This is a genomic window from Streptomyces mangrovi, assembly GCF_900114215.1.
GTDB classification, from domain to species: domain Bacteria; phylum Actinomycetota; class Actinomycetes; order Streptomycetales; family Streptomycetaceae; genus Streptomyces; species Streptomyces barkulensis.
In genome coordinates this window covers 229859-286736 of record NZ_FOSG01000001.1, presented here as the reverse complement: position 1 = coordinate 286736, position 56878 = coordinate 229859, and the positions used below count along the sequence as shown (strand labels likewise).

At 72.7% G+C, this 56878-nt stretch carries 57 protein-coding genes (2 of these 57 cut by a window edge); 38 read left to right on the top strand and 19 right to left on the bottom strand.

The window, feature by feature from the left end:
• The 3 genes from BM237_RS01260 to BM237_RS01250 all read right to left on the bottom strand — a co-directional run.
• Window positions 1–179, bottom strand: the beginning of a protein-coding gene (locus BM237_RS01260; RefSeq protein ID WP_093847353.1) for an NUDIX domain-containing protein. The gene continues 316 nt to the left of window position 1, outside the view; only the first 179 of its 495 coding nucleotides appear in the window; it begins with the start codon at window positions 177–179; the stop codon falls past the left edge of the window.
• Between the two features lie 44 nt (window positions 180–223).
• A complete protein-coding gene (locus tag BM237_RS01255) occupies window positions 224–1366 on the bottom strand; it encodes a flavin-containing monooxygenase (protein WP_093847351.1) in 1143 nt (380 codons plus the stop codon).
• Window positions 1367–1496: 130 nt separating this feature from the next.
• Window positions 1497–2039 carry a GNAT family N-acetyltransferase gene (locus tag BM237_RS01250; RefSeq protein WP_245793339.1) on the bottom strand — a complete coding sequence of 181 codons (543 nt, stop codon included), beginning with the start codon at window positions 2037–2039 and terminating at the stop codon, window positions 1497–1499.
• Window positions 2040–2437: 398 nt separating this feature from the next.
• Between BM237_RS01250 and BM237_RS01245 the strand changes: the two genes are divergently transcribed.
• The gene (locus BM237_RS01245) at window positions 2438–3499 is read left to right on the top strand and encodes a helix-turn-helix transcriptional regulator (RefSeq protein ID WP_093846821.1); all 1062 of its coding nucleotides are present in this window, start codon (window positions 2438–2440) and stop codon (window positions 3497–3499) included.
• A gap of 171 nt (window positions 3500–3670) precedes the next feature.
• The gene (locus BM237_RS01240) at window positions 3671–4972 is read left to right on the top strand and encodes a S8 family peptidase (protein ID WP_217655778.1); all 1302 of its coding nucleotides are present in this window, start codon (window positions 3671–3673) and stop codon (window positions 4970–4972) included.
• A 206-nt stretch (window positions 4973–5178) separates the two neighbouring features.
• On the opposite strand, the gene BM237_RS01235 is transcribed toward BM237_RS01240, so the two are convergent.
• Window positions 5179–5826: a TetR family transcriptional regulator gene (locus tag BM237_RS01235; protein WP_093846819.1), complete on the bottom strand. Its 648-nt coding sequence runs from the start codon at window positions 5824–5826 to the stop codon at window positions 5179–5181.
• Between the two features lie 129 nt (window positions 5827–5955).
• On the opposite strand from BM237_RS01235, the gene BM237_RS01230 reads away from it, so the two are divergent.
• The 3 genes from BM237_RS01230 to BM237_RS29100 all read left to right on the top strand — a co-directional run bounded on the left by BM237_RS01230 (window position 5956) and on the right by BM237_RS29100 (window position 10219).
• Window positions 5956–6819, top strand: coding sequence for a VOC family protein (locus BM237_RS01230; protein ID WP_093846817.1), 864 nt, complete (start codon window positions 5956–5958; stop codon window positions 6817–6819).
• Window positions 6820–7009: 190 nt separating this feature from the next.
• Window positions 7010–9526, top strand: a complete 2517-nt coding sequence (afsK, locus tag BM237_RS01225) for a protein serine/threonine kinase AfsK (protein ID WP_093846815.1) — start codon at window positions 7010–7012, stop codon at window positions 9524–9526.
• Between the two features lie 186 nt (window positions 9527–9712).
• Window positions 9713–10219 carry a hypothetical protein gene (locus tag BM237_RS29100; RefSeq protein WP_093846810.1) on the top strand — a complete coding sequence of 169 codons (507 nt, stop codon included), beginning with the start codon at window positions 9713–9715 and terminating at the stop codon, window positions 10217–10219.
• Window positions 10220–10750: 531 nt separating this feature from the next.
• On the opposite strand, the gene BM237_RS29095 is transcribed toward BM237_RS29100, so the two are convergent.
• The 3 genes from BM237_RS29095 to BM237_RS01210 form a co-directional block, all read right to left on the bottom strand.
• Complete coding sequence (locus BM237_RS29095) at window positions 10751–10906, bottom strand: hypothetical protein (RefSeq protein ID WP_175540839.1); 156 nt, start codon at window positions 10904–10906, stop codon at window positions 10751–10753.
• A gap of 222 nt (window positions 10907–11128) precedes the next feature.
• Window positions 11129–14080: an SARP-family global regulator AfsR gene (afsR, locus tag BM237_RS01215; protein WP_093846809.1), complete on the bottom strand. Its 2952-nt coding sequence runs from the start codon at window positions 14078–14080 to the stop codon at window positions 11129–11131.
• 207 nt (window positions 14081–14287) lie between these two features.
• Window positions 14288–15820, bottom strand: a complete 1533-nt coding sequence (locus tag BM237_RS01210) for a CehA/McbA family metallohydrolase (protein WP_093846807.1) — start codon at window positions 15818–15820, stop codon at window positions 14288–14290.
• Between the two features lie 191 nt (window positions 15821–16011).
• Here BM237_RS01210 and BM237_RS01205 point away from each other — a divergent pair, with 191 nt between their 5' ends.
• Window positions 16012–18606, top strand: a complete 2595-nt coding sequence (locus BM237_RS01205) for a bifunctional FO biosynthesis protein CofGH (protein ID WP_093846805.1) — start codon at window positions 16012–16014, stop codon at window positions 18604–18606.
• Window positions 18607–18826: 220 nt separating this feature from the next.
• Window positions 18827–19951 carry an ADP-ribosylglycohydrolase family protein gene (locus BM237_RS01200; protein WP_093846803.1) on the top strand — a complete coding sequence of 375 codons (1125 nt, stop codon included), beginning with the start codon at window positions 18827–18829 and terminating at the stop codon, window positions 19949–19951.
• 143 nt (window positions 19952–20094) lie between these two features.
• Here BM237_RS01200 and BM237_RS01195 read toward each other — a convergent pair whose 3' ends face one another.
• The 3 genes from BM237_RS01195 to BM237_RS01185 all read right to left on the bottom strand — a co-directional run bounded on the left by BM237_RS01195 (window position 20095) and on the right by BM237_RS01185 (window position 22384).
• Window positions 20095–20304 (bottom strand): DUF397 domain-containing protein, encoded by a 210-nt coding sequence (locus BM237_RS01195; protein ID WP_093846801.1) that lies wholly within the window; start codon window positions 20302–20304, stop codon window positions 20095–20097.
• 213 nt (window positions 20305–20517) lie between these two features.
• A complete protein-coding gene (locus tag BM237_RS01190) occupies window positions 20518–21378 on the bottom strand; it encodes a helix-turn-helix domain-containing protein (protein WP_093847345.1) in 861 nt (286 codons plus the stop codon).
• Between the two features lie 244 nt (window positions 21379–21622).
• Window positions 21623–22384 (bottom strand): GOLPH3/VPS74 family protein, encoded by a 762-nt coding sequence (locus tag BM237_RS01185; protein ID WP_093846799.1) that lies wholly within the window; start codon window positions 22382–22384, stop codon window positions 21623–21625.
• Window positions 22385–22705: 321 nt separating this feature from the next.
• On the opposite strand from BM237_RS01185, the gene BM237_RS01180 reads away from it, so the two are divergent.
• Together BM237_RS01180 and BM237_RS01175 are read left to right on the top strand one after the other, a co-directional pair.
• The gene (locus BM237_RS01180) at window positions 22706–24916 is read left to right on the top strand and encodes a serine hydrolase (RefSeq protein WP_342746211.1); all 2211 of its coding nucleotides are present in this window, start codon (window positions 22706–22708) and stop codon (window positions 24914–24916) included.
• A gap of 117 nt (window positions 24917–25033) precedes the next feature.
• Window positions 25034–26146, top strand: a complete 1113-nt coding sequence (locus tag BM237_RS01175) for a YihY/virulence factor BrkB family protein (protein ID WP_093846795.1) — start codon at window positions 25034–25036, stop codon at window positions 26144–26146.
• Here BM237_RS01175 and BM237_RS01170 read toward each other — a convergent pair.
• From BM237_RS01170 to BM237_RS01160, 4 genes are all read right to left on the bottom strand, one after another.
• The gene (locus BM237_RS01170) at window positions 26111–26497 is read right to left on the bottom strand and encodes a DUF3618 domain-containing protein (RefSeq protein ID WP_093846793.1); all 387 of its coding nucleotides are present in this window, start codon (window positions 26495–26497) and stop codon (window positions 26111–26113) included. The two genes, BM237_RS01175 and BM237_RS01170, sit on opposite strands and share 36 nt — an antisense overlap.
• On the bottom strand, window positions 26494–26928 hold the full coding sequence (locus tag BM237_RS01165; protein ID WP_245793337.1) for a phage holin family protein: 435 nt from the start codon (window positions 26926–26928) through the stop codon (window positions 26494–26496). The genes BM237_RS01170 and BM237_RS01165 overlap by 4 nt, the downstream gene beginning before the upstream one ends.
• A gap of 155 nt (window positions 26929–27083) precedes the next feature.
• Window positions 27084–27257: a helix-turn-helix domain-containing protein gene (locus BM237_RS29090; RefSeq protein ID WP_165869658.1), complete on the bottom strand. Its 174-nt coding sequence runs from the start codon at window positions 27255–27257 to the stop codon at window positions 27084–27086.
• A complete protein-coding gene (locus BM237_RS01160) occupies window positions 27257–27877 on the bottom strand; it encodes a hypothetical protein (protein ID WP_175540838.1) in 621 nt (206 codons plus the stop codon). Before BM237_RS01160 ends, BM237_RS29090 begins: the two co-directional genes overlap by 1 nt.
• A gap of 264 nt (window positions 27878–28141) precedes the next feature.
• Between BM237_RS01160 and BM237_RS01155 the strand changes: the two genes are divergently transcribed.
• From BM237_RS01155 to BM237_RS01130, 6 genes are all read left to right on the top strand, one after another.
• Complete coding sequence (locus BM237_RS01155) at window positions 28142–28585, top strand: helix-turn-helix domain-containing protein (RefSeq protein WP_093846791.1); 444 nt, start codon at window positions 28142–28144, stop codon at window positions 28583–28585.
• 331 nt (window positions 28586–28916) lie between these two features.
• On the top strand, window positions 28917–29333 hold the full coding sequence (locus BM237_RS01150; RefSeq protein WP_093846789.1) for a hypothetical protein: 417 nt from the start codon (window positions 28917–28919) through the stop codon (window positions 29331–29333).
• Window positions 29334–29473: 140 nt separating this feature from the next.
• The gene (locus BM237_RS01145; RefSeq protein ID WP_093846788.1) at window positions 29474–30058 is read left to right on the top strand and encodes a phage tail tube protein; all 585 of its coding nucleotides are present in this window, start codon (window positions 29474–29476) and stop codon (window positions 30056–30058) included.
• Window positions 30059–30179: 121 nt separating this feature from the next.
• Window positions 30180–30470 carry a hypothetical protein gene (locus BM237_RS01140; RefSeq protein WP_093846786.1) on the top strand — a complete coding sequence of 97 codons (291 nt, stop codon included), beginning with the start codon at window positions 30180–30182 and terminating at the stop codon, window positions 30468–30470.
• A 74-nt stretch (window positions 30471–30544) separates the two neighbouring features.
• A complete protein-coding gene (locus tag BM237_RS01135) occupies window positions 30545–30928 on the top strand; it encodes a hypothetical protein (protein ID WP_425443625.1) in 384 nt (127 codons plus the stop codon).
• Window positions 30929–31088: 160 nt separating this feature from the next.
• On the top strand, window positions 31089–31364 hold the full coding sequence (locus tag BM237_RS01130) for a hypothetical protein (RefSeq protein ID WP_139238043.1): 276 nt from the start codon (window positions 31089–31091) through the stop codon (window positions 31362–31364).
• Between the two features lie 45 nt (window positions 31365–31409).
• Here the strand turns inward: BM237_RS01130 and BM237_RS01125 are convergent, their stop codons facing one another.
• On the bottom strand, window positions 31410–31817 hold the full coding sequence (locus tag BM237_RS01125; protein WP_093846782.1) for a DUF3592 domain-containing protein: 408 nt from the start codon (window positions 31815–31817) through the stop codon (window positions 31410–31412).
• Window positions 31818–31959: 142 nt separating this feature from the next.
• Between BM237_RS01125 and BM237_RS01120 the strand changes: the two genes are divergently transcribed.
• The 14 genes from BM237_RS01120 (at window position 31960) to BM237_RS01055 (ending at window position 45224) form a co-directional block, all read left to right on the top strand.
• The gene (locus tag BM237_RS01120; RefSeq protein WP_093846780.1) at window positions 31960–32502 is read left to right on the top strand and encodes a hypothetical protein; all 543 of its coding nucleotides are present in this window, start codon (window positions 31960–31962) and stop codon (window positions 32500–32502) included.
• A gap of 30 nt (window positions 32503–32532) precedes the next feature.
• Window positions 32533–33747, top strand: a complete 1215-nt coding sequence (locus BM237_RS01115; protein WP_093846778.1) for a phage tail family protein — start codon at window positions 32533–32535, stop codon at window positions 33745–33747.
• Window positions 33748–33829: 82 nt separating this feature from the next.
• Window positions 33830–35173 carry a hypothetical protein gene (locus BM237_RS01110; RefSeq protein ID WP_093846776.1) on the top strand — a complete coding sequence of 448 codons (1344 nt, stop codon included), beginning with the start codon at window positions 33830–33832 and terminating at the stop codon, window positions 35171–35173.
• A gap of 25 nt (window positions 35174–35198) precedes the next feature.
• On the top strand, window positions 35199–36164 hold the full coding sequence (locus BM237_RS01105; protein WP_093847341.1) for a phage distal tail protein: 966 nt from the start codon (window positions 35199–35201) through the stop codon (window positions 36162–36164).
• A gap of 82 nt (window positions 36165–36246) precedes the next feature.
• Complete coding sequence (locus BM237_RS01100) at window positions 36247–37374, top strand: hypothetical protein (protein ID WP_093846774.1); 1128 nt, start codon at window positions 36247–36249, stop codon at window positions 37372–37374.
• Entirely contained in the window at window positions 37371–38471 is a 1101-nt protein-coding gene (locus BM237_RS01095) for a hypothetical protein (protein ID WP_093846772.1), read from the top strand. Before BM237_RS01100 ends, BM237_RS01095 begins: the two co-directional genes overlap by 4 nt.
• A 3-nt stretch (window positions 38472–38474) precedes the next feature.
• Window positions 38475–39185: a hypothetical protein gene (locus BM237_RS01090; protein WP_093846770.1), complete on the top strand. Its 711-nt coding sequence runs from the start codon at window positions 38475–38477 to the stop codon at window positions 39183–39185.
• A gap of 119 nt (window positions 39186–39304) precedes the next feature.
• Entirely contained in the window at window positions 39305–40762 is a 1458-nt protein-coding gene (locus tag BM237_RS01085) for a phage tail protein (protein WP_093846768.1), read from the top strand.
• A gap of 118 nt (window positions 40763–40880) precedes the next feature.
• Window positions 40881–41774: a peptidoglycan-binding protein gene (locus tag BM237_RS01080; protein WP_093846766.1), complete on the top strand. Its 894-nt coding sequence runs from the start codon at window positions 40881–40883 to the stop codon at window positions 41772–41774.
• A gap of 124 nt (window positions 41775–41898) precedes the next feature.
• Entirely contained in the window at window positions 41899–42150 is a 252-nt protein-coding gene (locus BM237_RS01075) for a hypothetical protein (RefSeq protein WP_093846764.1), read from the top strand.
• Entirely contained in the window at window positions 42147–42410 is a 264-nt protein-coding gene (locus BM237_RS01070; RefSeq protein WP_093846762.1) for a hypothetical protein, read from the top strand. The genes BM237_RS01075 and BM237_RS01070 overlap by 4 nt, the downstream gene beginning before the upstream one ends.
• A gap of 177 nt (window positions 42411–42587) precedes the next feature.
• On the top strand, window positions 42588–43988 hold the full coding sequence (locus tag BM237_RS01065) for an FAD-dependent oxidoreductase (protein ID WP_093846760.1): 1401 nt from the start codon (window positions 42588–42590) through the stop codon (window positions 43986–43988).
• A 140-nt stretch (window positions 43989–44128) separates the two neighbouring features.
• Window positions 44129–44821 (top strand): esterase/lipase family protein, encoded by a 693-nt coding sequence (locus BM237_RS01060; RefSeq protein ID WP_093846758.1) that lies wholly within the window; start codon window positions 44129–44131, stop codon window positions 44819–44821.
• Between the two features lie 115 nt (window positions 44822–44936).
• A complete protein-coding gene (locus tag BM237_RS01055; RefSeq protein ID WP_412719749.1) occupies window positions 44937–45224 on the top strand; it encodes a hypothetical protein in 288 nt (95 codons plus the stop codon).
• Between the two features lie 20 nt (window positions 45225–45244).
• Here the strand turns inward: BM237_RS01055 and BM237_RS01050 are convergent, their stop codons facing one another.
• Window positions 45245–45616, bottom strand: coding sequence for a hypothetical protein (locus BM237_RS01050; protein WP_093846756.1), 372 nt, complete (start codon window positions 45614–45616; stop codon window positions 45245–45247).
• A 236-nt stretch (window positions 45617–45852) separates the two neighbouring features.
• On the opposite strand from BM237_RS01050, the gene BM237_RS01045 reads away from it, so the two are divergent.
• The 3 genes from BM237_RS01045 to BM237_RS01035 all read left to right on the top strand — a co-directional run bounded on the left by BM237_RS01045 (window position 45853) and on the right by BM237_RS01035 (window position 47064).
• Window positions 45853–46170 (top strand): type II toxin-antitoxin system Phd/YefM family antitoxin, encoded by a 318-nt coding sequence (locus BM237_RS01045; RefSeq protein WP_139238042.1) that lies wholly within the window; start codon window positions 45853–45855, stop codon window positions 46168–46170.
• A 193-nt stretch (window positions 46171–46363) separates the two neighbouring features.
• Entirely contained in the window at window positions 46364–46639 is a 276-nt protein-coding gene (locus BM237_RS01040) for a hypothetical protein (RefSeq protein WP_093846752.1), read from the top strand.
• Window positions 46636–47064, top strand: a complete 429-nt coding sequence (locus BM237_RS01035) for a type II toxin-antitoxin system VapC family toxin (protein ID WP_093846750.1) — start codon at window positions 46636–46638, stop codon at window positions 47062–47064. Before BM237_RS01040 ends, BM237_RS01035 begins: the two co-directional genes overlap by 4 nt.
• A gap of 74 nt (window positions 47065–47138) precedes the next feature.
• On the opposite strand, the gene BM237_RS01030 is transcribed toward BM237_RS01035, so the two are convergent.
• From BM237_RS01030 to BM237_RS28905, 3 genes are all read right to left on the bottom strand, one after another.
• A complete protein-coding gene (locus tag BM237_RS01030; RefSeq protein ID WP_245793336.1) occupies window positions 47139–47750 on the bottom strand; it encodes a hypothetical protein in 612 nt (203 codons plus the stop codon).
• Between the two features lie 325 nt (window positions 47751–48075).
• Window positions 48076–48471 carry a hypothetical protein gene (locus BM237_RS01025; RefSeq protein ID WP_245793335.1) on the bottom strand — a complete coding sequence of 132 codons (396 nt, stop codon included), beginning with the start codon at window positions 48469–48471 and terminating at the stop codon, window positions 48076–48078.
• Window positions 48472–48552: 81 nt separating this feature from the next.
• The gene (locus BM237_RS28905; protein WP_139238041.1) at window positions 48553–49224 is read right to left on the bottom strand and encodes a hypothetical protein; all 672 of its coding nucleotides are present in this window, start codon (window positions 49222–49224) and stop codon (window positions 48553–48555) included.
• Window positions 49225–50109: 885 nt separating this feature from the next.
• Here BM237_RS28905 and BM237_RS01015 point away from each other — a divergent pair.
• The 6 genes from BM237_RS01015 to BM237_RS00990 form a co-directional block, all read left to right on the top strand.
• On the top strand, window positions 50110–51396 hold the full coding sequence (locus tag BM237_RS01015; protein WP_093846746.1) for an AAA family ATPase: 1287 nt from the start codon (window positions 50110–50112) through the stop codon (window positions 51394–51396).
• Entirely contained in the window at window positions 51393–52220 is an 828-nt protein-coding gene (locus tag BM237_RS01010) for an RloB family protein (protein WP_093846744.1), read from the top strand. Before BM237_RS01015 ends, BM237_RS01010 begins: the two co-directional genes overlap by 4 nt.
• A 107-nt stretch (window positions 52221–52327) precedes the next feature.
• Window positions 52328–55396: a type I restriction-modification system subunit M gene (locus BM237_RS01005; protein WP_093846742.1), complete on the top strand. Its 3069-nt coding sequence runs from the start codon at window positions 52328–52330 to the stop codon at window positions 55394–55396.
• 43 nt (window positions 55397–55439) lie between these two features.
• Window positions 55440–56284, top strand: a protein-coding gene (locus BM237_RS01000; RefSeq protein ID WP_093847340.1) for an IS5 family transposase whose coding sequence is annotated in 2 segments (ribosomal slippage) — window positions 55440–55779 and window positions 55779–56284 — 846 coding nt in all. Because the reading frame shifts where the segments join, the coding sequence is not laid out codon by codon here.
• On the top strand, window positions 56281–56598 hold the full coding sequence (locus tag BM237_RS00995; RefSeq protein ID WP_093846740.1) for a hypothetical protein: 318 nt from the start codon (window positions 56281–56283) through the stop codon (window positions 56596–56598). The genes BM237_RS01000 and BM237_RS00995 overlap by 4 nt, the downstream gene beginning before the upstream one ends.
• A 182-nt stretch (window positions 56599–56780) precedes the next feature.
• A protein-coding gene (locus BM237_RS00990) for a type I restriction endonuclease (protein ID WP_175540837.1) crosses the window boundary here: on the top strand, window positions 56781–56878 show its 5' portion. The gene runs 3331 nt beyond the window's last position; 98 of the gene's 3429 nt are visible here — the first part of the coding sequence; the start codon lies at window positions 56781–56783; the stop codon falls past the right edge of the window.

The window sequence follows — 56878 nt, the reverse complement described above, 5'->3', positions numbered from 1 at the left end:
CGCCGTGCCGCCCCCAGCGGCGTCTCACCGGGCTCGATGCCGCCGCCGGGCGGCTCCCGGAGCCGCGAACCGTCGTACGGATCGCGCCATTCCAACAGGAGGACGCGGTCGGCGGCGTCCAGGCAGACGACCCGCGCGGCGGGCGGGCACGCGACCGGGCCCTGGGCAGGGCCCGGCACAGAGACCGGCACAGGGTCCGGCGGCCCGTCCGCCGACCGGCCCGTCACTCGGTCGTCGTGCGGGCGACGGCGCGGGCGATCTTCCTTGCGTCGATGGCCAGTTCGCGCAGCATGCCGCTGATGGGGTTGGTGTAGCCGGTGAAGTACAGGCCCGCGGCGGTCGGCAGGGTGCGGGGGCCGCGGGCGCGGGGCAGCCCGCGCTCGTCCAGCACGCCGAGGTGGCCCACCATCTCCTCCAGCCCGCGCCGGTAGCCGGTGGCCGCTATGACGGCGTCCGGGGCGATCGCGCTGCCGTCGGCGAGGGTGATCTCGGATCCGTCGAAGGACTCCACCGCCGCCACCGGCTCTATCCGCCCCTGGCGCACCGCCTTGACGAAACCCGTGTCCTGCACGGGGATCGCGCCCTGCCGCACCCGGGTGTACAGCCCGGCCTCGGGGCGCGGCAGGCCGTACGGCGACAGGTCCGGCAGGGAGACCTTCGCCAGTCCCCGGGCCATGGAGTCCACCATGCGCACCGGCAGCCGCCGCACCGCTATGCCGGTGGCCTGCGCCGGCCAGCCCAGGGTGGAGCGGCGGACGATGTGGGGCGGGGTGCGCACCGCGAGCCGCACCCGTGCCGCGCCGCCCTCGGCCAGATCCAGGGCTATCTCGGTGCCGGTGTTGCCGGTGCCGACGACCAGCACGTCCCGGCCCTCGTACGGCCGGGCGTCGCGGTAGGAGCGGGCGTGCAGCAGCTCGCCCTTGAACGAGTCGCGCCCGGGCCAGTCGGGCACGCGTGGGGTGTGGTTGTGCCCGGTGGCCACCACGACCACCGGCGCGGCCAGCTCCCGGCCGCCGTTGGCCCGCAGCAGCCAGCTGCCGTCGTCGACCCGGTCGACGCGGGTGACCTCCACGCCCGCGGCGATCTCCAGCCGGTGGTGGAGGGCGTACTCCTCCAGGTAGCGCACCAGGTCGTCCCGGCGCACCCAGCGCCCGTAGGAGCGCGGGATCGGCATGCCGGGCAGCGCGGACCGGCGGCGCGTGGTGTGCAGTCGCAGCCGGTCGTAGTGGCCGCGCCAGGAGGCCCCGACGGAGTCGGCCCTCTCCAGCACGACGGACCGTATGCCGCGCTCCTTCAGCGCGGCGGCGGTGGCCAGACCGCCGGGTCCTCCCCCGATGATGTGCACTGGTCTGCTGTCGTCGGACATGTGCATGCCCATGAGTCTATGCCCCGCTTCCTCCCCCGCGTGCCCGGCCTCCGAACGCCGGGACGACACCGCGGGCCCGGATTCCCGGGCCGGAGCCGGGGAAACCTCGACCGACGCGGGCCAGAGCGGGCTAGAACGGCAGCGACAGCAGGTGCACCGGGCCGGGCGGCCAGCCGGCGCCCTCGCGCAGCGGCGTCCACATGGTGCGCATCGGCATGGTCACCGGCCCGTCGGGCTGCTCGACGCGGACGTGCTCTTCCAGCTCCCGCCAGCCCAGGGCCTCGTAGACCGGCATCCGCTCCGGCCAGCAGAACAGCAGGCCGGCGTCGGGGCCCATACCGCGTGCGTGGTCCATCGCCGCGGTGACGACCGCCCGGGCCAGGCCCTGCCCGCGCAGTCCGGGGGCGACGATCACACCGCCCAGGCCCACCGCCTCGGTGCGCCGGCCCGCGACGGACACCGGCACGGTCACCAGACCCGCGTGCGCGACCAGGCGGCCCTCCCGCCGGATGCCGAAGTGCTCCCGCTTGGGCCGCCACGCCATGACCAGCCCCTCGATCTGGTAGGGGTCGGGGACACCCCCGCGGACCTCCTCCCGGTCGGCCCCGGTGTACTCCGGCAGCCGCACCACCGCAAGCTGCTCTTCGCGCGCCCTCGCGCTCGTCGTCGTCACACACCGATCCTGCTCCGGCGAAGCGCCCGTCAATCAGTGCGGTGTGCGGAGGGGACGGGGGAGTGGGGGGACGGGGAGGCGGCCCCCGGCCCGATGCGGGGAGGCATCGCCGATCGCACCCTTCACCGCTTCGCCCCCGTGTGCCCGGACCCCAGGACGTGGGACCTGCGCCCTGGAGCCCGGATACCCGGAGATCGCCGCCCTGCCTCCGTGCGCCGTGCGGCGCCCGGGGGGACCTTCCCGGGCGCCGGGCCGTGACCGTCGCCACGGAAGCGGGCACCACCCCGCCCGGCGGCCGGGGTTGCGGGCCGGCCGGCGAGCGGCGTACGCAGACTTTGTACACCGGGGCGCGGACGGCCGGTGACACCTGCGGGACAGCGGCACTAAGGTGCCGCAGCGTGAAGCGCGACGGAGGCGGGGCACCGGTGCAGGAGCCGTGCCCCGACACCCTGGCGACCCATCTGTCCGCGCTCGGCGTGGACGGCGGGGCCGTCGACCTGTACGTGGCACTGCTGACGGACCGCCCGGCGCCCCCGGTCTCTCCCGGGGCGCGGCGCGCGCTGCTCGCGCTCGGCCTGGCGGCCGAGGTGCCCGCCGGCGAGGGGGACGGGGACGAAGGGCAGGGCGGGGGCGAGCGTGGCGGGGGCGGCGCGCGGGACCCCGTCGGCGGGCTGGTACCCGTACCGCCCGCGTCCGCGCTGGAGTTGCTCTCCCGGCGCGAGACGCTGCGGCTGGAGGAGGCCCGCCTGGCGGTCGCGCGCGCCTACGAGCGCTACCGCCGCCGTACGCCGTCGGCCGTGGGCGGCTCGGTCGCCGAGGAGGTGACCGGCGGCGACATCGAGCGGGTGCTGGGCGAGGCGCTGGGCGGAGCGCGGCGCGAGGTGCTGCGGTTCGACTCGCCGCCGTACTTCTGGGACACCGAACGCGGCGCCAAGGAGGAGGTCGGGCAGTTGCGCCGCGGGGTGCGCTACCGGGTGGTGTACACCCGGGAGTCGCTCGCCCGCCCCGGCTACCTCACCGAGAACGTCCAGCCGTGCGTGGACGCGGGCGAGGAGGCCCGGGTGGTGTCCGGACTGCCGGTGAAACTGATGGTGGTGGACGACCGCGTCGGCTTCGTCTCGATGTCCATCGCGGACGTGGACGTCAGCCGCAGCATGCTCGTGGTGCGGCCGAGCGCGTTACTCGCCGCGCTGCGGGCTCTGTTCGAGGCGTACTGGGACCGGGCGCTGCCCGTCCACCCCGACAGCGGGGCCGCCGCGCCGGGCGGCGCCCGGCCCGGTCCGGCCGAGCGCCGCATCCTGGCGATGCTGGTCGCGGGGGTGCCCGACAGCCAGATCATCCGCGAACTGGGCGTCAGCCGCCGAACCTTCTTCCGCCGCATGGAGCTGCTGATGGCGCAGGCCGGCGCGGGCAGCCGCTTCCAGCTCGCCCTCCAGGCGCAGCGGCGGGGCTGGCTGTGAGACCCGGCGGTACACGGCCGGACCGGTACACACACGGCCGGACCGGCACAGAAGCGCACCGGGGCACCACCGTGCCACGGCACCCCGGTGCCCCGCGGGTGACGCCCCATCGGCTAGAACCGTGAGCGCTCCCCCCGCACACGCACCCCCCCAGTGAAGAGAGAACACACCTTGAAGAAGGCCAGAAGACCCCGAATAGCCGTCGGCGCCGTCCTGGCGGCGCTCGTCCTGACGGGTACCACCGCCGCGGCGGCCTCGGCCGCCTCCCCCGGCCCGGAGCCCGCTCCCCTGGGAGAGGTCCGGGGCGCGGGCGCCCCCGGCGCGCTGGACGGCGAGTACATCGTGGTGCTGAAGGAAACCGGTGACCGGGCCCGCGGCCTGAGGACGGCAGGAGGCGTACGGGACCGGGCCGAGAGGCTGACCGGCGCCTTCGGCGGTGAGGCGGAGCGCACCTACTCCTCGGCCCTCAAGGGCTTCTCGCTGAAGGCCACCGAGAAGCAGGCGCGGCGCCTGGCAGCCGACCCCTCGGTGGCGTACGTCGAGGCCAACCGGGTCGAGCGCGGCGACGTCCTGCCGCAGGCGCCGGACCTGCCGCAGGCGCCGGGCCCGTCGAAGGGACCGGATGTGAGCGGCACCCTGCTGCAGGCCGATCCGGGCTGGGGCCTGGACCGCATCGACCAGCGCGACCTGCCGCTCGACGCGAGCTACGGCTACGGCGCCACGGCGCCGAACGTCACCGCCTACGTCGTGGACTCCGGCATCAACATCGCCCACGAGGACTTCGGCGGGCGCGCCTCCTACGGCTACAACTTCGTGGACGGGAACCGGACGGCCTCCGACTGCCACGGGCACGGCACGCATGTGGCGGGGATCCTGGGCGGTGAGACCCACGGCGTGGCCAAGAGCGTGAAGCTGATCGCCGTGAAGGTGCTCAACTGCCAGAACTCGGGCACCACCGAGGGCGTGCTGGCCGGCTACGACTGGGTCGCGGAGAACGCCACCGGGCCCGCGGTCGCCAACGTGAGCATCGGCGGCTCCGCGAGCGAGGCCAAGGACGCCGCGGTGCGGAAGATGGTCGAGGCGGGGATCACCGTCGTGGTCTCGGCGGGCAACAAGGCCACCGACGCGTGCACCCAGTCGCCCGCCCGCGAGCCGTCCGTGATCACGGTGGCCGCGACGGCGCGGGACGACTCCAGGCCCAGCTGGTCCAACCACGGCGACTGCGTGGACGTGTTCGCGCCCGGCGCCTCCGTCCCGTCGGCCGGAATCGGCTCGCGGACCGCGGAGCGGACGATGAGCGGTACGTCGATGTCGGCGCCGCACGTGGCGGGCGCGGCGGCGCTCCATGTCTCGAAGAACCCGGAGGCCACGCCCGCGGCGGTGACCCGGGCGCTGCTGGACGCCTCCAGCCCCGGCCGGGTGACGGGGCCGGGGGAGGGCTCGCCGAACCGGCTCCTCTACAGCCGCTTCTGACGCCCCCGGGCGCCCCCGGGCCTCCGGGCCCTGGGGCGGCCGGACATGGAGAGGCTCCCCGGGCGGCCGGTGACAGGGGCCGGCCGCCCGGGGAGCCGGGCACGGACAGGAGCGGGACGGGTACGGAACGGCTGCGGAACGGGTGCGGGACGGCCGCGGGCGCGGGGCCGGGCAGGAGAGGGCCGCGGCCGGGCGGGGCCGGACCCCTACCGGCTGGGCTTGCGGCCCGTGACGCCCAGGTAGAGCAGATAGGCGAGGTTCGGCTTCAGATCGGACTTCTTGGCGCCCCAGCTCTGCGCGGCCTTCTGCTGACCGGCTACCGAGGTGAGCATCGACACCAGTGAGCCGGCGACGGCCGCCGGACTGATGTCGGAGTCCGCCTTGCCCTTGGACTGGAGCTTTCCGATGGAGTCGGCCAGTGGGCCGGTGATCCCGCCGAGGACCTTCGCGCGGATCTTGGAGAAACGTTTGTCCCCCTCGGCCGCGCCCAGGTCCACCACCCGCAGGATTGCGTCGTTCTCCCGCCAGAAGGAGAGGAGGCCGTCCACCACCTCCTCCGCCGTCTGCCACCCGGCCTTGCCCGTCCACGTGCGGTCGGTGGCCAGCTCGCTCAGCGAGGAGCTCTCCCGGGCCATCTCGTCGGCCAGCTCCAGGACGGCGCCCTCCACGTCCGGGAAGTACTGGTAGAAGGTCGCGGGGGAGGTGCCCGCGCGCCGGGCGACGTCGATCACCCGGACATCGCGGTAGGGCGACGAGCTGAGCATTTCGTCGAGGCAGGTGAGCAGCTTCTGCCGCGTCGCCTGGCCACGGCGCCCGGCCACCCGACCGTCAACAGTTCGTACTTGTCCTGTCATGTCGTCAGCTTACCGAGGGATGATCGGCCCGCGATTCGACCGACCCCAAATGGGGTGGTCTACTGCAAGAGGGGTGATAAGCGGGCAGCGTTCGCCTGTCGGGACGCAGCCGCACGGAAGGAGTGGGAGATGGTCGCTGCCGAAGGCGTCTTCGCCGAGGGCGCACCCTGCTGGACCGACGCGATGCTCCCCGACCTGGAGGCGGGCAAACGCTTCTACGGCGAGCTGTTCGGCTGGACCTTCGGCGACCCGGCGCCCCCCGAGCGGCCCGGACAGCCCGGACGGTCCGAGCGGTCCGGACAGCCCGAGCGGTCCGGACCGGGACCCCGCACGGTCGCGCTGCTCGGCGGCAGGCGGGTCGCCTCACTCGTCCGCAAGCCGGACGGCCGGCTGCCGACGGTGTGGACGGTCTACCTCGCCGCCCCCGACGCCGCGGCGACCGCCCGGCGCATCCGCGCCGCGGGCGGGCAGCTCGTCACCGAGCCCGAGGCGGTCGGCCGGGACGGGGTGGCGGCCACCGCCGTCGACCCGGACGGCGCGGTCTTCGGCCTGTGGCAGCCGGAGGAACTGGCGGGCTTCGAGACGGTGCGCGAACCGGGCTCGTACGTGTGGACGGAGGTGTGCACCCGGGAGAGGGAACCGGTGGACGCCTTCTACCGGGAGGTCTTCGGCTACGTCATGTATCCGGCCGGTGACGAGAGCACGGGCGAGGCGGCCGACATCATGGTCTGGGCCCCACGCGGGGAGCCCGCCGACGACGAGCACGCCGTCGGCAGCCGTACGATGATCGACGAGACGTATCCGGTGGAGATGCCCGCCCACTTCCTCGTCCACTTCGCGGTCGCCGACTGCGACGCGGCCGTCCGCACGACCGTGCGCCTGGGAGGCCGTACGATCGACGGCCCGCAGGACACACCCTTCGGGCGCTACGCCGTCCTCGCCGACAACCAGGGCGCGCGCTTCGGGGTCCTGGACACCTCCACCGCGCTCTGAGGCCGGGCCCGGCGGCGCGGACCGGACCCGTCCCGGAGCCCACCGGCCGGGGAAAGGGCGACTCACCGCCCCCGGGTTCGCAACCGAGGGCTCCGCCAGGAAGAATCGCTGTCGGACCGCGGGACCGGTACGGCGGTGGAAGGCTGCGCGGGGCGGCGATCGTCGACCCCGACGGGGAGGTGGCAGGCAAGTGGTGGAGCAGCTGACGCAGCACGATCCGCGGCGTATCGGCCCGTTCGAGGTGCTCGGACGGCTGGGCGCCGGGGGCATGGGGCTGGTCTACCTCGCCCGTTCGGCCTCCGGGCGCCGGGTCGCGATCAAGACGGTGCGCACCGAGCTCGCCGAGGACCAGCTCTTCCGCGTCCGCTTCACCCGTGAGGTGGAGGCGGCCCGCGCGGTCAGCGGCTTCTACACCGCCGCCGTCGTGGACGCCGACCCGCGCGCCGCGGTGCCGTGGCTGGCGACCGCGTACGTGCCCGCGCCGTCCCTGGAGGAGATAGTCAACGAGTGCGGGCCGCTCCCGGCGCAGGCCGTGCGCTGGCTGGCCGCCGGAGTCGCCGAGGCGCTCCAGTCCATCCACGGGGCGGGCCTGGTCCACCGCGATCTGAAGCCCTCCAACGTGCTGGTGGTCGAGGACGGGCCGCGGGTGATCGACTTCGGTATCGCCTCCGGGGTGTCCAACACCCGGCTGACGATGACCAACGTCGCCGTCGGCACCCCCTCCTACATGTCACCCGAGCAGGCGAGGGACTCGCGCAGCGTCACGGGCGCCAGCGATGTCTTCTCCCTCGGCTCCACCCTGGTCTTCGCCGCCACCGGCCACCCGCCCTTCCACGGGGCGAACCCCGTCGAGACCGTCTTCATGCTGCTGCGCGAGGGCCCGGACCTGGAGGGACTGCCCGACGAGCTCGGACCGCTCATCGAGTCCTGCATGCGCACCGAGCCCGACCAGCGGCCCACCCCGGCCGACCTCCAGGCGCAGCTCGCCCCGCATCTGTTCTCCTCCGGCGGCGACGACAGCGGCACGGCCTCCGCCTGGCTGCCGGCCGGCGCGGTGGCGCTGATCGAGCGGCACCGGGGCGGACGGGCGCGGCCCGTGAAGCCGGCGTCCCGGCCCGGGCACCGGGCGCCGGAGCACGCGGCCGCCCAGGCATCCGCCCAGGCCCAGGCCCCGGCGGCCGGACCCGGCACCGAGTGGCGGCCTCCGGCCGCCGACCCGCGGGGTGGGGGGACGCCCGCCGCGTCCGTGGCCGCGCCCCCGGCGCCGCCTGCGGTCCCGCCGCCCCCGCACGCCCCGGTCCCGCCGCCCCCGCACTCCCCGGCGGACGGCGGCTCCGTACTGCTGCCGGGCGCACCGCTGCCCATCGGCCCCGGCCCCCGGCGGCCCCGGGCGCGCGTCACCGAGGTGAGCGCCCCGACGTCCTGGGTGCTGCGCGCGCCGGACGGCGGCGGCGCGGACGGCACCGGCGCCCACGGCGCCACCGTGGCCCACCCCCCGCCGCGCACCCCCTCCCAGGCGTCCCCCCACAGCCCTTCCGGTGCTCCCGGTGCTCCCACCGGCGGCGAGACCGCCGCGCCGCCGCGCTGGCGGCCGTGGCGCTTCCGGATGTCGAACGACGTGTGGGGCACCCCGGTCGTCGCCGACGGCCTGCTGTACGTCACCTCCTTCGAGGTCCACGCGCTGGACGTGGCGACGGGACGGCGGCAGTTCAAGACCCGCGAGGTGGCGTGGTCGATGGCCGTGAGCAACGGCCGGGTCCACGCCTCCGACGGCCCGAGCCTGTACGCCCTGAACGCCCGCGACGGCTCCGACGTCTGGCGGCTGGCGGCCGACGGCTGGGTGTACGCGCTGCGCGCCGACCGCGGCACGGTCGTCACCGGCACCCGCGGCGGCGGCGTACAGGCGTGGGACGCGGCGAGCGGCGAGCGGCTGTGGGAGCTGTCCGGCGCGCAGACCGACTTCGAGACCGCCGAGGCCGGCCCGGTGATACGGGGCGGCTCGGTCTACGTCTGGGGCGACGGGCGGCTGTACGCCCTGGAGGCGCGCACCGGCGCCGAGCAGTGGTCGTACCCGGTCGGCGACTCCTCGGCCACCGGCGGCGTCCCGGTGCGGCTGCTGCCCGCCGACGACGGCGCGGTGTACGTCAGCGCCGGCTCGCGCGTCTTCGCCCTGGACGCGGCCACCGGAGCGGAACGGTGGCGCTTCGACGCGCCCGCCGCGTTCCTGTGCCCGCCGGCCTTCGCGCCGGGCGCGGCGATCGCGGGCGGCGGCGTCTATCTGGCGGACTACCTGGGCACGGTGTACGCGCTGGACGCCGCCAACGGCCACGACCGCTGGCGGATCGCCACCGAGTCCCGCCAGTCGGCCGAGCCGGCGGTGGTGGCCGACGGGCTGGTCCACCTGGGCAGCGGCGGCGCGCTCTACACGCTGGACGCGGTCAGCGGCACCCCCCGCTGGCGCTTCGCGACGGGCGGCGAGATCACCGGCGCCCCGGTGTCGGCGGACGGCCGGGTCCACTTCGGCTCGGCGGACCACTGCCTGTACACGCTGGACGCCGTCGGGGGCCAGCTGCGCTGGAAACTCGCCACGGAGGGCGAGATCACCGGATCGCCGGTGGTCGCGGGCGGCGTGGTCTTCGCGTGCAGCCGGGACCGCTGCGTGTACGCGCTGGACGCGGCCAAGGGGACGGGCCAGGCCCGCGCCTGACCCGCCCCCGCCCCCGCCCCCGTTCCCCATTCCCGCGTTCCGCGCCGCTCCGCCCGCTCCGGTTTCCGGCGAACCGCCATGCGTGGGAACCCCGTTGGCCGTTCCCCGCGTGAACCCTGGTAGAAAGTCCGGCAGTCAACAGCGAGTGCGTACGCGCACCGAGCGTCCACCGGGGGAGAACGCGCCATGAAGCGCTCTGTGAAGCGCCACCTCAAGCTGATAGCCGTCGTCACCGTCGTGACGCTGGCCCTGTCCGGTTTCAGCCAGGCCCGCAGCGGCGGCGGCAAGGGCGGCGGCGGCCGGGGGAGCAGCAGCAAGAGTGGAGGAGGCGGAGGCGGCGGCTGCGGCAAGGACAAGTCCAGCAGCCGGTCGAGCTACAGCGGCTACCGGGGCACGACCGCCGGCAGCGGTTCCTCCGGGTCCTCCGGTTCCTCGTCCCGCAAGGACGAGCCGGACGCCGAGATCATCTCGTGCGCCAAGGGCAGGAAGGGGACGGTGGTCGAGCTCTCCGACGGCGACGCCGGCACCTACACCGTCCGCGTGTATCTGGTCGACGACTTCGGGGACACCATCGACACCTCTTCCCAGCGCGTCAGCGTGGGAAGGAATCAGACCAAGCGCGTCGAGGTGAAGCCGCGGGACCCGAGCATGGTGGGGGCCGCGGACGACTGCAGTGTCTACGTGCTCGACTGAACCCCGGACCGGCCCGGGAGCGGGGCCCCGGCGGAGGTCGTGCCCCGGCCTTGGGATGGCATGGGCACGACATATGCGTCGGCGCATTCCGGACAGGGCGCTCCTGTACGTGAGAGCGGAGCGTGAGGCGCCGTCAACGAGCCGGGGCGGGACCGCTGGTGCGGTCCCGCCCCGGCCGATGCCCGGAAGCCTCCTTCCGGGTCCGCCTCAGTTCCCTGCCGGCTGGGAGGGGAGAGGGCCGGGCAGATGGTTCTCAGCCAGGGCTGGTGCCGAGCCGACGCCCACTATTGCTATCGCCGCTGTCAAGGCGGTCAGGAATTTCGTCAGGCGGGTCATGTCAACTCCTTGGTGAGAACCGGGAAGTGGTGGTGCATGGTTTGCAGAGGCGAAAGTACCCCCTGGGGCGCGCGGTTCTGTTCTTCCGCACACAACTGTCCGGTAATCGCCTAGATGCACATGACAGGGACCGGCCGCGGCGACTCCCCCTCTGCGCCGCCAGGGCCGGTCCCATGTACCCCCGTGGGATGTGGCTTACTGCGAGTTCTCCTCGGTGACCTGAGTCTCCGAGGAAGGGGCGGTCTCGGTGGTCGTAGGCTCCTGAGGCGTCGAGCCACCTTCGCCAGGAGACGGCATGTGGTTGTCACGCTGTGGGCCGCCGGTCACGATCTTCTTGGTGGTCTCGCTCATGTGGACCAACTCCTTGTATCTGATGGCGGGGAGGTCCCGAGCACGTCCGGCGGCTCCCCCGTGGGCCGCCGGACGCACCCCTTCAGGCCGTACGCCTCCTCCGTGGGAGGGGGTTGGGCCTGTCGACTCGCCTGCCCCCCGACGCGGCGGATCGACATGCATAAGCATGGCGGGTGGCGATAAACAACTGATGAACGCCTGCTGCTGGCGGCCGTCGAGCCGCTATGCGGCAACGGCGGGAGCCAGCAACTTTCGTACCTCGGCGGCCTCGGGGGAGCCCAGGGAATCGAAGATGCCCAGGGCGTCCTGCCAGCACGCACGGGCGCGGTCGGTTTGGCCCAGGGCGTCCAGTGCGCGGCCCAGAACCGTCAGTACGTTCCCCCGCCGCCACTCCCCACCGACCACACGCAGGGCGAGAGCCTGTTCGGCATGGGTGGCCGCCTGCGCCGGACGACGCGCCGCCATGTAGGCCTCGGCCATCCGCAGGTGGGTCGCGCCTTCCCACATCGGCTGGTGGCTCTCGTGAAACAGGGCGAGGGCCTGGTTGAGCTGGTCCAGCGCCTCCGTGATGCGTCCGGCACCGGTCAGTGCCATGGCCAGGGCGTAACGGCCGTTCGCCAGCCGCATGGTCATTCCCAGCTCCGCGTAGATGGCCACGCCGCGCTCGGCGAGCCGGATCGCGCTATCGGTCCGGCCGAGCACCAAATGAGTCCGCGACAGGTTGCACAGCGCGCTGGCTTCACCGTTGACGTTGCCGTCGGCTTGGAAAGCCTCGATCGCCTGGTTCAGGTAGACCTCGCCTTCTTCGTGGCGGCTACGGAAGACGGCGATGATGCCAAGATCGTTGGGGGCGAAGCCCTTGACCACATGGTCACCCGTGGTCCGGGCGATCTCCATGGCACGCCTTGCGTTCTCGTCGGCCTGCTGGAAACGGCCGGTCACTGTGTACACATGGGTGAGCATGATGCGGGCGCGGCCCTCGGCCCAGGCGTCTCCAGTGGTCTGCGCGGCTTCGTGCACGGCGGTGGCGGCCCGTTCGTAGCGCAGTGAGTGGATGCCGGAGTCGGCAAGGTCTTTGGCGACGAGCAGCAGGTCGGCCGCGCGGCGCAGCGTGTCGCCGTCGGCCGACTGCTCCACGCAGGACAGCAGGCAGTCGGCCTCGGCGAAAAGCCAGTCCAGTGCGGCAGCGTGATCGCCGAATTTCAGGCCGGGGTGCTCGGTGGCGGCCAAATGCTCCACGACTCGGTCGCCAGGGCGGGCCAGGGCGAACACCCGGGCGGTGGTGGCCAGGTAGAAGTCCAGCAGCCGGGACCGCGCGGCGGACCGCTCCGAGGTGGGGTCCTCGTCGCGCTCCGCGCAGGTGCGCGCGTAGAGGCGCACCAGGTCGTGGTAGCGGTAGCGGCCGGGAGCGGCGGATTCCAGGAGGGAGGTGTCGACCAGGCACTCCAGCAGGTCCTCGGTCTCCTCCGGGGTGCGGTCCAGCATGGCGGCGGCGGCCTGTACGGAGATGTCGGGGCCGTCGGCCAGGCCCAGCAGGCGGAAGGTGCGGGCCTGCTCCGCCTCCAGCTGGCTGTAACCCAGCTCGAAGGTGGCCTTGACGGCCTGGTCGCCGGCCTGGAGCTCGTCCAGCCGGCGGCGTTCGTCGGCGAGCCGACGGGCCAGGAAGGAGACCGTCCAGGTGCGGCGGGCGGCCAGGCGGGAGGCGGCGATGCGGATGGCCAGGGGCAGGAAGCCGCAGGCCGCGACGGTGTCCATGGCGGCCTCGCGCTCGGCGCCCACCCGGTCGGTGCCGACGATCCTGGTGAACAGCGTCATGGCCTCCTCGGGGCTCATGACGTCCAGGTCCACCAGGTGCGCGCCGGCCAGGTCCACCATCCTTACCCGGCTGGTGATCAGTGCCGCGCAGCCCTCGGTGCCCGGCAGCAGGGGGCGCACCTGGGCGGCGTCGCGGGCGTTGTCCAGCAGGGTCAGGATGCGGCGCCCGGCCAGCGTCGAGCGGTAGAGGGAGGCCCGCTCCTCCACCCCGTCGGGGATCGCGGAGTCCGGGGTGCCAAGGGCCCGCAGGAACGCGCCCAGGACCGCCTCCGGCTCCGCCGGGGCCGGGCCCGCGCCCTGGAGGTCGGCGTAGAGCTGGCCGTCGGGGAAGCGGTCGCGGGCGGCGTGGGCGACGTGTACGGCCAGGGTGGTCTTGCCCACCCCGCCGATGCCCGCGACGGCCGAGACGGCCATGATGCGGCTCTCGGCGGTGACGAGCTGGTCGCCCAGCTCCGACACGAAAGCGGTGCGGCCGGTGAAGTCCGGTACGGTCGCAGGCAGTTGCGCGGGCCGTACGAAGGTGGCCGTGCCCGGCGGCGCGGACTCCTCGACGGGCCGCGCCAGCTCCTCGTCGGCCCGGAGGATGCGCTGCTGGAGCTCGGCCAGCTCCGGGCGGGGGTCCACCCCCAGCTCCTCGGCGAGCAGCCGCCGGGTGTCGGCGTAGACGGCCAGGGCCTCGGCCTGGCGTCCGCTGCGGTACAGCGCCAGCATCAGCAGCTCGCGCAGCCGCTCGCGCAGCGGGTGCTCGGCGGTCAGGGCGGTCAGCTCGCTGACCACCTCGGCGTGCGAGCCGAGCTGGAGGTCGAGGCCGAGGCGGTGCTCCAGCAGGGACAGCCGCCACTCCTCCAGCCGGGCCCGCTGGTTCTCCGCGTACGGCCCGGGGAGGTGGGCCAGGGGCTCGCCGTCCCACTGCGCCAGTGCCAGGCCGTACAGCTCGCGCGCCCGGTGGCGGTCGCCGCCGGAGGCGGCCTTCTCCGCCTCCAGGGCGTGGGCGGCGGCCGTGTCCGCGTCGAGCTCGGTGCCGGGCCCCAGCCCGATCGCGTAGCCGCCGGACTCGCTGACCAGGGCCTCGGCGCCGAGCGCCTTGCGCAGCCGGGAGGCGTAGGTGCGCAGCGCCGCCAGGGCACGTTGCGGCGGCTTCTCGCCCCACAGCGCGTCCACCAGCTCCTGCGCGGTGGCCGTCTGCCCGCCGCGCAGCAGCAGGGCGGCCAGCAGGGCGCGCTGCTGGGGCGAGCCGACGCCGACCGGCTCGCCGTCCCGCCAGGCACGCACCGGCCCGAGCACGGCGAAACGCAGCCGGTGACGATCGTTGTCCGGCTGCCGCAGTCGTTCGCGCCCGGTGTGCCCCTCGCCGTCCATGGTGCCCCCTGCGAAGTGTGACGACCCGCAGCGCACAGTGTGCCTTGTCAAGGGCCGGTACGTCAGCCGCGCCCCCGCCTCTCCTCACAGTCACCGCAAACCCGCGACAGAAGCGGTAGTCGATGCCATGACAGATGACGAGATGTCCGACCACGGTCAAAAGCCTTGCCCGTCATACGAGTTGACGAAGAACTGTGTAATCCACCGTCAAATCGACTCCAGCCAGAGGGGATTGGTCATCGCGGCCATCGGCCCCGGCAGTCCCGCGCCGCCGCCCCGGCCCGGATGACGCACCTCGGCGCGCACATACGCGGCCAGCGAGGCGGTGGTGCGCCAGACGACCGTGCCCGAGCCCGAGGCGGGCAGGCGCTCCGAGCGCATCTCGCCCTGGTCGGTCAGCAGCCGCACCGTGCCGTCCGGCACCCCCGACACCTCCAGCCGCACCGCCACCGCGGCGTCCGGCGCGACGCGCAGCCGCTCCCCGATCCCGGCGTGCTCGCCGCGCGGGCCCGCGGCCGACAGCTCCAGACCGATCCTTGAGGACTCCGCCAGCCAGCTCCGTCCCGCCCGGATGCCCTCCAGCACGGCCGCGCGCGACAGGTCCCCGGCGTGGACGACCGTCTGCGGCAGGCCGACGACCTGCGGCTCGCGGTGGGCGTCGCTGTTGCCCATCGCCGGCACCCACCGCCCGCGCCCGTCCCCGCCTCCCCGGCGGCAGGACTCCACCAGCATGTTGTCCCAGGCGGCCAGGGCCGGCTCGTCGTCGGCCGTCCACGGCCCGTTCCACACCTCCACCGCGTCCGCCTCCGCGTAACCGAACTTCCACTGGCAGCCCACGAAGGGACAGTTGGGGTGCGCCGGGACGACCAGCCCGCCCGCCTGGTGGATCCTGCGCACATACCGCCCGTACGCGTCGTCGCGCGCCCGGTAGCGCCAGTCGACGAAGGTGCCCGGATCGACGCCGAGCGCCAGATAGTGGCCGTTGCGGGTGGTCACCTCCTCGCCGCACAGGATCAGCAGGTCCTCCCCCCACAGCCCCTCCCAGGCACCGTGTCCGGAGGTGGTGTTGTGCTCGGTGGTGGCGATGAAGTCCAGCCCGGCGGCCCGCGCCGCCGCCGCGACCTCGGCCGGGGTGCGCCGCCCGTCGGAGTGCACGGTGTGCAGATGGCAGTCGCCCCGGTACCAGGCGCGCCCCCGCCCCCCGGCCCGCTCCGGCGGATACCCGGGCCTGGGAGTGCGGCCCTGCTCCCCGTACCGCAGCGTGACGGTGACCTCGTACTCCATGCCCTGCGGGGCGACGGTGTACGGGCCCAGCACCACGTGCCAGGTGCCCGGCCGCACCGGGCCGGGCAGATACCCGGGCGTCGCACGCTCGGCGCTGATGGCGAACTCCGTGCGGAAGCCGCCCGACCAGCCCCGGAAACCGCGTCCGCCCGCGGCCGTGCCGCGCTCGTCGAAGATCCCGATGTCCAGGGCGTTGCCCGGTGTGCCGGAGGGCACGGCAGGCTTGTCGTAGGAGTACGAGACGGCGAGCTCCCGCACCCCGCGCGGCACCTGAACGGGCAGATGGACGAAGTCCGGTGCGCCGTTGGGAAGACGGCCGCGTACCGTTCTGCTCTCCTCGCCGCCCCCGCCTTCCCCCGCGCGCTCCTGCGCGTGCGCGAAGCTCACGCCCTGGAGCGTGAGCGCGCTCGCCGCCCCCGCGGCGGCGGACAGCCTCAGTACGTCGCGCCGGTCCATATAAAGCCCCCGCCCTGTCGCCTCCGATGTGGTGCCGGTCACTTTTCCACGCATGGGTGACGGGCGGGAGAAAGCCTGTGGACAACCCGTCCGACACCGCGTGACGGCGGGCGCGGCGGCGGGAAGCAGAGGTGAGGGACACCCCCCGCCCGCCTCCCGGCCGGTGCCGGGGGCGCTCGTATGCTCGCACCATGACTTCGCCGAGCGGGCAGGCAGCCCCCACCGCACCCACCGCCAACGCCATGCGGCGCGCCCTGCGGCGGGCCCGGGACGGGGTCGCGCTGGACGCGGCCGAGGCCGCCGTGCTGCTCCAGGCGCGGGGGGAGGACCTGGCCGATCTGACGGCCTCGGCCGCCCGGGTACGGGACGCGGGCCTGGCGGCGGCCGGACGCCCCGGGGTGATCACCTACTCGCGCAAGGTCTTCATCCCGCTCACCCGGCTGTGCCGGGACCGCTGCCACTACTGCACCTTCGTCACCGTGCCGGGGAAGCTGCGCCGCGAGGGCCACGGCCCCTACCTCTCTCCGGACGAGGTGCTGGACATCGCCCGCCGGGGAGCGGCGACGGGCTGCAAGGAGGCGCTGTTCACCCTCGGCGACCGGCCCGAGGACCGCTGGCCCGAGGCCCGCGAGTGGCTGGACGCGCACGGCTACGACGACACCCTCGCCTATGTGCGCGCCATGGCCATCCGGGTGCTGGAGGAGACCGGCCTGCTGCCGCACCTCAACCCCGGGGTGCTGACGTGGACGGACTTCCAGCGCCTCAAGCCCGTCGCCCCGTCGATGGGCATGATGCTGGAGACCACCGCCACCCGGCTGTGGTCCGAGCCCGGCGGCCCCCACCACGGCTCGCCCGACAAGGAGCCGGCCGTCCGGCTGCGGGTGCTCCAGGACGCGGGTCGCTCGTCGGTCCCCTTCACCACAGGCATCCTCATCGGCATCGGCGAGACGTACGCCGAGCGTGCCGAGTCGCTGTTCGCGATCCGCCGCGTCCAGCGGACGTACCGGGGCGTCCAGGAAGTCATCGTGCAGAACTTCCGCGCCAAGCCCGGCACCGCCATGGGCGGCATGCCCGACGCCGAACTGGAGGAGCTGGCCGCCGCCGTGGCCGTCGCCCGCCACGTCCTCGGTCCCGCCGCCCGCATCCAGGCCCCGCCCAACCTGGTCGGCGGGGAGTACGCCATGCTGATCGGCGCCGGGATCGACGACTGGGGCGGCGTCTCCCCGCTCACCCCCGACCACGTCAACCCCGAGCGCCCCTGGCCCCAGATCGACGAACTCGCCGGGCACACCCGCGCCGCCGGCTTCGAGCTGCGCGAACGCCTCACCGTCTACCCGGAGTTCGTCCTGCGCGGCGAGCCCTGGCTCGACCCGAGGCTGCTGCCCCACGTCACCGCCCTGGCCGACCCGGACACGGGCCTGGCCCGCGAGGACGCCACCGTCACCGGCCGCCCCTGGCAGGAGCCCGACGAGGCGTTCACCGCCGCCGGCCGCACCGATCTGCACCGCACCATCGACACCACCGGCCGCACCGCCGACCGCCGCGCCGATTTCGACGAGGTCTACGGCGACTGGGAGGCGCTGCGCGAGAGCGCCGCGCCCGGCATGGCTCCGGAGCGGATCGACGCCGACGTACGCGCCGCCCTGGCCACCGCCGCCGACGACCCCACCCGCCTCACCGACGACCAGGCCCTCGCGCTGCTCCACGCCGACGGGCCGGCCCTGGACGCGGTGTGCCGCATCGCCGACGACGTGCGCCGCGACACCGTCGGCGACGAGGTGACCTACATCGTCACGCGCAACGTCAACTTCACCAACGTCTGCTACACCGGCTGCCGTTTCTGCGCCTTCGCCCAGCGCCGCACCGACGCCGACGCCTACACCCTCTCCCTGGACCAGATCGCCGACCGGGCGGCGCAGGCGTGGGAGGTCGGCGCGGTAGAGGTCTGCATGCAGGGCGGCATCCACCCGGACCTGCCCGGCACCGCCTACTTCGACATCGCGCGGGCGGTGAGGGAACGCGTGCCCGGCATCCATGTGCACGCCTTCTCCCCGATGGAGGTCGTCAACGGCGCCACCCGCACCGGCATGTCCGTCCGGGAGTGGCTGACGGCGGCCAAGGAGGCCGGGCTCGGCTCCATCCCCGGCACGGCCGCCGAGATCCTCGACGACGAGGTGCGCTGGATCCTCACCAAGGGCAAGCTGCCGGCCGCCACCTGGGTCGAGGTGGTCACCACCGCGCACGAGCTGGGCCTGCCCTCGTCCTCGACGATGATGTACGGGCACGTGGACCGGCCCCGGCACTGGCTGGGCCATCTGCGGCTGCTGGCGCGGATCCAGCAGCGCACCGGCGGCTTCACCGAGTTCGTGACGCTGCCGTTCGTCCACACCAACGCCCCGGTCTACCTCGCCGGGATCGCCCGCCCCGGGCCGACGGTGCGCGACAACCGGGCGGTGACGGCCATGGCCCGTCTGCTGCTGCACCCGCACATCACCAACATCCAGACCAGCTGGGTCAAGCTGGGCGCCGAAGGCGCGGCCGAGATGCTCCGCTCGGGCGCCAACGACCTCGGCGGCACGCTGATGGAGGAGACCATCTCCCGGATGGCCGGCTCCTCCTACGGCTCCTACAAGTCCGTCCGGGACCTGGTCGCCATCGCCGAGGCCGCCGGACGCCCGGCCCGCCCCCGCACCACCACCTACGGCGAGGTCCCCGGCGAGCGCGTACGGGCCGCCGAGGCGTCCGGCGGGCGCCTGCCGGAACTGCTGCCGGTACTGGAGGAGTGAGCGGGCCGGGGTGCGTCCGGTGCCTTCGCGGAAGGGACGGGACGGGCGGGCGCGGGGCGACTTCCGGCCGTCTTCCCGGGATCTGCGGCCCCCGTCCACCTGCGGGCCGCCTCCGTCCGCGCACCCTCGATTAAAGTGCGGTCCGAAACCGACGGGGACAGGACACGGGAACGGACCGGAGCGGACGAGAGCCGAGGGGCGAACGGGAGGGGACGGCACGGTGACCGCGACACCTGGCGGTGGCATCTGGGGCCGCACCGAGCAGCAGGACTTCCGCAGCCGGGTACGCGGCTGCCTGCTCGGCGGCGCGATCGGCGACGCGCTCGGCGCGGGAGTCGAGTTCGACTCGCTCGACGCCATCCGGACCGCCCACGGCCCCCAGGGGGTGACGGACTACGTGCCCGCCTACGGGCGGCGCGGCGCCATCACCGACGACACGCAGATGACCCTGTTCACCGTCGACGGCCTGATCCGCGCCCACGTCCGGCGCGACACCGGGGCCTGGCACCCGCCGACCGACGTGCACGCCGCCTACCTGCGCTGGGCCGCCACCCAGCGCGACTGGGGGCCCGACGAGCGCCGCACCGAGGACGGCTGGCTGGCCCGCCAGGAGTGGCTGTACTCGCAGCGCGCCCCCGGCCGCGCCTGCCTGACCGGGCTGGCCGACAGCCGGATGGGCACACTGGAGGCACCGAAGAACCCCGACTCCAAGGGCTGCGGCACCGTCATGCGCTCCGCGCCCTTCGGCCTGCTCGTCGGCTGGGAGCCGCAGCTCGTCTTCCAGCTCGCCGCCGAGTGCGCCGCCCAGACCCACGGCCACCCCACCGGCTACCTGGCGGCGGGCGCCTTCGCCGTCATCGTCCACGCCGTCGCCCGGGGCGAGAGCCTGGACGCCGCGGTGCAGCGGGCCCTGGCCCATCTGGCGGCCCACCCCGGCCACGAGGAGACCACGGACGCCCTCAAGTACGCGCTCGGCGCCGTACGCCAGGGCCTGCCGACCGCGGAGCGCGTGGAGTCGCTGGGGGAGGGCTGGACGGCGGAGGAGGCGCTGGCGATGGGCGTGTACTGCGCGCTGGTGGCCGAGGACGTACGCCACGGCCTGCTGCTGGCGGTCAACCACGGCGGCGACTCCGACTCCACCGGCTCGGTCTGCGGCAACCTGCTGGGCGTGATGCACGGGGAGACCGCCCTGCCGCCGAACTGGGTCGCCGAGCTGGAAGGGCGCGCCACCGTGCTGGAACTGGCCGACGACTTCGCCATGGAGATGACCCAGGGGCCGGCCCTCCACAGCCCGGCCACTCCGGCCGGCTCACCGGGCTGGCTGACCCGTTACCCGCGCGCCTGACCGGGCCCCGGGTGCGGCGCCCGGGAAACACCGAACCCCCTCGGCCGGGACGGCGAACCAGTCGAGAGGGCTTCGGCCGCGGTGCCGCGCGGCACCGCGAGGCACCGCGCCGCCGTGGTGCGGCGCGCGGCGTGCGGGAGCGGTCAGCGCCGGGTGAGCGAACCCTGGCCGAGGGCTCCCACGAACGCCGTCCACGAACCGGGGACGAAGTCCAGCGACGGTCCCTGCGGGGCCTTGGAGTCGCGCACGGCGACCGCCCGCTGTTCGGGGGACCGCACCTCCACGCACGCCCCGTTCCCGGCGGAGTGGCTGGACTTGGTCCACCTGTCGGTCATGCCCTGTCGGATTGCCATGTCTGCTCCGTTTTCTCCCAGACGGTGAAAATCGCCGGTTGGGCCCGGCGTGCGGCAGACGGTACCCCCCAACTGGGGCCTTTCTTAACGCCGTTCACTCGACCGGATGGCATATTCCAAACAGCTCTTCACATCGACGCGCCGCCAGGTGTAGCTTGCTGCGCCGCCCGTGTGCCACCCCTGCGCAGTCCCCGCGTCACCGGTGCGCCGGCCTCAGCCCCGGGTGTACTCCTTGGCGATGCCCTCGACGAACTCCCGGGTCTGCTCGACGTTGAGGGCCTGCGCCCGCAGGTGCTCGTACATCACGCTGTAGTTGTGCACGTCGCCGGCCTTCTCCAGATAGAGGTCGCTGGTGACGCCCTCCAGATAGACCACCGTCGAGTCGGCCGCGTCCGGGAACTCCAGGATCGCGTACTGGCCGTTGAGCCCGGGGTGCGCGCCCATCGCGAAGGGCAGCACCTGCACCGTCACATGGGGCAGCCGGGAGAGTTCGAGCAGATGCTCCAGCTGTTCCCGCATGATCTGCTTCCCGCCGACCGTCCGGCGCAGCGCGGCCTCGTCGATCACCGCCCACAGGCGCAGCGGGCTCTTCCGGTCGTGGACGCGCTCCTGCCGGCGCAGCCGCACCTGCACCCGCTTCTCCACGTCCTCCGCCGACGCCTCGGGCAGCGCGCCCGCGACGACGGCCTCCGCGTACCGAGGGGTCTGCAGCAGCCCCGGCATGACCTGCGGTTCGTACACGCGCAGGGACGCCGCGTCCGTCTCCAGCCCGATGTACACGCTGTACGGGATGTCGCCGAACGCGTGCCACCAGCCCTGCTGCCTGGACTCCTTGGCCATCTGCATCAGCGAGTCGACTATCCGCTGGTCGTCGACCTCGTAGACGCCGCACAGATCGCGGACGTCGCGCTGGCTGATGCTGCGGCGTCCGTTCTCCAGCCGGCTGATCTTGGACTGGGACACCAGCAGCCGGTCGGCGACCTCCTCGGCCGTCATGCCCCTCTGCTCACGGAGCCGGCGCAGCTCCTGACCCAGCCGGCGCCGCCTTACGGTGGGATTGACACTGGATGCCACGGTGCGCACACCTCCGCTTACGCCAATAAGACCGCTCCTGGAGCAGATTGCCACCAATGGCCGCGTCCGCGCTGGAAAACCGCCACACAGGGTGCGCACACGCACGCGCGGGGTGGCGGTCCGCACTCCGGGGTCGGAGTGCGGACCGCCACCCCGCGCTTCGCGGCCGACGGATCGGATTTCGGCCGAGTTCGGGAAATCCGCCGGGTGCCCGCCGGGTGCCGCCGGTGGGGGTGCGGCAGGGTCAGCGGGCGCCCGCTCGGGCCATCCCGCCCCGCCGCGCCTGTCCGGCGAGCGGCTGCGGCGCGGCGGACCGCGCCGCGGCCCGTCCGCCTCCCGGCCCGCCCGCGCCCCTGCCGGGGGCGGTGCGCCGGGGCTGTGCGACCACGCCGTTCTGCACGTCCATCACGGCGTGCGCGACGAGGCCGCCCATCGGGTCGTGCCTGATCAGATCCCTCAGCCGGGAACGGGATGACCGTCCCTCGTTGCCGGGGTAGAGGTGCTTGCCGAGGCCGACCGCATGGGCCAGCGCGGCGAGTGCGGCGGTCCGCGGGTCCGGCGGTACGCCGGTGCGGATCGCGTTGTCGAGCCGGGCCCTGATCTCCCGGCTCACGGCCGTGTCCGTCGCCTGGTAGCGAGTCGTCGGCAACACCCCGCACATCTGGCTGGATACGGCATGGACCATGCCGCAGCGCTCCAGGTGTGTGAGATAGGTTTGGCGCAGCCCGAGTCTGGGCCCGCCGATCCAGTGGACCGCGCGGACGGGGCTGCCGCGTCTGCGCAGCAGCTCCAGCGCGGAGTCCAGGGTCGGATCTCCGGTCGGCCGTGGCAGCACCACGGCTATGCGATCCCCGTCAGGGGCTATCCGTCCTGCGAGAGCCAGCTCCACGAGCTGGGCCCCGGCCAGGCCGAGGTCGAGCGACTGCGGCTGCGCCGTGGTACCCGTGGCCGGGTCCAGGGCCAGCAGCAGAAGCTCCTCCGGAATTGTTCTGCGGCTCCTGCCCATCCATGCCTCCCCGCGTGGATGCATGACAGGGTGACCCCTCTCACAGAGGTCTGTCGAGAGCGCCTGGGCGCTTTGTCATGGAACCAATAGGTATGTCGTTACCGTCTGGCAATTTAGCGGGCCCTCGCGGCCGCGAAACGGGGCCGGAGTGCCGGGGGAGGACCGGCGTTCAGGACACTGTTTACTGATACGACGAGTGGCGACACCAAGCGGGAGGCATAGGTGGCGGGCAAGTCCCCCGACAGTTCGGAACGGCAGACTTCGTTGGGGGAGACGACCGGAGAGGCCGGAACGGTTCCCGGGCAGGCGCGTGATCCCCGCGTGGCGCTGTACGAGGCGCCCCGGGACGAGGACGGGGCCGGTGGCGAGGAGCCCTCGCCGAACGGCGACGGCCCGGCGGGAGAGGCCGGAGAGGCGGGAGAGGCCGGTTCCGCCGAGGGCGGTGCCACGGCGGAGGCAAAGGCACAGGGATCGGGGCCGGAGCCGGAGGAGGCCGGGAAGCCGGAGGCCGTCGGTGAGGACGAGCCCGCCGGTGGGGAGTCCGGGACCGGGCCGGTGGACCAGGCGACGGCGGTGTTCCGGGCTCTCGGGGACAAGGCCGAGACCGGTAGGACCGACGAGGCCGGTGAGGACACCGACACCGAAGTGGAGACCGGCGGAAGCGGGACTTCCCAGGACGCCGACGCCGACGATGCCGAGGAGGCGGACGGCGGCACCGACCCCGCCGAGGACGGCGGAGCCGAGGCCCGGCCGGATCAGGCGACGGCGGTGTTCCGCGCCCCCGGGGACCCCGAGGACGGGGCCGGGAACAGGACCGAGGAGAAGACCGGGGACGACAGAGACGTCGGGGACGACGGGGACGACGAGGGCGGTGAGGAGGCCGGGGCCGACCGGCCGGTCGACCAGCCCACCGCGATGTTCCGGGTGCGCCCGGAAAGCGACTCCGAGGAGCCGGGCCCGGAGCGCTCGGAGAAGACCGCGGACCCCGGGAGGCCGGGGAAGGCCGGGGAACCGGGAGAGCCGGAGAGGACGGGGAAGCCGGAGAAGACCGGAGCCCCTGGGAAGGCCGGAGCCCCCGTGAAGGCCGGGGAGCCGGCGGAGAGCGACGCCGAGCGGACGAGCCGCTTCGTACCGCTGAGGTCCGCCGACGCCCCCCGCGTGCCCCCGGCCGTCGTGTCGCCCGAGCAGCCGCCGCACACGCCGGGCCCCGAACTGCCGGAGGCCGAGCGGACGAGGCAGCAGCCCCTGCCGCCGCACATGCCCCTGGAGCTGCTGGCCGAGCTGACGAACAAGCCCGCTCCGCCCGAGACCCCGGTGCGGGTCGCCCTGCGGCGGATCAAGATCTGGTCGCCGCTGGTCCTGCTGCTGGTGATCGTTCTGGCGGTCGCGCAGCTCATGCGGCCGCTGCCCGCCCCCGAGCTGGTGCTCACCGCCTCCGCCACCCACACCTTCGAGGGCGACGAGCCCGCCCTGGAATGGCCGCCCGAGGGCCAGGCCGTCGTGGAGGTGGAGGGGCTCGGTTCCCTCGGCTCGTACGGCGAGGAGAAGCCGGTGCCGATAGCCAGTGTGGCGAAGGTGATGACCGCCTACGTCATCCTGCGCGACCACCCGATCGAGGCGGGCGAGGAGGGCCCGAGGATCCCGGTCGACGCGCAGGCCGAGAAGGACGCGGGGCTCAGCGCCCAGGGCGAGTCGACCGTCGAGGTGGAGGAGGGCGAGGAGATAACCCTCAACGAGGCCCTCCACGCCCTGATGATCGCTTCCGCCAACAATGTGGCCCGGCTGCTGGCCCGCTGGGACTCCGGCGGCTCGGAGAAGGCGTTCGTGGAGAAGATGAACGCCGCCGCCGAGGAGCTCGGGATGGAGAACACCACCTACACCGACGCCAGCGGGCTGCGCGAGGACACCGTCAGCACGGCCGCCGACCAGGTCAAACTCGGCAAGAAGGTCATGGACTACGAGGCGTTCCGGGAGATCGTCAAGAAGCCCTCGTACGAGGACCGCAACGGTGTCGGCCACCGCAACTGGAACGGGCTCGTCCCGTACAACGGCGCGGTCGGCATCAAGACCGGTACGACCACCGCGGCCGGCGGCAACCTGCTGTTCGCGGGCGAGAAGGAGGTCGGCGGCACCACGCAGCTGATCGTCGGCGCGATGCTGGGGCAGCACAGGCCGCCGATCATCGACACGGTGATCGCCGAGAGCCGCGAGCTGCTGGTCTCCGCGCAGGAGGTCCTGAAGTCGGAGAAGATCGTCGCCAAGGGTGACGTGGTGGGCTACGTGGACGACGGTCTCGGCGGCCGTACACAGGTGGTCGCGACCGAGGACGTCTCGGCGGTCGGCTGGTCCGGCCTGAAGGTGGAGCTGGCCCTGACCGACGGCGGCAGGGGCGTGCCGGGAACGGCGGCCCCGGGCGACACCGTCGGCACCCTGACCGTCGGCAGCGGGCCGGGGCAGGTGAAGGTCCCGGTCGCCGTCCGGGGCGAGCTGGCCGAACCGGACCTGGGAACGCGGCTGACCCGCGTCCTGTGACGCGCGGGCCGCGGGGCCCGTACGCGGGGCGCGGTACGGACGGAAGGCACCGTCCGTACCGCGCCCCGCGCGCGTCCGGTCGGCCCGCCGTTACCCAGCCGTGCCCCCGGCCGGCACATGTCCGGGCCCGCGGCGGTAATCCGTAGGGCCATGGCGAAGACGTGGTGGGCCGTCGCACGGGGCATGGCCAAGGAGTTTTTCGACGACGAGATCCCGGACCGGGCGGCGACCCTCACGTACTACGGCGTGCTGTCGATCTTCCCGGCCCTGCTGCTGCTCGTCTCGCTGCTCGGCGCGTTCGGCGAGACGGCGACGGAGTACATCCTGGAGAACCTCCAGCGGCTCGCCCCCGGCCCGGCCCGCGAGATCCTGAGCGACACGGTGGGGGAGATCCGGCGCGGCAGCGGCGGCGGCTTCGTGGCGGTCCTCAGCCTGCTGGGCGCGGTGTGGGCCTCCTCCGGCTATGTCGCGGCGTTCATCCGCGCGGCCAACCGCGTCCTCGACATCCCCGAGGGCCGCCCGGTGTGGAAGCTCACGCCGCTGCGGATCGGTGTGACGCTGACCCTGATGGTGCTGCTCGCGGTGAGCGCGGTGATCGTGGTCTTCACCGGCGGGCTGGCCGAGCAGGCCGGAAAGGCCGTCGGCATGGGCGACCAGGCGCTGCTGGTGTGGTCGGTCGCCAAGTGGCCGGTGCTGGTGCTGCTGGTCGCGGCGATGATCAGCATCCTGTACTGGTCGGCCCCCAACGCCCGGCTGCGGGGTCTGCGCATGGCGCCGGGCAGCGTGCTGGCCGTGCTGCTCTGGCTGGCCGCCTCGGCCGGCTTCGCGGTCTACACGGCGAACTTCGGCTCGTACAACAAGACGTACGGCACCCTCGCCGGCGCCGTGGTCTTCCTCGTCTGGCTGTGGCTGTCGAACCTGGCCATCCTGCTCGGCCTGGAGCTGGACGCCGAACTGGCCCGCCGGCGGGCGTACGCGGACGGGTTGCCGAAGGGGGAGGAGCCGTACGTGGAGCCGCGCGACACCGCCAAGTGGCCGCGTTCGCTGCGGCTGCGGCTGCGGCGCCTCAAGTGGCTCAGGCGGCAGCGGCGCGGAGACGAGCCCGCCCGCAACGCTCCGGAGCGGGAGCGGGAGCGGGAGGAGCCGGGCCGGGGCCGGGCCCCGGGCTCGCGCCCGGACCCGGAACCGGATGCCTCACGCGGCCATACGCTCGACAAGGCGGCGGACTGACGCCGGCGTCCGCGGGTCGTGGCGCAGCGGGTGCCGCTGCCGCGACACCTGCCGCCGCCGCAGCACCTGCCGCCGCCGCAGCACCGCGGCGGCCACGGCCAGGGCGAGCACGGCCCCGCCCGCCACGGCCAGCGGCACGGCGTTGCGCCGGCCCGCCCGTACGGCGCCCGACGCCTTGCGCTGCGCCAGGGCCCTGACGTCGGCCTTGGCCGCCAGTTCCTCGATGGTGTCGCCCAGCTCCCGGCGCGTGCGGTCGATCCGCTCGCGCAGCTCGGCGGGGGTGTCCGGGTCGGCGGGAATGCCCGGTGTGTCCGGGACCTCCGCCTCCCTGGTGTCCCTCGAAACGCTCATCGTCGTACCCTTCCCCTGATCTCGTCCAGGTCGTCGTGCACGCCCCGCAGCGCCCGCTCGGGCTTGGCGGGCGTCGCCCTGCGCATCTGCTGCCGTCCCAGGACCGCCAGCACCCCGGCGACGAGGAACAGCACCGCCATGATCACCAGGGCGGACAGCCACACCGGCCACACCACGGACAGACCGGCGATCGCGGCCGTCACACCGGCGCCCACCGCGTACAGCGCGACCACCCCGGCGCCGCCGAGCATGCCGCCGCCCATCCCGGCCCGCTTGCCCTTCTCGGACATCTCCATCTTGGCGAGCTGCAGCTCCTCCTTCATGAGCTGCGACATCTGCGCGGTGGCCCGCGCCACCAGTTCGCCGACGGAGTGCTCCTGACCGGGGCCGTGCCCGTGCTTGTGTCCGTCCATCCGCTGCATCGTGCTCATCGTCGTCGCGCTCCCCTCATGGGTCAGCACTCCGAGTACCTCCGCTCACCGCCCGCTAACCCGGCCTCACCCGTTCGTCACGGCGTCCGGGGTGTCCGGCGCCGTCCGGCACGGCCTCCGGGGCGGGCGGGAATGTGTCCGGGGAGGCCGGCGGGTCACCCGCCGGGTCGGCGGGCGGAGCGTTCGGCGGCGAAGACGTCCTCCAGCCGGTAGAGCAGGGCGCGCCCCTGCCGCCCCGCCGGGGCGAGGCGGCCGAGCTGCACCCACTTGCGGATGGTGGCCGGGGTGACCGACACCTCGCGGGCAGCCATCGCCGCGGTGACCAGCATCAGGCGCCACCGCCCCGCGGTCCGTCCGGCAGTCCGTCCGGCGGCTCGTGCGGCAGCGCGTGCCGCGGCCAGGAGTGCCGGTGGGCGGGGTCGGTGCGGCAGGCGCACCCGGGGTCGTCGCAGCGGCAGCCGGGGTTGATGCACAGCACGGCCCGGCGCTCGGGGAAGGCGCGCAGGGAGACGGAGGCGCACCACGGGCAGCGCCCGTCGACGGCCGTCATCGCCTCGCTGCCGCCCAGCGCCCGCGAGCAGCGGCGGCTCATCCTGCGGGCCTCGTCCAGGACGTGCTCGGCGAGGACCGCATCGCGGCCGATGCGGTCGAGCAGGCCCAGCAGGCGCCCGATCCGCCGGGGGATCCGTGCGCGCTGCGGGCGGGGGAGGCCGAGCCTGTCGTGCACGGCCTCCTCCAGTTCGGTGACGCCGTCGGTGATGTCGCGGATGGCGTCGGAGATGTGCAGGCGCAGCGGGGCGGTGGACCGGGCGCCCCCGGCGGGGCCGGGGGTCGGGCCGGGTACGGCCGGACTGCGGCCGCCGGGCGCCAGTTCGGCGAGGAGCTCGGGGAACTGGCGGCGCAGTGCGCCCAGCCGGCGGGCGGTCTCGGTACGGACGGTGCCACTCATGCGGTCCTCTCCTTCCGGGTCGGCGCCGGCCGGTGCCGTAACGGCTCGCGGCGGCCGGGGCCCGCCGGTGTGCGGGTGGCGGATGCCATGGGCGACTCCCTTGGTGCGTGTCACTGTCGGTGCGGGAGTACACGATCCTACGTTGCGCGCTGGCACGCAACAAATATCCGCCGAGGTTCGCCGGATCTCCCATTTCGCGCTCGATAGCACGTAATGCCGTGCGCGAAAGCACGTTATGCTGAGGGTCCACGAAGGGGGCGAGCCATGGCCGCAGCGCAGGATCTGGAAGCTTTCGCGACCTGGATCGAAGGGCTGATCCGGGAGCGGGGTTACGACATCGACAGCCCGCGGGGTGGCGGCAAGTCGCGTCTCGCCGACGCCGCCGGCGTCCACCGCGCGGCGATCACCCGGCTGCTGCAGCGGCACAGCATGCCCGATCTGGAGACCATGCGGCGGCTCGCCCGGGTGCTGAGGGTCCCGGTGCGGGAGATGCTCGTCCGCTCCGGTCAGCTCACCCCCGACGAACTGCCGCTGCCGCCGTCCGCCGGGGGTCGCGCGGACGGCGGGGCGGAGGAACCGCTCACCCTGGAGCGCGCCGCCGAACTGCTGGGCATCCCGGCCGGGCAGCGGGAGATGTTCGTCAGGGTGGCGAGCCAGTTCCTGCCCGAGGGCGGCCCCGCGGAGCCTCCCGCGCGCCGCCGCGCCTGACCGCGTCGCCGCGCGATCCCTCCTTCCCCCGGCCCGGTCCCGCGTTCCACGCGGGGCCGGGCCGGACTGCCGTACGGGTCGATGACGGCCGTCGGCAACGGTCGCCGCCCGCCGGTCGCGGTACCCCCCTTACGCGCTTCGCGCCCGCTCCCGGACGGTTTGGCGCGGGCTCTCCGGAAAGTCGCCACGCCTTATTAGTTGCGCGCTCGCACGATCTGGTTCACACTTGGACGCAGCGGCGGAGCTGTGCCCGTATCCCGGGCGCGGCCCGCCGTTCGTCATGGGCGGGCTCCTGCGGCCCGCCCGCCCTCTTCAAGGAAGGAGGAGGCGTGTGGTTGATCCGCTGCTGGCGTTCCCGGACGTCGAGCGTCTGATCGTCGACTTCCTCGGCGACCGGCCGGAGCTCACCGGAGTGACGGTGGACAACGTCCCGCCGGCCGGGTTCGACGGAACCCAGCGCGTGGTGCTGGTCTCCCGGGTGGGCGGGGCGTGGGTCGACGACCTCCACCTCGACAACCCCCTGGTGGAGCTCGAGGTCTACGGGCCGGACAAGACCACGGCCCACACCGACTCGCTGGGCATGCGCGCCGCGCTGCTGCAACTGCGCGGCACCACCCACGGGACGGCCACGGTCACCGATGTGGTCGAGGCGGACGGCGTCCGCTGGCTGCCCGACTACAACCGGCTCGACGCCAACCGCTACCTGACCACGGTGCGGTTGTCGCTCACTCCGGTCCAGACCGGCTGAAGGCCGCCGCGCCGGCATCGCCGCGCCGACACCGCCGAACCAACACCGCACCACCCCGTCACAGGGCCCCGCACGGAGCGGGGCCCTTCGCACGAGCGCGGAAGACGCGATCCGCGCTCCGAACCGAGGAGTCGCCTCACATGGCAGGTATGAACCCCAACCAGATCCGCGTGGCCGGCAACGGCCGCATCCTCGTCGCCCCGGTGGGCACCGCCGCCCCGGCCGACACCGCCTCCGAGTGGGGCACCGGCTGGACCGATGTCGGCTACACCAGCTCCGACGGCGTGAAGTTCGGCCGCAAGGAGAAGACCTCCCAGGTCGACACCTGGCAGTCCGTCGGCCCGGCCCGCTTCATCTACGAGGACCGGGACATGACGGTGAAGTTCAGCATGCTCCAGTTCAACCCGGACACCCTGCCGCTGTACTTCGGCGGCGGCGAGGTCAGGGAGACCGCGGCCGGCTCGGGCGTCTACCAGTACGACGTGCTCTCCGACCCGATCCCGGACGAGCGGTCGCTGGGCCTGGAGTTCACCGACGGCGAGGAGGTCGTCTACCGCTTCGTCCTGCCGCGCGGTCAGGTCACCGACACCGACGAGGTCGAGATGAACCGCAAGGGTTCGCTGAAGCTCGGCGTCACCTTCACGGCGATGGCGGTTGACGCCGCCACCCCGCTGGCCACCTGGCTGGTCAAGGACCCCGACTTCGTCGGCACCACCCCGGCCTGACCGGTCCCGCACGCGGAACCGCACGGCAAGCACAGCACCGGCGCCGGGCCCCCGGGCCCGGCGCCCTCCGCTTCCGTCCCGATCCCGACACCCCGACACCCCGGCAAGGAGCCGACCAGACATGACCACGTTCGACGTCAACGCCGCACGCGCCCAGCGCACGGAGGCCCTGGGCCGCGCCTGGACCTTCACCATCGACGGCGACACCTTCGAGATGCCCGGCGAGCTCAGCCGCCGTACCGCCCGCGCCCTGCGCGAACTGGACGACAACGACATCGACGGCCTGCTGCGCCTGCTGCTGGGCGAGGAGCAGTTCGACCGCTTCGACCGGCACGACGTCTCCATGCAGGACGTGGCCGCGATCCTGGAGGCGTACGGGAAGGCCACCGGGCTCGGCCTGGGGGAAGGCTGAGCCTCGACGCGTTCGTCGACGAACACGCCGAGGCACTGGAAGCCGACCTGCTCCGGTACTACGGGGTCGATCTTTTGGACTGGTACCGCGGCGGGCTCTCCTCCCGCCGCCTGGCCGTCCTGATCCGCCATCTGCCGCGCGACAGCGCGGTCAACCTCGCCGACCACGGGGAGGCGGCCCAGTGGGGCGCGGCCGAGCATCTGCTGGCCGCCGCCGTGGACCATCTGGCGGCGGCGAACTGGATGACGGCCGCGCTCCACCGCGACGAGGACGACGAGCCGCCGGAGTACCCGGAGCCGGTCCCCCGGCCCGGACAGCGGCCGGAGGAGCCGGAGCGGCCGGAACCGGAGGAACAGGGTCCGGAGGAGGGGGAGTTGGGCGACACGCCCGGCACCGAGCCGGAGCGCGCACCCGCCTCGGGCCCCTCCGCGCGCGAGCTGGCCCGCTTCTTCGGCTGACGGAGGCCGCCCACCGGGGCCGTCCGCGTCCGCTTCCCGGCGGCGGGGCCGGCCCCGGTCCGTACCAAAACAAAACTGTGTTCGATTTTTTGCTCCATGCGGCCGTATGATGACGCTGGGTACGCAACACCCCCACCTCCGTTGCGCGCCCGTGACCCCCGTGTACGCATCCAAGCAGGTCATATGGCACCACAAGCCGGAGAGGGTGATAGGGGTGGCGACGGAGAGCTACGAGACCGGCCAGGACACGACCCGGGCGGAGGCCGCCGGGGAGCTCCAGCGACTGCTGGGCGGGATATTCCGGCGCCTGGACGGGCCCGCCGCGGAGCAACTGCTCCTCGCGGTCCGCGCGGAGCTGGACGCCCGCGACGCCCGCGCCTACGCCGCCGGCTGGCAGGACGCGATGGAGGCCGCCGGGGGCGAGCGGGCCGGGTGAGGGGGTGCCGGGGCCGGGCCGGGGCGCCGCCTCCCCGTCCCGGTCTCAGACCAGCAGGTAGTAGAGCCCGATGGCGCCGAAGGCCAGGCTGACGCCGATCGGCACCATGCAGAAGGCGTAGAACCCCTTGGGTGGCGTCTCGCCGTTCACGACCGCCTGGGCCTCGCCCCGCGGATCGTAGTAGACCTCGGCGGTCTCCCCCAGCTGCACGGGGACGGTCGGACGGGCGCCGGTGGACGCGAACCGCCGCTCCCCGTCGGCGTCCTCGTAGGCGATGATGCTGGACACCCAGCCGCCCGAGGTCCAGCGCATGTTGACGCACTCGCCCGTGGTGCGGACGCCGGAATCCCCCCGGGCGAACCTGTCGTTCCGCAGGTGCGGAAGCAGGAGCCTGACCCCCAGGGCGCCGATCGCGATGCTCAGGGTCGTGAGGAGCAGGCCCAGAAATTCCATCCCGTCAGATTACTTTTCCGTCCGGCGCCCCGTCAACGCCCGCCCGGAAAAGGAGAATCACGATTTTGTGGCGTGCTCCCGCGAATGGCGGGGTGTTTGTGGCGCGGGCCTTTCGGAGCGGGTTGATCGAACAGGAGGAGAAATGGCGGAAGCCGACGGAGAAAGCGTTTACATCGCGCCGGGCGCCGAGGACACGGCCAGTGCCCTTGAGGGATTCCAGCAGTGGTGGTCCGAGCACTTCAAGGACGTCAACGACTCGGTGCAGGTGCTGTACGCCAGTTTTCAGGCGCTCAAGACAGACATCTCGTTCGGCACCTTCGCCTATGACCTGGTGAAGTTCGACGAGAGCGGATTGACGGTCGCCGGTGCGCAGGTCTGGAAGCCGAACTACATCCAGAATTTCGAGGCCGAGATGAACCGGAGGTGGCCGCAGCTCGGAAACGAGCCCCCGGTCACCAGGGCGGAGGTCGAGCAGAGCGTCGCGACGGTCCGCCGGACGGCGGATTCCGCGCGTGAGCAGGCCCAGCGGGCGTCGAGCGACCTGAGGAACATGCGTCAGCGGGTGTCCGAGGCACGCGCACCGCGGCAGGAGCCGAGCCGGGGATTCATGGGACTGGGCCGCACGCGGGGGGACATCGCGCGCCTGCGTACGGAGATCGAGTCGTTGAGGGCCGCTCTGGGCTAGGGCCGGCGAGCGGGCCCGGGAGGGTAGACCATGTCACTCAGCAGTGCGCTGCAACGGGCCTCGGGCACGTTGCGGCAGTTCAAATCGGCCTCGGACACGGCCGGACGGGCCGCGACCGGCCTGGGCCGGCAGGCGGCCGCCGCGGACCGGAGCGTCACGCGGATCACCACCGGCGCGAGACGCACCAACAAGGAACTGACGACGATGAAGAGGGCGGCCGACCAGGCCGCCCTCTCCGTTTCCAAGCTGGGCCGCGAGGCCGTCAAGAGCGGCCCGCAGATGACGCGGATGCAGCAGGGGGCCAAGAAGGCCTCCGGCGGGTTCAAGCAGCTCAACAAGGAGATGAAGGGCAACATCTTCGGGATGCTGCTCTCGCTGCTCACACCGGTCATCGAGAAGATCGTCGCGATGGCCACCCAGTCGAAGACCATGCAGCGGGTGATGAAGAAGGTCTTCACCGTGGTCGGCGAGGTCCTCAAGAAGGCCATGAAGGTCATCGGACCGCTGCTGAGCAGCCTGGGCAGGATCTTCAAGTCGGTCTTCAACGGCATCAGGACGGCCGTGTCGGTGGTGGTCAAGGCCATCGTGAAGGTGGTCAGGACCTACTTCGCCATCTGGAAGGCCGTCATCACCACGGCCGTCCGGGCCGTCCGCAACACCATCGGCGCCGTGATGAACGGCATCAAGAGGGTCGTCCAGCCCGTCGTCAACTGGATCAGGACCACGATCCCGGCAGCCTTCCGCGCCGTGCGGGACAGGATGAGCCAGATCTGGGGACGGCTCTCCGGCATCGCCTCACGGGCCTTCGGCAGGGTCAAGAACGGTGTCAGGGGGCCGGTCAACGGCGTCATCGACATCATCAACCGGGCGATCCGGCGCATCAACGGCATCAGGGTGTCGATCCCCGGCTGGGTGCCGATGGTCGGCGGCAAGACCTTCGGCGTCAGCCTGCCCACCATCCCCAGACTGGCCGAGGGCGGTGTCGTCACCCCCCGCTCCGGCGGTGTGCCCGCGATCCTCGCCGAGGCGGGCGAGGCCGAGGCCGTACTTCCGCTGTCCAGGCTGGAGTCGCTGCTGGGACTGACCGCCGCCCGGGCGGGCCGGGGCACGCCCGGGCCCTACGGCACGGCAGCCGCGGCGACCGGAGCCGGCCGGCTGCACATCGAGCACTACTACGCCGCCGAGACCGGCGACCCGCAGCGGACCGCCGACGCGCTGATGCTCCTGGCCAAGGCCCGCGGATGAGGGCCGGGCGCGCACCACACCCGGGGACGGAAGGAACGGGGAGAACGGGGAGAACGGGGAGAACGGAAGGAGGTGGAGGGCCGTGCCGCTGAACCAACTGACCGCGGCCCGGCCCGCGTTCACCGGCTTCGGCGGAGCACTGGGTCAGGCCCGCGCAGGCCTGGCCGCCAACACCCGGGCGGTGCGGGCCGCGCAGCGGGCGGCGGCGGCCGTACGCGGATCCGCCCAGCGCTCCGCGGCCGAACTGCGGCGCACGCTCCCCGCGGCCGGGGCCGCCGGCCAGGGACTGGCGGGCCTGGGGCGCCGGGCGGGCGCCGCGCACCCGCAACTGACCGCGGCCCGGCCCAAGGCGGCCGCCGCGAACCGGGAGCTGAAGCGGATCAGAAGCGGCGCGGCCCGGGCGGCGACGCTCTCCGGCGGCATCTCCAAGGGCGCCGGCCTCTTCGGCCGGCTCGGCGGCGTGTTCGGCGTCGGACTGCGCCTGGGCGCCGGGGTGATGAAACTGGTCAACACCGTGATGAAGGCCAACCCCTGGGGGCTGGCGCTCTCCCTGGTCGCCCCGCTGGTCCTCTACCTGGTCGACGCCGCCGCGCGGTCCGAGGCCGGGCAGCGGATCGTCCAGCAGGGCAGCGCGGCCCTCATGCAGGGCGTGCGGACGGTCGCCAAGGTGATCGAGCCCGCCGTACGGACGGTGGTGAAGATCGCCACCGGCTACGTACGGGGCTACCTCACGGTCGTCACCGCGGTGGTGAAGTGGCTGGCGAGCATGGTGCGCGACCCCATGGGCACCCTGCGCAGGACCGTCTCCTCGGCGGGCGGCGCGCTGCGCTCGATCGCCGGCCGCACCATGGGCCGGATCAGGGGCGCCGTCCGCTCGGCGCTGAACTGGCTCACCACCGGGCCGCGCCGGATGTTCGACCGGGTCGCCGGAGCGACACGCCGCGTGCTGGGCGGGATCGCCGGGTTCCTGGAGTCGGGCATGCAGTTGGTGCTGCACGTCCTCAAGGCGCCGATCAACGGGCTGATCGCCTTCGCCAACTGGCTGATCGACGGCCTCAACAGCCTCAGTGTCAGCGTCCTCGGCAAGAAGTTCGGCGTGAACATCTCCAGGATCCCGCAACTGGCCGCGGGCGGCGTCGCCCTGCCCCGGCGCGGGGGAGTGCCGGCGGTCGTGGCCGAGGCGGGCGAGGCCGAGGCCGTACTGCCGCTGCCCGCGCTGCGCCGGCTGATGGACCGCGCCGCCCGCCACACCGCCTCCGCGCGGATGCGGGGCGGACGGATCGAGCACTACACCGAACCCGCCGAACGCGGGCCGCTGGGCGTCGCCGACGACCTGCTCTTCCTCGCCCGCACCGCCCACCCCGCGCAGCCGGGCGCCGCGGTGCCGGCCGCGGAGGCGATCGCGGGGACGGGGGCGGCGCCGTGAACAGGAAGCGAGGACACCGAACGTGATCGACACCGGACAACTCCACAACGGCCAGGACACTCCCCCCGGCTCACTGATCACCCACGACGGGCAGATCCAGTGGGCCGGGGCTCTTTTCGGCCCCGGCACCCCCTACCAGATCGACGCCAAGGGCATCACCGGCTGGGACGACCTGCCGGACCTGGAGACCGGCGATGTCGCCCTGCCCGACCGCCACGGCGCCTGGCCCGGCGCACGCTGGGCCAAACCGCGCACCGTCTCGGCGACCGTCTGGCTGCTGCCGGACACCGCCGGGCAGGCGCGCGGCACGATGCGCGGCTTCCGCGCCGCCACCGTCCCCGACGGCGGCGAGCGGTGGCTGGCGGTACGGCTGCACGGCGAGACGCTGGCCTGCCGCGCCCGCGTCAGCCGCCGCGTCGTGCCCCAGGACCGCGGCTACGTGGTGCAGGGCGCGGCCAGGGCCGAACTGCAGTGGGTGGCCACCGACCCGCGCCGCTTCGGCGTCCGCGAGCAGCGCGCCGTACTGCGCCTGCCGCAGCCGGAGAGCGGACTGGCGTGGACGGCCCCAGGCGCCCCCGAGCCCGGACCCGGCACCGGGGCGGAGGCCGGCCTGGTCTGGCCGCTGGACTGGGGCACCACCGGCTCCACCGGCACCGTGACCGCCCACAACTCGGGGGAGACGGCCGCGCACCCGGTGATCGAGTTCCGCGGCCCGGCGCACCGCCCGTCGCTGACCCGGCTGACGGACGGGCTGCGGCTGAGCTACGGCATCACCCTTGCCGCCGGCGAGGTGCTGACCGTGGACACCCAGGCGGGGACGGTCGTCCTCAACGGGACCGCCTCCCGGCTGTACACCGCCACCGCACGCTCGGCGCCCGAGCAGCTGTTCCTGCTGGAGCCCGGGGCCACCCCGCTGGCCTTCCGCTCCGACGACACCGTCCCCGACCCCGGCGCCACCGCCACCGTGCGCTGGCGCGACGCCCACTGGTGACCGGCGGCCCGCCGCCGCACCCGCACCCGCGCCCGCACCACATCAACCCACCACGATCCACACGGCCCACAGGAGGAACCCCATGCCCGTGCGCACCGCATGGCTGCTCAACCGCACCGAGGACGGCGCCGGCCAGTCCCGCGCCGACACCCGCCTGACCCCGACCGGCACCATGACCCCGGCCGGCCAGCTCGCCTCGCGCGACGGTGTGATCCCCGGCTCCCCGGACGGCGCGTGGGCGCTGTCCGGGCTCTACGTCTACGGCCAGTCCGCCGGCATGACCGCCACCGTCGCCTCCGGCCGGGCCGTCGTCCAGGGCGACAAGTCCGCCGGCGCCTACCCCGTCGCCCTCACCGAGTACACCCCGGTCACCTTCGCCGACGGCGACCCCGACAACCCCCGGATCGACCTGGTGGTGCTGCGGGTGTACGACGAGACCCAGGACACCTCCTCCGGCCGCACCGAGGCGGCCGTGGAGATCGTCCAGGGCGCCCCGGCCGCCACCCCACAGGCCCCCGCCACCCCGCGCGCCGCACTCGCCCTGGCCACAGTCCTGGTGCCCGCGGGCGCCTCGGAGGGCACCGGCGGCATCGACTGGAACTCGGCCGTCGGCGACCTGCGCCGCGCCACCGTCGCCGTCGGCGGCATCGTGCCCGAGGACTGGCCCAGGGACATCCCCGGCAGCTACCCCGGCCAGTACCGGGACGTCGGGGCCGGCGGCCTCCAGCGCTGGGACGGCACCGCCTGGCAGCCCTACCCGCCCACCCCCAGGTGGCGGGAGTGGACACCGCGCTGGACCACCAGCACCGGCGCCGGCACCCCCTCGTTCGGCAACGCCGCCGTCGAGTGCCGCTATGTGCACACCGGCACCCTGGTGCACGCCTCCTTCAACGTCTACTTCGGCTCCACCACCGTCTTCGGCACCGGGGGGACGGGCGACAACTGGCGCTTCTCGCTGCCCGTCCGGGCGGCCGGAGCCAGCCAGGCGACCGGCTTCGCCGGACTCCAGGACGGCACCCGGGCCCGGCGCATCGCCCGGATACGCCTGACCACCGCCGACCACCTGGAGATGGAGGTCTCCTCCGGCGACCTCGACGGCACCGTGGCCGCCCACAGCGGTCTGGTGGACGCGGTCACCCCGTGGGACTGGTCGGCCGGCACCCAGATCGCCGGAACGCTCGTCTACGAGTCCGCGGAGCCGGCCGAGTGAGCGGGCGCACCGCCGTCCACCGCGCCGTCTTCTGCGACCTGCGCACCGACCGCGTGGTGGACGTACTGCCGCTGACCGAGGCGAAGTACGACGACTACATCGGCAAGCCCGGCTCGCTCACCGCCACCGTCCCGCTGCCGGACGAGGCGCTCGCCCGCCGGGCCCGCGCCGCGCTCCGGCCCGGCCGCACCGCGGTCTGGCTGGAGCGCGACGGGGACGTGCGGTGGGGCGGCGTGCTGTGGACGTGCACCCCGCAGTCCGACGAACAGGGCCGGACGAAGGCCGAGTTCCAGGCCGCCACCTTCGACTCCTACCTCGACCACCGCATCCTCTCCGGCGACGTGGTGGGCACGGCCACCGACCAGTTCGACATCGTCCGCGCGCTCATCGACCACGTACAGGCGCAACCGGGCGGCGACATCGGCCTGCGGTACGGGAGTGAAGTGTCCGGGGTGCGGCGGGACTTCGCCCACGCCTACACCGACCTGGCCCGGGTGCGGGAGCTGATCGACAAGCTGGCCAGGCTGGACGACGGCTTCGAGTGGCGCGTGCACTGCCACCGCGACGCACAGGGCCGCCGCGTCAAACGGCTCCAGCTCGGCCACCCCCGGATCCACACCGGGCACGCCGACATCGTGCTGGACCACCCCGGCGCGGTGCTCACCTACAGCCTGCCCTCGGACGCCACCGTGCAGGCCAACGTATGGGTCGCCAGAGGGGAGTCGGCCAACTCCGACCAGTCCCAGGAGTCGGTGCCGCTGGCCGCGCGGCGGGTGGACGCCGACGACATCGCGGGCGGCTGGCCGCGGCTGGAGTCCAGCTCCGACCACACCTCCGTACGCGACCAGGCCGTGCTGGACTCCCTGGCCCGTGCCGAACTGGCCCGGCACCGACGCCCGGAGACCATCCCGCAGATCACCGTGCTGATGGACGGCCGGATCTCCCCCGCCCTGCTGGGCGCCCGGCTGCGGCTGCGCATCCGGGACCTGTGGCACCCGGAGGGGGCCGACGACCGGTACCGGATCGTCGGGCTGGCCGTCACCCCGCCGCAGCGCACCAGGGCCGAGACCGCGACCCTCTACCTGGAAGGAGCCTGACAGGTGGCGATCATCCCCACCGACCTGCTGGACCGGCTGCGCGAGCTGGAGCGGCAGGTGCGGGACCTGATGGGCAGCGCCAACAGCAGCCCGCCGATGAACCGCATCAGCGGCGGCGACGTCGTCATCGGCGACGGCGGCCGGCTGCGGGTGCGCACCCCCGGCGGCGAGGACCTGCTCTACCTCGGCCGCGTCCAGCCGGACCGCGTCGGCGGCGAGCCGCAGCAGGGCCTGGTGGTGCGCCGCGACGACGGCTCCCTGGCGCTGACGGTGTGGACCGGCAGCCCGGACACCCTGCCCGACCAGCCGGTGCAGATCCTCGACCGCAAGGGCAACGTGGTCGTCGCCGACGACGCCCGGCGCCGCGGACTGGCCCGCCCCTACGTGCCCTACCCGCTGCCCGCGCCGGTGGCGGTCGGCCGCTGGGAGTCCACCGCTGCGACCTCCTGGACCCCCCTCTTCCGCGGCCCCGGAATCGTCCAGCACCCCAGACTGCACTGCCGCATCGCGGCGGAGGGCGCCGAGGGCGCCGAGGTGCGGCTGCTGTGCGACGGCGAACAGGTGGGTCCGGCGGGCGGGCCGGACGGACTGGAGTTCACCGAGGTGCTCGGCGCCGACTACGGCGCGACGGTCACCTTCGAGGTGCAGGCCAGGGCGGCGGCCGGGGGCACCGTGCGCTGCCGCCCGCTGGCCTTGTACGGCGTGCAGTCCTGACCGGCCGCCGCCCCGCCCCGGCCCGCACGCATCCGCCGCCCCGCCCCGCACCCGCCGCCGGTCACGCGCCCGGCCGCGCCCGCGCCGCGTTCCGCAACGACACGCAAGGAGACATCCGCATGCTGCCCGATTCCATCCCCGTCGTCACCGTCACCGCGCGGTACCTGACCCCCGACGGGCGGCCGATGACCGGCACCGTCGAGTTCCGGCCGCCCGCACTGCTCACCCACGCCGCCACCGACGTCATCCTCGGCGGGCCGACCGTGGCCGCCCTGGACGCCGAGGGCCGCATCAGCACCGTCCTGCCCGCCACCGACGCAGAGGGCTGGAACCCGGCGCGGTGGACCTACACCGTCACCGAACAGCTCTCCGGGGTGGGCCGCAAGCGCAGCTACCAGATCGTGCTGCCCGCCGCCGAGCAGCAGGTGGACCTGGCCGACGTCGCCCCGGTGGACCCCGCCACCCCCGACTACGTCGCCGTCCCCGGCCCGGCCGGCCCGCCCGGCGAACCGGGCCCGGCCGGACCGCCCGGAGAGCCGGGCGCCGTACGGTCGGTCAACGGCCGCACCGAGGCCGACATCGTCCTGGACGCCGCCGACGTGGCCGCCGTGCCGGCTGCCTCGGCGGGCGCCCCCGGCGGCGTCGCCACACTGGACGCCCAGGGGCTGGTGCCCTCCGGTCAGCTTCCGGCCGGCACCGGCGGCGCGGTCGCCTCCGTCAACGGGCTGACCGGCGAGGTGGTGCTGACGGCCGCCGACGTCGGGGCGCTGGACCAGGCCACCGCCGACGGACGCTACCTGGCCGCCGACGACGCGCCGGTGCTCTCCGTCAACGGCCGCACCGGCACGGTGGAACTGAGCGCGGGCGACGTCTCGGCCGTGCCCGCCGGACGGGCCGTCCTGCTGGACGGCGGCCAGACGGTCGGCGGCGCCAAGACGTTCACCGTCCCGCCCTCGGTCCCCGCCGACCCGGCCACCGGAGACCAGCTCGCCCGCCGCTCCTACGTCGACGCGGTCTCGGCGGCCGGCACCTGGTCACCGGCCGCCATGGGCTTCGCCGGCTGGTCCTTCGACCCGGCCGCCACCGCGGCGACCTCGGCCCAGTACTGCATCAACGGCTGGCTGTACCTCATCGGCATCCCGCTGCACGCCCCGCACACCGTCTCCAACGTGGTGTTCTACACCCCCGGATACGTCGGCGGCACACTCGGCGCCAACTCCTGGGCCGGCCTGTACACCGGCGCCGGGCAGCGGGTGGGGGTCACCGCGCCGCTGTCCCAGGTGATCCCGGCCAATGAGGGGCGCACGATCGTCATCCCGCTCGGCGCCCCCTACGCCGCACAGCCCGGCAACTACTGGATCGCCCTGCTGGTCAACGGCCCGGCCGACAAGAACGACGGGCCCGCCTTCGCCCGCGGAGCCAGCATCGGCAACGCCCCGGCCGGCAGCGCCCGGATGCCCGGCGCGTTCATCCGGCACGGGCGGCTGTCGAGCACTGGGCAGACCTCGCTGCCCACTTCGTTCAACCCGACCAGTGTGGTCGCCGACTCCAACGCGATCTGGGCGGCCCTGTCCTGAGCACCCGTCCCGACCGCCCGCCCGACCACTCGTCCGACCGTCCGCCCAGTCCGCCCCGACCGTCCGCCCGAGCCCCGCGCCGCCCGGCGCGGGGCTCCTTTCCGTACCGGAGGTGCCCATGGCAGTACCGCTGACCCCCGGCCGGCTGCTCGCCGCCCTGCGCGACGAGGACCTGCACACCACCGAGCACCGCGACTGGCGGCGCCACCACCGCAACCACAAGGGCGCCTGGGGACCGGTGAACGGGGTGATGATCCACCACACCGTCACCCGCGGCACCGCCGCCACCGTCGACCTGTGCTACGACGGCTACGCGGGCCTGCCCGGCCCGCTGTGCCACGGAGTGATCGACAAGGCCGGCACCGTCCACCTGGTGGGCGGCGGCCGCGCCAACCACGCCGGGCTCGGCGACGGCCGCGTCCTGCGCTCCGTCATCGCCGAGACCGCCGCCCCGCGTCCGCAGAGGGACGACACCGACGGCAACGCCCGCTTCTACGGCTTCGAGGCGGTCAACCTCGGCGACGGGAAGGACCCCTGGCCCGAGGAGCAACTGGAGGCCATCGCGCGGGCGGCGGCCGCACTGTGCCGCGCCCACGGCTGGAACGAGCGCTCCGTGATCGCCCACAAGGAGTGGACCCGCACCAAGATCGACCCCCGCGGTTTCTCCATGGACCGGATGCGCTCGCGCATCGCCCGCCTCCTGGCCGCGGCCCCGCCCGCCACAGGCGGCGGAGCGGACCGAGCCCCCGGCACCACCCCCGTCCACCAGCCGTTCCCGGGAGCGCGGTGGTTCCGCGCCCGGCCCCGCTCGCCGATCGTCACCGCGATGGGACGGCGCCTGGTGGCCGAGGGCTGCTCGCAGTACGCGGTCGGCCCCGGACCGCAGTGGACGGACGCGGACCGGCGCTCGTACGCCAGGTGGCAGCGCAGGCTCGGCTTCACCGGCTCGGACGCCGACGGCTGGCCGGGCCGGACGTCGTGGCGGGCGCTGCGGGTCCCCCGGGTGTCCTGAACACACCGCCGTCGGCGCCGCGGTCACCGTCACCGCGGTCACCGTCACCGCGTCGATCCCGCGCCGCGACCCGCATGGACTTCCCGTGCGGGTCGCGCGGAGGACGTGCAGGAAAGGAAACACCATGTCACAAGAGGCCAAACGCGCCCTGCGCACCGTCGTGCAGACCGCCGTCGGACTGGCCGTCGTCCTCCCCGCCGCCGTGGACGCGGCCGGGATCCCGCGCACGCTGCCCTGGGTGGCGGGAGCCCTGGCCGCCGCCGGCGGGCTCGCGCGGCTGATGGCCGTGCCCGGAGTGCAGGCCCTGCTGCCGGCCTGGCTGCGCACCTCCCCTGAGGGTCCTTCGGCGGCGGACGGCGGAGGGGAGCGCGCATGACGGACACCGAACCGAACAGCCCCGTCGCCGTCGCCGTGGAACTGGAGCGACTGCGCGGCACGGTCGAGGCCGGCTTCGCCCGGGTGGACGGGGCGCTCGCGCTGATGGTCCAGCGCAGCGACCAGAACGACAGGCAACTGGCCGACCACGAGGCGCGCCTGGACGCGCTGGAGCGTTCCCGGTGGCCGCTGGCGAGCATCACCGCCCTGGCCGCGGTGGGCGGCCTGGCCCTCGGCGCCTGGCAGCTCACCGGCGGCTGAGTACCCCCTCAGCCCCGCCCGCGCCCGCCCGCCCGCGTTCACGCCGACCGCGCGGGCGGGGTTGGGCGGGGTTGGGCACGGAAAGGAACGGGACGAATACACAAGGTCGCTGCTCTCGCATCGCACCGCCCCACGGACCGGGGGCCGAACCGCCCCCGTACGGAACGGAGTCGACCCATGGCCACCATCCCCCGACCCGTCCGGGCGGCGGACCGGTCCCACGCCGTGGTGATCGGCGCCGGCCTCGCGGGGCTGACGGCGGCCCGCGCGCTCGCCGACGCCTACGAGCGGGTGACGGTGCTCGACCGGGACACGCTCCCCGCCGAACCGGCCCCGCGCCGCGGCGTACCGCAGAGCCGGCAGCTCCACGTACTGCTCGCCCGCGGCGCGCAGGCGCTGGAGGAGTTGTTCCCCGGTTTCCTGGAGGAACTGCTCGCGGCGGGGGCCACCCGCGCGGACACCCAGGGTGAGGCTCACTGGTACCTCGACGGCCACCTCCTGCGTCCGGCGCACTCCGGGGTGATCTCGTACGGTGCGAGCCGGCCCCAGGTCGAGCACCACGTACGCGCACGCGTCGCGGCGCTCCCCGGCGTCACGATCAGGGAGGGGACGGAGGTGCTGGGCCCGGTCACCACGCCCGACCGCGGCCGGGTCACCGGAATCCGGGTGCGCCCGCGCGCCAAGGACACCAAGGACACCAAGGAGACCGAAGAGGAGACGATCCCCGCCGACCTGCTCGTCGACGCCTCGGGCCGGGGCTCCCGGGCCCCGGTCTGGCTCGAGGAACTGGGTTACCCCAGGCCGAGGCAGACGCGGGTACGCGCCGACGTCGTCTACGTCACCCGTCACTTCCGGCGCGAACCCCACCACATCGGCGGCCGCAGCGGCGTCGCGCTGGTGCCCTTCCCCGGGTTGCCGCGCGGCGGGGCCATCGTCTCCGAGCGGGAGGACCGATTCGCGGTCGTCCTGTTCGGCCTGCTGGGCGAGGAGCCCCCGGCCGACGAGGCGGGCATGCTGGCCTACGCCGAGTCCCTGCCCGGACCGGACGTGGCCGAGGTGCTGCGCACCGCCGAGCCGCTGAACGAGCCGGTGAGGATGCGCTATCCGGCCAGCGCGCGCCACCACTACGAGAAGCTGGACCGCCACCTCGGCGGCTTCCTCGTCACCGGCGACGCCCTGTGCAGCTTCAACCCCACCTACGGCCAGGGCATGACGGCGGCGGCCCAGCAGGCGATCGTGCTGCGCGCGCTCCTCGCCCGGGACCGGGACACAGGCGGGCTGCCCCGGCGCTTCTTCCGCGCCGCGGCCAAGGTCGTCGACACCCCGTGGCTGCTGGCCGCCGGCGGCGACCTGCGCTTCCCCGAGGCGGAGGGCAGGCGCGGCCCGGCCGACGGACTGCTGGACCGGTACCTCACCCGCTACCGCGCGGCGGCCTCCGCCGACCCCGTACTGGGCCGGACGTTCCTGTCGGTGGCCCACATGCTCCAGCCGCCCACCCGGCTGATGTCGCCCGGCCATGTGCTGCGCGTACTGCGCGCGCCGAGGAGGGCCGGCGGGCCGGTGGGCGCGGAGTCGTAGAGAAGTCGTGTACGCGACAGGAATGGCGTGCACGGGTCTTGCCCGGCGCCGGTGACCGGTCAGTAACCTGCGATCCCCCCCACGATCCCACGGCGCAACCGCCTCCAACCCCCTTCCCTCCACATCCACTTGAGGTCGCAGTGAAGAAGAAGTCACTGGCCGTCGCGGCAACCGCGGCATCCGCGCTCGCACTCACCCTCCAGGCCCCGGCCGCGGCGGCCGAGGCGTCCCCCTCCGCCTACGGCCCCGGCAGCAACCCGATCCTCTTCGTCCACGGCTGGAACAGCAGCGGATCCACGTGGAACACCATGGCCGACCGCTTCCGCGCCGACGGCTGGCCCACCAGTCACCTGAAGCAGTGGACGTACAACACCGGCCAGTCCAACGCCACCACCGCCCAGCAACTCGCCACCGAGGTCGACCGCCTGCTCGCCGCCACCGGGGCGAGCAAGGTCGATGTGATCACCCACTCCATGGGCGGCCTCTCCTCGCGCCACTACGCCAAGAACCTCGGCGGCGCGGCGAAGATCGACGCCTGGGTCTCCCTCGGCGGCCCCAACCACGGCACCGACATGGCCAACTGGTGCTTCCAGACCTCCTGCACCGAGATGCGCATCGGCTCGAACTTCCTGAACTCGCTCAACTCCGGCGACGAGACACCCGGTTCGGCGCGCTACGTCACCTGGTGGTCGCCCTGCGACAGCGTCATCAACCCCGACAGCAGCGTCGCCCTCTCGGGCGCGGTCAACACCAGGACCGCCTGCCTGTCGCACTCCGGGCTGCTGAGCGACGCCACGGTCTACGGCCAGGTCCGGGACACGGTCGACAGCTGACCCCGGGGGACGTCCCCCGGCCCGCCGACCGGGGGACGTCCACCCCCAACAGGCCTGCCGTACGGCCGCGTTATCCGCTGGAGCGGCCCCCTCCGGCCGCTGTACGGTGCCCGCCGTGCCACCGCCCGCCGAACCCGGCCCGCCCCGCCCCGCCTCGTCCCCCGTCACCGCCGACGACCTCCAACTCACCGTGCGCCGGGCCGTGGACGCCCTCCGCCCGGCGCCCGCGGACGGCTGGGGACGCATGGCCGGGACCCTGGAGTGGGACTGCTGGGAGACCGTCGAGCACCTCGCCGACGACCTCTTCTCGTACGCCGTCTACGCCGACCTGCCCGGCCGCCCCGCCCGGCCACCTGGCGCTGGTACGGCGAGCCGCGCCCCTGAGCGCGTGTCCCCGAGCTAGGCACCGCCCCGCCCGTGCCTCTACGGCGAGGAGACGGCCATGGCGTGGACCCCGAGCATCACCGCCAGGGTCAGAAACGCCACGGCGCACACGGAGACCGCGTACCGCAACCGGGGAACGATCCCCGCCGCCGCGCAGACCCAGGCGCCGAGCACCAGCAGCGGAAGCCACGCCCCCGCCCGGTCGTTCACCTCGTGGCAGTGCTCGACGCGCGGACCGCTCTCACCGAAGTGGAAGGCGCAGTCGCTCCCGAAATTCTCGGTGCCCAACCCGGTGAACCCCCACCACACGGTGGCCAGCACACCGGCGAGCACCGCGAGGACCAATCCCGTCAGCCCCTCGCCCCGCTCCACAGACGTGTCGTCCTCCCCGTCGTCCTCGTCCGCACCCATCCCCTCTCCCTCCCCAGGACGATCCGGAAGCCGAGGCCCCCGAACGCCGCGTCCTCCCACGCGGCGCACCGGCGACGCCACGGCCACCGCCGGGGACGCACCCCGTGCGGTCGCGGTTCCGGCGTGCGCAGTGGACCCCCCTCCCCGGCGGGGAACAACCCGGTGAGCACCGTTGGCAGTGCGTGGAGGAAGGCGCTGGGCGACGCGCGTACCTCCCGGTGTTGTGCAGTGTGTACATGACTGCTTCACCCTGGGAGGCTGGTCGCATCCCCCTCGTCCCTCTGGCCGAGGCCCGCGCCGATCTGCCCAAACTCGCGAACCTGGCCCACTACACCGGACGCCCGACGATCCTCACCCGCTACGGGAAGCCATGGGCCGTCATCGCCCCCGTGTCCGCCCTCGCCCACCTCGCCGATGCGCCCCCCGAAGGCAGCGAGGACGTGGTGGAGGTGTCCGAACGCCTCGCCGCTCTGGGAGGGAGCACCGTGACTTCGGAGAGCATCCTTGCCGCACTGCGCGACATCCGTGAGGAGCAGGGGGAGGGCGAGGCGTGACCGTGGTGGACGCGTCCGCCGTCGTGGAACTCCTCACCTGACACGTTCCACGCGGTGGGACCGAGGACTATCACGCCTTGGGGCGCTTGGACGGAGGCCGGCTCCGGGCGCAAAGCTGTGAGCGGGCGGGCGGAAACCCGTAGCCTGGGGGCGACAGTGCTACGCCACCCGACCAGTTGCGGAGGGGATGCCGATGACCACAGCTCCCAGCGGTGGGCCCCACCCGCCGTCCCAGTCGTCGTCGCATCCGCTGCGGACCATCCGTGACATCCGGGAGTCCCTCCCCGAGGACCAGCGTCGGCACTTCGACACGGAACTCACCGATACGGAGATCGAGGCGCTGCCCGAGATGCTCCACCGCTGGGTGACGCTGAGCAACGACGGCTTCGAGGAGTTCCTGCTCTCCGCTCCCTTCGAGGGGCTGGACTTCGGCGCCCGCTCCTACGACGAACATGCGGACACTGAGTGATCTACCTGCTCGACACCAACGTCGTAGCCGAACTCACCACCCGGGCGAGGCCTGACCCACGCGTCATGGCCTGGTTCCGGTCCACGGCCAGGCCCAATCGCTTTCTGAGCGTGATCACCGTTGCCGAGATCGAGGCAGGGGTGGCCGCCACTCCGGATCCCGTACGGCAGGCCCGCTACGCCCGAGCGCTCGCCGCGGTACGGCACGAATACCACGACCGCGTCGCGTCGATCGGCGGGCCGGAAGCGGCCGCCTACCTTGCGATCCACAAGACGCTCAAGGCCGCCGGTGCGGGCATCGACCCACCGGATGCCCTGATCGCCGCCACCGCCCTGGCCAACGGCTGGACCGTAGCCACCCGGAACGTCAAGCACATGGCCCGGACCGGGGCCCTGGTGATCAACCCGTGGGAAGAGAAGCTGTAAGCGGCACCCGTGGTCACGATTCACTCTGTTGACGCCGAACGCGGGGCGGTTCATCAGCCACATGGACCGGCTTCTCAGGAGACGTCCCGACCACGGCTGACCGCTGCCGTTGACGCCGGTGTAAGACGTGGAGTCCCGGACCGTAGTCGGTTCCGGGGCTCCGTGGTGTGGCAGGCGATGGTCTCGGGGCCTCGGCGCTCGACCAGTTCGCGGGCCGCACGAAGGGCTTCTTCCTTGAGCTGCTCCAGCGAGGTGCCCCAGCTCTCGTCCCAGTCCGCCAACCGGATGGCACACATGACGACCGGCCGCAGTTCCTCGGGATAGTCGAGGTCCATCGCGACTTCGGCCCAGATCAGATCGGCGCCAACTGCCGGATCCAGAGAACCGTCCACGACCTGATCGGCCAGCCAGTAGGCCAGGGCCCACTTGGCGGCGGTCGGGTCCGCGGGAGCCTCGAAGCCGATCCCCAGCTCATCCTCCACGTGGTCGAACAGCTCCCGAGCACAGTGCTCCTCACGGCGACCGAGGCCGGCCAGGAGCGGAAGCGACGGCGAGTCGACGTCGGCCAGGAGTGCGTCGACGGCGGCTTGGATGAGGCGGTCGGAGCCGACGTGCCGTCCGAGAGCGCGCGCCTGCGCGAGTGTTCTCAGCTGCTTAAGGGCCTGGGCCTTGGTGACACCTGGCACGTCTAGCCCCCGTTGATGTCAGTCGTGGATGTCAAAGGCCACCTAGGAACGTTCCTAGGTGGCCTTTGCGCTGGTGCCCCCGGCAGGATTCGAACCTGCGACACCCGCTTTAGGAGTTTTCCCTGGATGGGGCTGTGACCTGCGGAAACGCGACTCGAAGGGGGTCTGAGCAGGGAAAACGCTCCTCCGCGGTTCTCACGTGTTCACGGTGCTTCCCGTCCTCGTGTGTGCTGAATACGTGTCGGTGGGTGCTGCTCTGTCCAGCGCAGGCGTGGACGGCTCGGCGGATGTCGGCGGGCAGCCGGAGGGAGGCACAGGCGTCTCGTCAGACCTTCTCGATTCGCACGGAGTGGCCTGCAAGGAGCTGGTTCATGTCGTCGGTGTCGGAGGTGAAGACGGCTGCTTCGGCTCCCTGCGCGGCTTCCCGCCCGGCCACAGCTGCCAGGGCGGCGTCGATGGCGTACTTGCGCCCGTGCAGGCCGGCGGCCTTCAACATGTATCGTGCCAGGGAAATCACCTGCTCGTCAGTGTGGACGATGCGGATCCGGGACAGCGTCCAGTTCCACAGCGCCTGCCGTGACGCTTCGCGCGGGTCCCATGCCTCCAAGGTCGTGAGGGCTGAGGTGTTGATCGGGATGTCGAGCTGCGGAGCCGTCTTGATCAGCGCGGTCATCTCCCGATCGCCCTGAACCGCCTTGGAGAGAGCCTCGGAGTCGAACACGAAGACGCGCTGTCGCGGCCGACGCAGCTTCGCTCGGGCGGGACGGCTCACGCGGCCGCACCAGGACGCGACTGCTGCTCGTCATGCCAGCCGTCGATGGCGGCGATGCGGTCCAGCGCTGCTTGCTGCTCGTCGTCCGTCACGGCGCCGTGCTCCTCCTCGAGACGTTCGGCCAGCTCCCGCAGCCGGTCCATGGCGTCCTGGTGAGCCGACCCCGGCCCGGTCGGGGTGGGCGGGCCTGCCTCCGAGGTAGTCGCCGCTGCCGGCGGTGCCGTACTTCTCCGGTCCGCGTTCCACCTCGCCCGGCCCCGGCCTCAGCGCGATCCGGAACCCGACGGGCGCCAACTCCTCGTCGGGACCGAACCGCCACAGCGCGCGTCCCGTCGTCCCGGGCGGCCCGATGACGGCGAAGTCGGGGCTCCGGCCGCCGGGCTGGACGAGCAGGACGGCCTCACCGCCCTCCGCGTCCAGGCCACCGGTCTCGTAGTCGTCGCAGGACAGCAAGAGGTAGGCCCTCCGCCTCTCCTCGCCGGGCTCTGCGGGGACCGGGAACTGCCCGACGAAGTCCAGCGGCTCCCCCGTCCTGGGGTACGCGGGCCAGCGGGGCTCGTCCAGCCACGCGGGGGCGCTACCCAGCTTGGCGACGGCCTCGGTGAGGGGCTCCTCGGCCGGTTGGAGGGTCGTCTCCGGCCGGGGAAGGTATGCGGCGTCGTGCGGGCCTTCGACCCCCTCGCCGGGGCGCGGCAGCGGCATGGCCGGACGGTGGCTCCGGGCTCCGACAGCCGGGGTGAGGCTCGCGCGCCCAAGGGGGGAGTGGACTCCAGGTGGACTCCGGGCCCGTAGTGGCACGTGCGTGGCACGGAAGCGGACACGCGGAAGGGCCGGTTGCAGAGGATCAAGCCTTGCGAACCAGCCCTTCGTCGTGTGCCCCCGGCAGGATTCGAACCTGCGACACCCGCTTGAGGAGTGAGATCGAATCCTTGCCGGGGGTGCCTGGGCATGCCGCGTGGTGTTGTTCTGCCTGATCAGCGCCTCGCGGCATGAGGGGAGGTCCACTGTGTGACGGCTCGTCCCGCGCCGTCCGCTCACGCAGCGCTCACGCGTGCCGGACCCTCCTATCTGATGAGGGTTGGGGCTCCCCTTCCGGTGAGTCCGGGGGAGGATTCACCCGGGGAGCTGCCGGGGCTGGGAGGCCGCGGTGCAGGTATACATGGTATCCATGCGCACCGCCGCAGGTCGCAGGTCGCTGTCATGGACGAGGGCGTCCGGATGGCGGTGAATCGGAACGTGCCCGATGGGCGGGAACCGGTGCTGGGGCGCTTGGTGATCTGCGGGTGGGCACGCCGGCTGCATCTGAGGCAGCGTTCGTCTGGGGCTGACTGGAGCATTGCCGCTGTCGGCAGCCTCCCGACCGGTGTGGGCGACGTGCTGGAGTCCATCGATGCATTCCAGCACGTCGTCGATCAGGCCGGCTCCGCTCTGTTGAGCCCAGCGTTTGGGCGGGCCCGGCATGCGACTGGCCCGGTTGACCCAGCCCTGGCGCTTCCCTGGGCGGCGGCATATGCTGTTTCATGCGGGTAATCCGCATCAGAGAGCGTAAGGCGGCATCCGAGGCATCGCCTTGCAGGGAGGTTCGCCGTGCTGCTCAGCTTCCGAGTGGCCAATCACCGGTCGATCCGTACCGACCAGGAGCTGTCGTTGGTGGCCACCGAGTTCAACGACGGTTCCGGCCGTGAGACCGAAGCGCGGCTTGACGGCAAGCCCGTTTCCGTGCTTCCGGCTATCGGCGTCTTCGGCGCCAACGCCTCCGGCAAGTCCAATGCTTTGGCGGCGCTGCGTTTCATGCGCCGTGCGGTGCTGGAGTCCTTCGCCGACTGGGGCAAGCATCCCGACACAGTGCCCCGCGAACCGTTCGCGTTGGACCCCGAGGCGCGCGAGGAGACCAGCTTCTTCGAGGTCGATCTGTTGCTGGGGCCGCGTGACCACAAGACCCGCTACACCTACGGTTTCGAAGTTTCCGACGAGTGCGTCGTGGCCGAATGGCTGCACGCGTACCCCTCGGGACGCCGCCAGATCTGGTTCGACCGGGAAACCGGCCGACCGGAGGACGAAGGGGGAGAATTTAAGTTTCCGGGCTCCGGCCTGCGCGGCCGCAAAGACGAGATCAAGGAGCTGACCAGGCCGAACGCTCTGTTCCTCACCGTGGGCGCGACCTTGAACCACCCCCAGCTAGCCGCTGTGCACCGCTGGTTCCTCAACAACCTGTGGCTGGTCACCTCCCAGCACGACGTACCGGCGCGCACCGAATGGACCCGGGAACAGCTAACCGCAAAGACTGCCAGTGCCCATTTCCGTGAGCGGCTGATCCGGCTGCTCGCCACCGCGGACCTCGGTATCACCGGACTGACAACCGACCCCGACACCGGTGAGGTGCAGCTGCTGCACCGTACCCCCACTGGTGAGGCTCAGGCCCTGGACTTCTGGCGGGAGGAGTCACTGGGCACGCACGCCTGGTTTGCCTTCCTGGGCCCTCTGCTGAATATTCTCGAACGGGGCGGCACCCTGCTCGCCGACGAGCTGGACTCCAGCCTGCACCCACGGCTTGCGGCTGAGGTGATACGCCTCTTCCAGGACCCGGACGCCAACCCGCGCATCGCACAGCTGATCTTCACCACCCATGACGCCACCCTGCTGGGACCCTCCGTTGCGGAGCGCCCGCTTGACCGCGACCAGGTCTGGATCACGGTCAAGAAGAACACCGGGCAGAGCGACCTGTATCCGCTAGTCGCTGCCAAGGTCCGCAAGGATGACAATCTCGAAAGGCGGTATTTGCACGGTCACTACGGTGGCGTCCCACGGGTCGGCGCGGGTGAGTTCGCCAGAAAGCTGGCTCTGCTGGAAGGTGAGGGGAAGGCCACCGCGTGAGTAAGAAGCAGCAGGATCGCGGTACCAGGCATGCACGTCGCCGCCGCGGCGCGGATGCTTCCCCGCCCGAGGTTCGTAGGCCCGTGGGGTCGTACGGCGACAAGTCGCAACGAGTCGTCTATGTCGCTACCGAGGGCAGCAAGACAGAGCCTGCCTATCTCGACCTGCTCAACAAGACCTTCGGCGACGGCGACGAGAAGGTGGGCATACCGGGGTTCTTTCTGTACTACTGCCATCCGGGCCACTCCAATGGCCTGCGCCCCTCTCAGGTCGTGCATCAGGTGATCAGCAAGGCTGGTGGTCCTGGCACTGAGATGTGGGCCCTGTTCGACCGGGACGCGGCGGACAACCGTGATGCCGACATCTACGAGGCGTTCCGCGTCGCCCGGGCAAAAGGTGTCCAGACGGCGCTGTCCCACCCGTCCTTCGAACTGTGGCTGCTGCTCCACTTCAAACCATGGCACAGCCAGGAGGGTGGCATCGACGACAAGGTCAAGGAGCAGCTGCGCCGGCACCCCGACGCCAAGGGATTCCAGGATTACGACAAGGCGTCCGGCGAGCGTGGCAAGGGACTCGACGGCCCTCGGGGACAGTCCTTAATGAAGCAAGAACGCCTGGCGACCGCCGTTCGTAACGCGCGCAAGCTGGTCGACTCCTGCACGCATGGCGACTGCTCGGCCAAGCGGGTCGACCAAGTCTCAAGGGAGTACCCGCGGCAATCCGGTCATGCCGATAGCTGCGACCCGCTCAAGCGCGACCCGTCAACCGACGTCTGGCGGCTGCTGACGGCACTTGGGATCGGAAATGACACCAAACAGTACTGACCCCGGGAAGTTGTGTGGACTATGCCCCGACCTCTCTGTCCGGCAGGGGTCTAGGCTTCCCCAGTTGCGCCCTCCCGGGTGCCGTCGGAGATCGAAGGAATCGGCACGTGGCCACAATCACCCTGCCCCAGCTGGAGCGGCATCTGCTCGCCGCCGCAGACATCCTGCGTGGCAGGATGGATGCCTCGGACTACATGGGCCACATCTTCGGGATGCTCTTCCTGAAGCACAGCTCTGACGAGTTCCAGCCACAGTGGGAGAACGTTCACAACGAGGCGCTGGCCCGCACCGGGGATCCGACCAAGGCCCTGGCCCGGGCCAACGATCCGGACTCCTACCCTGACCTCTATGTGCCGCCCCGGGCCCGCTGGTGGGTCGGCCCGCATCATGATCCGGAGGACCCCGACGGCCCGGCACCCGGGCTCTCGCAGTTGACGAAGTACGTCGGCGAAACAATCAACGTGGCGCTCAAGGCGCTCCAGGACGCAAACGACACCCTCACTGGAATTGCCGCTCACCTCGATTTCAGCGGTCATTCCAACACCGATCTGCGTTCCCTGATCCGTCACTTCTCGCTGTACCGGTTGCGGAACGAGGACTTCGCGTACCCGGGCATGATCGGGACGGCGTGCGAGTACCTCCTTGGCGAGTTGGCCGACTCGGCGGGACGGCGCACCCGTGAGTTCTACACCCCGCTTTCGGTGGTCCAGATGATGGTCCGGCTCGTCGACCCGTGCCCTGGCGACACCGTCCACGATCCCTGCGCGGGGACCGGTGGCATGCTGATCGCAGCCCGGGAGTACGTCGAGGGTCACGGCGGCGATCCCCGCCAAATCATGGTCTACGGCCAGGACACGAACGGGACCTGCTGGTCCATGGCGACCATGAACATGCTGCTGCACGGCAGCCGGGAATTCGAGCTGAAGCATGGGGACACTCTGGCCGACCCGCAGCACCTCGACGAGCACCAGCGGCTGCGGAAATTCACCAAGGTGCTCTCCAACCCGCCGTTCGCTCTCAACTACGACCCCCAGCTGGTTGCCAAGGCGGACAGGGAACATGGCGAGCGGATGCGCTGGGGTTGGGTCCCTGGCAGTGGTAAGCGGGCCGAGCTGATGTTCGTCCAGCACATGGTGTCGGTGCTGGAGGAGAGCGGTATCGCTGCCACGATCATGCCGCAAGGCGTGCTCTTCCGGGGCGGTGGTGACCGCCTCATTCGGGAAGGCTTGTTGCGGAACGACGTGATTGAGGCCGTGATCGGCCTCGGGCCTAACCTCTTCTACGGTACCGGTATCCCTGCCTGCGTGCTGGTCCTGCGCTCGCCGGGCGGCAAGAGCGCGGAGCGCGCGGGCAAGGTGCTGTTCATCAACGCCGACCGCGAATATGTGGTGGGACGCGCCCGGAACGAGCTCGGCCCGGCGAACGCCGAGCGGATCGTGGACACCTTCATCCGTTATCGGGAGCAGGGCGGCTATTCGCATGTGGTGAGCGTGGACGAGCTGCTGGAGGCCGACGCCAACCTGAACGTCGGTCGCTGGGTGGACAACGCGTCGCCGGCGGAGCCGCAGGACGTACGAGCGCATCTGCACGGCGGGGTGCCGAAAGCAGAGGTGTCGTCGGCAGCCGATCGCTTCCGCAGGTACGGCGTCGACGACCTCGGGACGCTGTTCGCCGAGCGCGCGGACGACCCGGACTACTACGACTTCCTCCCGGAGGGGGCGAAAGCGACGGCCTCGCGCATCCCGAAACTGACGGCGGCACGCGAGCGAGTGCTGCGCGAGGCGTACCATCGCTGGTGGCAGCAGCTCACCCCCACGTTCGTCGAACTACCAGGCCGGAGCGGTCTGATGAGGCTCCGTGGCTCGCTCATGGACCACTTCACCGCTTCGGTGGGCGAGATCGGGGTGCTGGATGAGTTCACCCCGCGCGGCATCATCGCCGAGTGGTGGACGTCCAACCAGTACGACTTGAAGGTGCTCGCGGCAGGCGGCTTCGCGCGCGTACTCCAGGGCTGGGTCGATTCCGTCGAGGAGATCGTCGAGCCGATGGCGGTGGGGGACGGTGCGGGCGGCAGGGCCAGCGCCGCCACGACCGCGGAGCGCCGCCAAGCCATGGAACACCCGGTGGTACGGCAGCTGATCCCGGCATTCCTGGCGGAGGTAGGCATGGCGGACACAGCCCTAGCGGTGGCGGACGCAGCGTACCGGACGCCGCAGGACACAGTTGATGACGCCACGGGGGCGGGCGCCGATGCGGGCAAGCGGAAGAAGGAGCGCGCGGCGGCTGCGAAGCGGCGCAGGGAGCTCGACAAGCGGTTTCTGCCCGAGCTGCGAGCGACGGCCGAGCAGGCTCTTGCGGGAGGCACAGCGGACGAGGTGGTGCTCGCGGTATTGGGCCGGGACCTGGCCGACCGACTGGACGCGGCGGTTACAGCGGGACGGTCGGAGCTGGTCGCGGCGTTCCGGACCTGGGCGCACAAGTACGCGGTCTCGCTCGCGGACGCGAAGAAGGAGAGCGAAGGAGCCGATAGGGAACTCGCCGAATTGCTGACGGGCCCGGTCATGCGCGGTGAAGTGTTCGACTCCGGCTGTCCGACCGTTCCGCTGGGCAGTGTGCTGGGGCAGCGGCCGAGCCGCGGCTATGTCGGCCCAGAGGTTCCGGAGCGGACGGGTGTACTAGCGCTCGAGCTGGGGTGTATCACCGCGGAGGGCTTCGTTCCACGCCAGTTGAGGCGAGCCCCGGATGATGCCTATACCCGGCGCTTTCGGCTAACGGAGGGGGACGTGCTGGTGGCGCTGGCCGGTAGCAGTGATCTAGTGGGTATGGCCGGGCGATATCGTGATGTCGGACAGCCCTGTATCTATCCACACTTGATGACGCGGCTCCGACCCGATGCGAGGAAGTGCTTGCCGGAGTACCTGGAGGTCATACTGCGTTCGGAGCCGGTGCGCCAGTGGGTACGCGCCAGTGTGCGCAGTAGCAGCGGCATGGCGGTGATCAGTCCTGCGGCGGTGGAGGAGATCCCGATTCCGCTGCCGCCCCTGGCCGAACAGGCTCGAGTCGTGACCGCGCACGCCGCTTTCGAGCGGCGCGCGGCGGCATTGCGGAACGAGTTGGCGAAGCTGCGGGTGACGCAGCGCGGTGTGCTGGGAAACCTGTTTGGCGAAACGTCTTAGAAGTTACCTCATTTGGCTGGGTAGGCTCTTGGCCGTGGCAGGGATTGTTGAGCGGTTGGTGCCGGACGAGTTGTGGGAGCTGTTCCAGCGGGTGGTACCGCCCGCCCCGACCCGGCCGCAGGGCGGCGGCCGCCGCCGACACGGCGACCGGGAGGTGCTGGCCGCGATCATCTTCGTGGCCACCTCCGGCTGTACCTGGCAGCAACTGCCGTCTGCGTCGTTCGGACCGTCCGGGGCCACCGCGCACCGGCGGTTCACCGAGTGGACGAAGGCCCGGGTGTGGGCCAAGCTGCACCGCCTGGTCCTCGACGAACTCGGTGCCCGCGGTGAACTGGACTGGACCCGCTGCGCGATCGACTCGGTGAACCTGCGGGCGATGAAAAGGGGGACCTGACCGGTCCGAATCCTGTCGACCGGGGCAAGTACGGCTCGAAGATCCATCTGATCACCGAGCGGACCGGTCTGCCCCTGTCCGTCGGCATCTCCGGCGCCAACACCCACGACAGCCAGGCCCTGATCCCGCTGGTGCAGGGCATACCCCCGATCCGCTCCCGCCGCGGGCCGCGCCGACGCAGGCCCGGCAAGCTCCACGCGGACAAGGGCTACGACTACGCCCACCTGCGGCGATGGCTGCCCCAGCGGGGCATCGGGCACCGCATCGCCCGCAAGGGCATCGAGACCTCGCAGCGGCTGGGCCGGCACCGCTGGACCATCGAATGCACCATGGCCTGGCTCGCCGGCTGCCGCCGGCTCCACCGCCGCTACGAGCGCAAGGCCGAACACTTCCTCGCCTTCACCAGCATCGCCTGCACCCTCATCTGCTACCGCCGCATGAACCGCTTGACCTGCACCGAGGACACGGCCGTGTGCAGGATGATGGCCCGGTGACCAGATCCGAGCAGATACGGGACGCGGCCCGACTGTGGCAGGAGCACCTCGACGCCGGCTTCCCCGCCGGCCTGCGAGGTGTCGAGTTCGAAGGCATCGACATGGTGATGCTCGACGCGGATACCGCAGGCTGCGTCTGCACGTGGCTCAACAACGGCGGCGCCCTCGATCCGGAGCGCAGACGCATCCTGCAGACCCGCCTTGAGGACCTGGCTCGAGTCATTCCGCAGATCAGCGCCCCATCCGGCCGCCAGTACTACCAACGGCTGCACCGGCTCGCTCTACTCGCTTCGAGTGCCTCAGACGCCAAATGAGATGACGTCTTAGGGGCATGGGGCATGCTCGTGGATCGGCGTGATCCGCTCCGGTTAGGTAGTGTTCCGCTGTCCCCCTCCTCCCGGTGAGCATGGGGAGCGGGCCGAGTCGTTGGGGGCGGGGGTTGGCGCGACGAAAGCGAGCGCGCGGCAGTCAGCCGCTGGTCGGGCTCCTCACCGCCATGGGCTGGACCCGGCACGAATGTCCCGGCGACGACGAGGGGTTCGGGCCGTGTCGGGAGTGCTTACTGGCGGCGGTCGACCGGCTCAACCCGGGCGC

Bases quoted from the DNA above. Each gene is read 5' to 3' on its own strand.
- BM237_RS28905 (WP_139238041.1), bottom strand. From the start codon at position 49,224: ATGCCGCTGCCGCGCCCCGGCGAGGGGGTCGAAGGCCCGCACGACGCC.
- BM237_RS01125 (WP_093846782.1), bottom strand. From the start codon at position 31,817: ATGGAATTTCTGGGCCTGCTCCTCACGACCCTGAGCATCGCGATCGGC.
- BM237_RS01165 (WP_245793337.1), bottom strand. From the start codon at position 26,928: ATGAGCACGATGCAGCGGATGGACGGACACAAGCACGGGCACGGCCCC.
- BM237_RS01050 (WP_093846756.1), bottom strand. From the start codon at position 45,616: ATGGGTGCGGACGAGGACGACGGGGAGGACGACACGTCTGTGGAGCGG.
- BM237_RS01210 (WP_093846807.1), bottom strand. From the start codon at position 15,820: ATGGACCGGCGCGACGTACTGAGGCTGTCCGCCGCCGCGGGGGCGGCG.
- BM237_RS01045 (WP_139238042.1), top strand. From the start codon at position 45,853: ATGACTGCTTCACCCTGGGAGGCTGGTCGCATCCCCCTCGTCCCTCTG.
- BM237_RS01170 (WP_093846793.1), bottom strand. From the start codon at position 26,497: ATGAGCGTTTCGAGGGACACCAGGGAGGCGGAGGTCCCGGACACACCG.
- BM237_RS01230 (WP_093846817.1), top strand. From the start codon at position 5,956: ATGGTCGCTGCCGAAGGCGTCTTCGCCGAGGGCGCACCCTGCTGGACC.
- BM237_RS01205 (WP_093846805.1), top strand. From the start codon at position 16,012: ATGACTTCGCCGAGCGGGCAGGCAGCCCCCACCGCACCCACCGCCAAC.
- BM237_RS01075 (WP_093846764.1), top strand. From the start codon at position 41,899: ATGTCACAAGAGGCCAAACGCGCCCTGCGCACCGTCGTGCAGACCGCC.
- BM237_RS01065 (WP_093846760.1), top strand. From the start codon at position 42,588: ATGGCCACCATCCCCCGACCCGTCCGGGCGGCGGACCGGTCCCACGCC.
- BM237_RS01100 (WP_093846774.1), top strand. From the start codon at position 36,247: ATGCCCGTGCGCACCGCATGGCTGCTCAACCGCACCGAGGACGGCGCC.
- BM237_RS01115 (WP_093846778.1), top strand. From the start codon at position 32,533: ATGTCACTCAGCAGTGCGCTGCAACGGGCCTCGGGCACGTTGCGGCAG.
- BM237_RS01120 (WP_093846780.1), top strand. From the start codon at position 31,960: ATGGCGGAAGCCGACGGAGAAAGCGTTTACATCGCGCCGGGCGCCGAG.
- BM237_RS01070 (WP_093846762.1), top strand. From the start codon at position 42,147: ATGACGGACACCGAACCGAACAGCCCCGTCGCCGTCGCCGTGGAACTG.
- BM237_RS29090 (WP_165869658.1), bottom strand. From the start codon at position 27,257: ATGCTGGTCACCGCGGCGATGGCTGCCCGCGAGGTGTCGGTCACCCCG.
- afsR (WP_093846809.1), bottom strand. From the start codon at position 14,080: ATGGACGGCGAGGGGCACACCGGGCGCGAACGACTGCGGCAGCCGGAC.
- BM237_RS01195 (WP_093846801.1), bottom strand. From the start codon at position 20,304: ATGGCAATCCGACAGGGCATGACCGACAGGTGGACCAAGTCCAGCCAC.
- BM237_RS01255 (WP_093847351.1), bottom strand. From the start codon at position 1,366: ATGTCCGACGACAGCAGACCAGTGCACATCATCGGGGGAGGACCCGGC.
- BM237_RS01145 (WP_093846788.1), top strand. From the start codon at position 29,474: ATGGCAGGTATGAACCCCAACCAGATCCGCGTGGCCGGCAACGGCCGC.
- BM237_RS01080 (WP_093846766.1), top strand. From the start codon at position 40,881: ATGGCAGTACCGCTGACCCCCGGCCGGCTGCTCGCCGCCCTGCGCGAC.
- BM237_RS01160 (WP_175540838.1), bottom strand. From the start codon at position 27,877: ATGAGTGGCACCGTCCGTACCGAGACCGCCCGCCGGCTGGGCGCACTG.
- BM237_RS29100 (WP_093846810.1), top strand. From the start codon at position 9,713: ATGAAGCGCTCTGTGAAGCGCCACCTCAAGCTGATAGCCGTCGTCACC.
- BM237_RS01085 (WP_093846768.1), top strand. From the start codon at position 39,305: ATGCTGCCCGATTCCATCCCCGTCGTCACCGTCACCGCGCGGTACCTG.
- BM237_RS01235 (WP_093846819.1), bottom strand. From the start codon at position 5,826: ATGACAGGACAAGTACGAACTGTTGACGGTCGGGTGGCCGGGCGCCGT.
- BM237_RS01040 (WP_093846752.1), top strand. From the start codon at position 46,364: ATGACCACAGCTCCCAGCGGTGGGCCCCACCCGCCGTCCCAGTCGTCG.
- BM237_RS01155 (WP_093846791.1), top strand. From the start codon at position 28,142: ATGGCCGCAGCGCAGGATCTGGAAGCTTTCGCGACCTGGATCGAAGGG.
- BM237_RS01140 (WP_093846786.1), top strand. From the start codon at position 30,180: ATGACCACGTTCGACGTCAACGCCGCACGCGCCCAGCGCACGGAGGCC.
- BM237_RS01175 (WP_093846795.1), top strand. From the start codon at position 25,034: ATGTCCGGGCCCGCGGCGGTAATCCGTAGGGCCATGGCGAAGACGTGG.
- BM237_RS29095 (WP_175540839.1), bottom strand. From the start codon at position 10,906: ATGAGCGAGACCACCAAGAAGATCGTGACCGGCGGCCCACAGCGTGAC.
- BM237_RS01185 (WP_093846799.1), bottom strand. From the start codon at position 22,384: ATGGGCAGGAGCCGCAGAACAATTCCGGAGGAGCTTCTGCTGCTGGCC.